Origin of the sequence: Variovorax sp. 22077, from assembly GCF_052044195.1 — a bacterium.
GTDB classification, from domain to species: Bacteria; Pseudomonadota; Gammaproteobacteria; order Burkholderiales; family Burkholderiaceae_C; genus Variovorax; species Variovorax atrisoli.
On record NZ_JBQEQC010000010.1, the window covers coordinates 1 to 54,979 of the forward strand.

The window sequence follows — 54,979 nt, forward strand, 5'->3', positions numbered from 1 at the left end:
ACATCGCAGCGCCGACCGGCGGCACGAGCACCGAGCTTGCGGGCGGCTTCACGCTGGCCTTGGGCCCGTCGACCAGCCTCTACGGCGAAGTCGGCAAGCTGTGGTCATCGGGCGGCGACGCCAGGGTCAGGAGCGGCATCAACGGATCGATCGGCGTGCGCGTGAAGTGGTAGGAAATCGCTTCAGCGCGTGACGGTCAGCGTGACGGAACAGTCGTGTTTCACGGTGCCCGAGCTCCATCCAGTGGGGCGCGCATCGTCGATGCAAAGCTTGCAGGGGCCAGCGGCGCCGGGCCCTCGCATGTCGCGTGCTCAGTCCAGATGGATCTGCACCCCCTGATCGACCAGCGCCTGCAGCTTGTCCGCTTCCTGGCCAAGGAACCGACCGAAGGCCTCCGGCGATGAAGCCGACACGCTCACGCCCGTCCTGGCGATCTGCGCCATGAGTTCCTCGTCCTGCAGGGCCAGGCGGATGTCCGCGTTGATCTTGTCGACGATCGCATCGGGCGTCGCGGCGGGTGCAAGCATGCCGAACCATGTACCCGTGACCAGGTCGACGCCCAGTTCCCTGAACGTCGGTATCTCGGGCGCGGCCGGGTGGCGCTGCGCCGCGGCGATGGCGACGGCGGCCACTCGTCCGGCCTTGACCTGCGCGTACGAGGACATGCCGTCGAACATGCCGTCGACCACGCCCGCGATCAGGTCGGACATCGACGGCCCCTGGCCCTTGTAGGGGACGTGCGTGAAGGTGATGCCGGTCTTCCTGGCGAAGAACTCGGCGCCGATGTGCGGGCTGGAAGCCAGGCCTGAAGATGCGAGCTTGAGGCTGCCCGGCGTGGCCTTGGCGTCGGCAATGATCGCCTCCAGCGGCTTGCCCTTGAGCCGGTTGGTGACCAGCAGCACGTTGTGGCTGGAACCGAGCAGCGCGACGGGCCGGAAGGATGTCTTCGCGTACGGCAGGCTCTTGCGCAGCACCTGGTTGGCGGTGAAGCCGTAGCTCGTGAAGAGCAGGGTGTGGCCGTCTGCCGGGGCCTTGCCGACCAGTTGCGTCCCGATGATGGTTCCGCCGCCCGCGCGGTTGTCCACCACCACGGGCTGGCCCCACATGCGCGACAGCTTGCTGCCGAGCTGGCGCGCGAAGTAGTCGGTGACGCCACCGGCGCTGTAGGGCACCACGATGGTCACGGGGCGGGCCGGAAAAACGGGTTGCGCATGCAGCGCCGTCGTCGTGCTCGCGGCGGCCAGCGCGGCGCACAGCAGCCGCAGGGGATGGGTCCGCATCGTCTACTCGCCCTGTTCCCGGGCCGGCGGCGCCTGGCAAGCCTGAAGCACCTTTGCACCCAGTGCGCTGCCATGCACTGCCAGATGAGCGCCGAGTTGGATGGCCTGCAGCAGCTCGGTCGGCGCGAGGCCATGCCCCAGGCCCGTGGCGACGATCTGTCGCACAGCATCGGGATTGAAGGCGGTGAAGCAGGCATGCAGCGCGAGCTGGACGAGGCTGCGCTCGGCATCGGTCAGGCCCGCGCCGGGTCGGCCCTTTTCGATGAAGTCGAGCAGCACCTCCACATAGCCGGCGTCCAGCCGCGCCAGTTCGTTCAGCCGCAGTGCGTGAGCGTGCCCGAGCCGGTCGATGCGGGCCTGGAGCGCCGTGCTGACGGCCTGCGAACCTCGCGAGTCCTGCAGCCCGGCGAGTTCCGCGAGGATGGCGGTCGCCTGGCCGACGCTGGCCAGGCCCTGCACGGCCACCAGGTGCAGCACGTCGACGATGTCGGCCTGCGTTGCGCCCACTTCCAAAGCCCGCTTCATGTGCGTCTGAAGGCCGGACTCGAACAGATGGGACGAGGAGCTGTCCAGCGCCACGTAGATGAGCTCCACCATGCGCGGCGTGAGCGGCCCGGTGCGCGCGGGATGACCGGCATAGCGTGCGTACTGCTCCACGAATCCGGGGCATGCGTCGAGCATGGTCTCGGTCCACGGTCGCCAGTAGCCGCGCTCGGCGATGAAAAATTCCTTGATCCGCGCGCGTTCCTTGTCGATGCGGGTTTCCGGCGTGTTCATGCTGCTGCGTCCTTCGGTGTGTTCCGGTGGCACACGAGCGTCTGGCCCGTCACATACTGCGCGGCAGGTCCGCAGACGTAGCGCAGTAGCGCGTACAGCGACCGGGGCTCCACCTCTGGCGGCACCTCCAGCGCGTTGATGCGCAAGGCGCGGCTGCCCCATTCGCAGGCCAGCGTCGAGATGAGCATGCGTGCAGCGGCGCCGTCGCCGGCGTCCTGCCAGCGGGTGCTGCGCTCCGGCGTGTCCTGTGGCAGCAGCACCGTGAGGCTGGCCTGCTGCGAATGACGGGACGCGAAGCGGATGGCGGCCTCGTGCACCGCCTGCAGCAGGCCGCTCTTGCGGTGCAGCGCGGAGAGATCGATGCATGCCGGGTAGTGCGGCCCGGCGCCGGCCGTTGCGGATACGGCCTGCCAGGGTTGCACGGGTCCGCCGAGTACCTCGAGCTGCAGCGGCAGGTCCAGCGGCAGCACATCCAGCGTGGCGGGCGCAAAACCCTGGCTGCCGCCATAGATCGACGATCCGCCATTCACCGGCAGGACCTGCCCGCTGAGCGGCGCGGCACCGGTGCTTGCCAGGAAGAACAGCGCCCGGGCCATCTCGTCGGGTGTCGCCATGCGTCCCAGCGGTGTCTTTGCCACCGCGCGCTCGGGGTCGATGCGCCCCGCTTCGATCAGCCCGGCGACGAGCTCGGTTCGCACGAAGCCGGGGCACAGCACCGTCACGCACAGGTCCGGCCGTGCGTTCGCCAGGGCGCGTGTCTGCGCGATGAGCCCCGCCTTGCTCGGGCTGTACAGGCCGCGAAACGGAATGGCGCTCAGGCCCGCGCCCGACGACACGTTCACGACGCGAGCGCCCGGCTTGAGCAGCTGGCTGCACGCATCCACCACCGCTGCAGGCGCAGCGAGGTTGAGCGCCAGCAGCCGGCCGGCCTGTTGGGGGCTCTGCTGTACCAGCGGCGTGTTAGAGGCATCGGACATGCCCGCGTTGTTGATGAGGGCGTCCAGCGCCGGCGTACCTTCGGCCAGCGAGGCGATCTGCTTCGGGTCCGTCAGGTCGATCGTGCGCGGCACATGCGCGCCCTCGGCGGGCAGCTCTTGCGCCAGCTGGTGCAGGGCCTGCGCGTTGCGATCGACCAGCACGCATTGCCAGCCGGCGCTTGCGAACAGCCTCGCGGTGTCGCGTCCGATGCCGGATGCGGCACCGGTGATCAGGGCCGTGGGCATGGGCTCAGATGTTGGTCAGCGTGATGCCGCCGTCCACCGTGAGCGCCTGCGCGGTGATGAAGCCTGCCTGGTCGCTGGCCAGGAAGCAGATGCTCTGGGCGATGTCCTCCACCGTGCCCAGCCGGCCCAGCGGCGTGCGGGCGATGCGGTTGGCATCGCGTTCGGCATTGCGGTTGCGCTGCGTGCCTTCGGTGGGCACGGCCGAAGGGCATACGGCGTTGACGCGGATGTTGCGCGAGCCTAGTTCCGCCGCCGCCGCCCGTGTGATGCCGAGCACGCCCGACTTGATGCCCGAGTACACGACCGAATTGGCGGCCGATCGCAGCGCCGCGACCGACGCCACGTTCACGATCGCGCCGCCGCGTTCGGGGTCCATCACGGCCACGGCTTCCTGCAGGCTCCAGATGACGGACTTGAAGCCCACGTCGAGCATGCGGTCCACCGTTTCCGGGGCGATCTCGGGAATGGACTGGTAGCGCACCCAGGCCGCGTTGTTGACGAGGATGTCGAAACGCCTGCCGCCGAGGTCGAACGATCGCTGGATGGCTTCGCGAATGCCTTCGCGGCTGGCGATGTTCTGCACGATCGCGAAGGCCTGCCCGCCACGGGCCCTGATCTCGTCCACCACCGGCGCGACCAGCTCTTCCTTCAGGTCGTTCACGCAGACGATGGCGCCGCGCTCGCCCATCTGGCGGGCGGTCTCGCGCCCGATGCCGGCGCCCGCGCCGGTGATGAGGGCCACGCGGCCAAGCAAATCCTGGTTCATTTCAGATCCTTGTTCAGACAGACTGGATGAAGTCGCGGCCCACCTGCCGGGCCAGCACGCCCGAGCCGAAGGCGGCATCGAACTTGCGCACCTCGCGCAGCGCGTAGTGCAGCGGCACTTCCCAGGTGAAGCCCATCCCGCCGTGCAGATGGATGGACTTCTCCAGCACGAAGGCAGAGCTGGCCAGTGCATTGGCCAGCACGGGCGAGGTGGCGCGTGCGCCGCCGAATTCATCGGTGCGAAGCAGGCGCTGGATGCCCGCGCTGGAGGCCTCCTGCAGCAGGCGCATCCGCGCCAGCAGGTGGCGCACCGCCTGCTTGGCCGAGAGGGGCCGGCCGAACTGCACGCGCGTCGACATGTACTCGGCGGTGGTGGCGAGCGCGCCTTCGGCGGCGCCGTTGACCAGGCCCGCGATCAGGATGTGGCTGTCGCGCTGAAGGGCGGAGAAGGTTGCGGCATCCACCGTGGCGAGCACTTCGGCCTTGTCCAGCACCAGCCAGGCTTGGGGGTGCTCGGGGTCGAGTGCGGCATCGTCCTGGATCGTGACCGAGCCGAGGTCGACCAGCGCCGCGCCGCCCTGGCCGTCGGCCACCAGGGCCCAGTCGCAGTGACTGGCGTGGCGGGCCTGGCCCGCGAAGCCTTCCTGCAGGCTGCCCTGCAGCGCCCAGGTGGCCACGCGCTCGCCCGCCGCGAGCTGGGCGGCGAGTGGTGACTGGCCCAGCGCCTTGGCCACGAGGACGGTTTCCAGCAGCGGCCACTGCAGCCTCAGCTTGCCCGCTTCCGCCACGATGGGCAGCGCGAATTCGATGCCCAGCGCGAGGCCACCCGCCTCTTCGGACGCGCACACGCCGCACAGGCCTGCGCCTGCCAGCACCTGGGCCGCGTCGCGGAAGCCGCGCGCCTGCGCGTCGGTGATGGCTGCCGCGGCGGCCTGGCCGAACTCTTCGGGCTTGAGATCGTTGTCTGTGGTGCTCATCTCAGAGGTCCTTGGGCAGATCCATGATGCGTTGCGCGATGATGTCGAGCTGCACTTCGGTGGTGCCGGCGTAGATGGTCTCGGCGCGGGAATAGAGGTAGGCGGTGGTGAAGTGCTTGCGGGCACGCTGCGCGAGCGCGCTGGAGCGCGGGTTCACCTGCGACACCAGCGACAGCGCCAGCCCCATGAAGGCCTGGTGGGCCTCGGACCAGAAGAGCTTGGTGAGCGAACCGCGCGCGCCGATCCTGTCGCCGGCCATCATCTGGTCCACCGTGCGCTCGACCAGGCCCTTGAGCGCATCGATCTCGCCCACGACGTCGCCGATGCGGCGCTGCACGTGGCCGTCGTCCAGCAGCGTGGCCAGCTGTGGGTCGGACTTGCATGCGGCGATCAGCTGGCGCAGCTCGCATTCGAAGCGCCACGCGCGGTACATGCGGTTGGTGGCGCGTTCGATCGACAGCACGCGGATCGCGGCATTCCAGCCTTCGTCGGGCGCGCCCAGGCGGGCGCTGTCGGGGACCACCACGTTGTCGAAGAAGACTTCGGCGAAGGAGTCCTTGCCATCGATCGACTTGATGGTCGACACGCGGATGCCCGGCGTGTTCATCGGCACCGCGAACATCAGCAGGCCGCGGTGCTTGTCGGCCACCGTGCCGGTGCGGGTCAGCAGCAGGCAGTAGTGCGCCTTGGCCGCGCCGCTGGTCCAGATCTTCTGGCCGTTGATGCGCCAGATGTCGCCTTCCTGCACGGCCTTGGTCCGCAGCCGGGCCAGGTCGGAGCCGGCATCGGGTTCGGAGAAGCCCTGGCACCAGTAGTTGCGCATGGCCAGGATGTTCGGCAGGAAGAGCTGCTTCTGCTCCGCGGTGCCGACCGTCTGGATGATGGGGCCGGCCAGCTCCTTGCCGATGGAGCTCACGCTCTCGGGCATGGGCAGCGCGCCCACTTCCTTGTTGACCACCAGGTGCTCGCGCAAGCTGAGGCCGAGTCCGCCGTAGGCCTTGGGCCAGGTCATGCCGGCCAGGCCGGCTTCGTACATCGAGGCTTCCCAGTCGCGGCACTCGTCGAGCGTGGGGGTGCGGTAGTTCAGGCTGTCCGCGCGCATGTGCTCGGGCAGGTTGGCGCCGAGCCACTGGCGCGCGTACTCGCGATAGACGGCGGGGCCGGCAGACGCGTCGGGAATGGCCGGGTTCTTTGGCATGTGCATTGGAAGTGGCTTCAATGAGAATTGGCGTGGCCGGCGGCGGTGGGCACCATCAGTGCGTCCAGCACCAGGACGCCTTCGCCCTCGGGCTTGACCAGGATGGGGTTCATGTCGATCTCGGCCACGTCCCGGGCATGCCGGCAGGCGAACTCGGAGAGCTGGGCCACCGTGCGGGCGGCCGCGGCCACGTCGGCCTTGGCGCGGCCGCGCGCGCCGTCGAGCAGCGGGAACATCTTCAGGCTGCGGATCATCCGCACGGCCTCGTCCTCGGAAACCGGCGCGACCTGCACCGCGACGTCCTTGAGGACCTCGGCGTAGATGCCGCCGAAGCCCACCATCACCACCGGGCCGAAGACCGGGTCGCGCGAGACGCCGGCGATCAGCTCCACGCCGCCGCGAACCATGGGAGCCACCAGCACGCCGTCCAGGCGGGCATGGGGCGCGTGCTTCTTCGCATTGGCCATGATGCGTTCGTACGCTTCGAGCACCGCGGCGTCGTCATGCAGGTCGAGCGCCACGCCGCCGATCTCGGTCTTGTGGGCGATGTCTTCCGAGGCGATCTTGAGCACTACGGGATAGCCCGTGGTCCGCGCGCTGCGCACGGCCTCGTCGGCGGAAGCCACCACCTCCTCGCGCGGCACGCTGATGCCGGCCGCGGCAAGCGCGCGCTTGGCATGGAACTCGTTGCGGAACACGGCGGCATCCACGCCGTCGACCGGGCCGCCGTAGGCGGGGGTGGCGGGCAGGGTGGCAAGCCGGCCGAGCTGCACCAGGCCGGCGAGGCCGGTGGCCGCGGCCGGAATGCTCGGGAACACCGGGATGCCCAGCGCGTTGATCTCGGCCACCGCATCGGGAGGGCCCTGGCTGATGAGGACCATCAGCCGCTCGGGATGGCTCGCGCGGATGCTGGCCAGCGCCTCCATGTAAGTGCCGCGCAGCCGCGGGTTGTACAGCGACAGGGCCAGCAGCAGCACCAGCGTGCTGCCGTTGGCGTCTTCCTGCAGCGCGGTGAGCATCTTCAGCAGGATGTCGGGGCGCGCCGACATCTGGGCCGATGCATCCACGGGGTTGTTGGTGCCGGCGGTGGGCACGGCCTCGCGGATCAGGGCCTTCGTGCTGTCGGTGAGTTGCGGCAGGGTCATGCCGGCCTCGACCATCGCGTCGGCCATCATGATGCCGAAGCCGCCCGATGCGGCCACCAGCGTCACGGCGTCGGTGGCGGGCAGCCGGCCCGTGCCGAGCAGCACCGCCGCATGCCCCACGTTCAGCAGGTCTTCGAACGAACGCACGCGCAGCACGCCGTAGCGCCGGAACACGGCATCGAACACCGCGTCGGAGCCGGTGAGCGCACCGGTGTGCGATGCCGCCGCGGCCTGGCCCTGCTCGGTGGCTCCGATCTTGAGCACGATGACCGGCTTGTTGTTCGCGCGCGCCATGTCCAGCGCCTCGACCAGACGGCCCGCGTGCCGGCAGGTCTCCATGCAGCACAGGATGATTCGGGTGTCCGCGTCCTGCGCCAGTGCGGCGATGCCGTCGGCGACATCCACGTCGGCCTCGTTGCCGGTGGCGATGAAGCGGCTCACGCCCATGCCGCGCTCTGCCATGTTGCGCATGGTGAAGCTGCCGATGTTGCCCGACTGCGAGACGATGCCGACCTGCCCGGCCGGCGGCAGGCTCTGCTCCAGCGCGATGGAGAAGGAGCCCACCAGCCGGTCCACCACGTTCACGGTGCCCAGGCAGTTGGGGCCCAGCAGGCGCATGCCGTGGCTGCGTGCCACGCGCACCATCTCGGCCTGCAGCGCGGCGCCTTCGGGGCCGGCTTCCGCGAAGCCGGACGACAGCACGATCACCCCGCGCACGCCGCGATCGGCGCAGTCGCGCACGGCCTGCAGCGCCGCCTGCGCCGGCACCGCAAGGATGGCCAGGTCGGGGGCGGTCGGCGTGTCCAGGACGGAGGCGTAGGCCTGCAGGCCCTGGATGGTTCCGCCCTTGGGATTGATCGGATAGATGGCGCCCGCGTAGCCGTACTTGCGCAGCAGCTGCACGGGGCGGCCGCCGATCTTGGTGATGTCGTCGGAAGCACCGACGACCGCCACGCCCTGTGCCTTGAAGAATGCGTCCAGCCCGGTGCCGGTGGCTGCGTGAACCTGCGTCAGCATGGGATCAGCGTCCCTTGAAGACCGGCGCGCGCTTCTCGAGGAAGGCCATGCGGGCTTCGCGCGCGTCCTCCGTCTTCGACAGGGCCACGGTGAATTCCTGCTCGAAGCGATAGGCGTCGCGCTGCGGCATTAGATCGACCATGTTGGCCGCGCGCTTGGCGTAGGCGATCGCCAGCGGCGCCTTGGACGCGATCTCGCGGGCGAGCTCCATCGTGACGGGCAGCAGGTCCTTCTCGGCCAGCACGTCCTCGATCACGTTGCGCTTGAGCAGCTCGTGCGCCGTGAGGCGCTGGCCGGTGAAGAACATGCGGCGCAGGGTGGAGCGGCCGAAGAGGGTCTTGAGCATCGAAGCACCGCCGGCCAGGCCGACGTTGATCTCGGGCATGCCCACGGTCGCGTTCTCGCAGGCGTAGAGGATGTCGCACGCGGCGGCCAGCCCGAAGCCGGCGCCCAGCGCCGTGCCGTTGATCGCGGCGATCACCGGCTTGGCGCATTCGCGAATCGCGTTGCCGGTCTCGCGGGTGATGCGGTTGTGTTCGAGGAAGTCGCCCGCGATCTCGGCGTCGGGGCGGTCCTTGAGGTCGGCGCCCGCGCAGAACACACTGCCGGTGCCGGTCAGCACGGCGCAGCGGATGTCTTCGCGCTCGGAAATCGCGTCGAAGGTCGCCACCATTTCACGGCGCATGGCGCGGTTCAGCGCATTGACCGGCTTGCGGTCCATCGTGACCAGGGCGACCCCGCCGGAGACTTCCAGACGGACAAATTCATTACTCATACACCACCTCTCGAAGAAGCCGGCTTGACGCGGCACGGATCGGAATTGAATTGAAGCCAGTCGACAAACAGCCCGGGTCTCAATTCCGCGGGAATTCCGATTTAGGGGCCTGGGGCGGTGTGCTTCCGCCGGCTTGTCTCTGTTCTCAATATGCTCGATCGATTGTAGAAATGAACTCGAAAATCGATTTCAAACTAATCTGAAGGAGAGTTCTGCAAGAAATGAAGGAGTCGCTCCTGCGCCAGCGGGAAACAGGGGGATACGATGCGGCGGCGCCGTGTCGCATGCGTGGCCGCGACGAGGCTGATTGACGTGGCTCAATGCAATTGAATAAAGAGACGAATTCGAATTCAATTTCGAATCAATTGAATTGAAAATGGAAATTCAGCGCCTAGGAAACCTCAAAACCGCTCTGGGCGAATGCCCCGTCTGGCACGACGGGCAGCTGTGGCTGCTGGACTGCCGCGCAGGCCTGGTGATTGCGCTGGATGCGGACACCGGCGCGGTCACCGCGCGCCATGAAGTCCCGCCGCCGCTGGGCTCCTTCGCCTTCAATGCCGATGGCCGCATCGTGCTGGCGCTGAAGGAGCAGATCTGCGCGCTCGACCCGCGTACCGGCCATCTGCAGACCCTGGCGCGGATCGACGCGAGCCACGAGCACCTGCGGCTGAACGACGGCATCTCGATGCCCGACGGCAGCTTCGTGGTGGGCACCATGCACGTCTTCCGCGAGCCGGGCGAAGCTCCGTTGGGCGGCCTCTACCGGCTCGACACCGGCCTGCGGCTGAACAAGCTCGACGACGGGTTGGGCATCTGCAACGGCCCCTGCGTGAGCCCGATCGACGGCCGGCTGCATGTGGCCGACAGCGAAAGGCGCGTCATCTATTCCTACGCCGTGGCGGGCGACGGCACGCTCGGTGACAGGCGCGTGTTCGTGCGCACCGACGACCAGGGCTCCGGTCCTGACGGCTGCTGCTTCGATGCCGAAGGCGGGCTGTGGACCGCGCTGGTGCGTACCGGCACGCTTGCACGCTTCGACGCGCAAGGCCAGCTGACGCGAAAGATCGTGCTGCCCGTGACGCATCCGAGTGCGCTGTGCTTCGGCGGGCCGCAGATGGACGATCTGTTCGTCACCACCATCAGCGACAGCGGCAGGCTCAGCGCATCAGGTCCGCTGGATGGCGCAGTGCTCAAGCTCACGGGGCTCGGCTGCAAGGGGCTGGTCCGCCCCCTGTGCCGGATGCCGCTTCCGCCCGGCTAGGTCCGAAGCGGCGCGACGTCCAGTCCCGCCGGCTTGCCGTGCGCGGAAAAGCGCAGCTCGGGCCCGGCCACGTGCTCGGCCACGAAGTCGAGGAACAGGCGGATCTTCGCCGGAATGATGGGCGTGTCGAGGATGGTGGCGTACATGCCCTCGTCGAAGCCCTTGTTGCTGATGCGATAGCCGTCGAGCACCCGCACCAGCCGACCCTGGAGCACGTCGTTGTGCACCGTGTAGTCGTCCATCAGCACCAGGCCTTCGCCCAGCCGCGCAAGCTCGAGCAGCGCGATGCCGTTGTTGCTGACGTGGCGCGGCTTGAAGGCGATCTGGCTCAGCTCGTCCTGCTGCTTGAAGGTCCAGACGTATTCGTCGCCCGGCAGCTGGTAGGCCAGGCAGTCGTGCTCCAGGATGCTCTCGGGCGAGACCAGGGCGGGCATGCGTTCGAGATAGGAGGGAGCCGCCACCAGGTGCCGCTCGCTCTGGAACAGCATGCGGCGCTTGACGCCCGCCTCGGCCGGCGGCGAGATGCGGAAGTCGATGTCGACCTGGTTGCGCCGAAGGTCCACGGCGGCTTCGGTGAGCGAGAGCTCGATGTGGATCTCAGGGTAGAGCTTGCGGAAGGCCGCGATCAGCGGCGGCAGCACGCCCAGCCCGAACATCACGCGCGAGTGCACGCGCAGCAGTCCCTGCGGTGCCGCACTGATGGCGGTGATGTTGGTCTGCAGCTCCTTGATGCGCCACAGGATGCTTTCGAGCTGCCGCGCGTATTCCTGTCCCGACTCGGTCAGCGCCACCTGGCGCGTGGAGCGCAGCAGCAGCTTGACCTTCAGCTCCTCCTCGATCTCGGTGATCATGCGCGACACACCGGTGGCCGAGATGCCGAAGCGCCGTGCCGTCTCCGAGAAGTTGCGCGTCTGCGAGATGGAGAGAAAGAGCTCCATCGCTCGCAATCTATCCATGGGCGCCGCCTGCCCGCGCGAAGGCGCTCGCAACACAGGCCCGGAGGCCGGAGATCTTCAACTTACTTCTCCTGTTTACGCAGTTCTGAGCTGCAGATTCAGCCATAGTCAAAGGAAGCCGTCTCCCTAGAATTTTGGCAACCCAGGCGGGTGCAATTTTCGCGGAGACAGTACATGGAATTCGGGGTGTTCATTCTGGCCCAGCAGCGCGGCTATCACCAGACGTCGCAGCAGGTCATCAACAACTCGATCGAGCAGACGGTGGCGGCGGAGCAGGCGGGCTTCAACACGGCCTGGTACGCCGAGCACCACTTCAACAACTACTCGCTGTCGCCCTCGCCGCTGATGATGGTGGCGCACATGGCGGCCAAGACGAAGCGCATCCGTCTGGGCACGGCGGTGTGCATCCTGCCGCTGTACCACCCGGCGCGGTTTCTTGCGGAAGTGGGCTTCGTCGACACGGTGTCCGACGGCCGCCTGGAGCTGGGCATCGGCTCGGGCTACCAGCAGTTCGAGTTCGAACGCTTCGGCGTGAAGATCGAGGACTCGGGCGCCATCTACAACGAGTTCCTCGACATCCTGCCCAAGGGCCTGACGCAGAAGATCGTGGCGTACGACGGCGAGCACCTGAAGCTGCCGCCGAGCTCGATCGCGGTGCGCTGCCTGCAGGACCCGATGCCGCCGCTGTGGATCACCTCGGGCAACCCGGTCACGCTGGGGCGCGGGGTGCGCGAGGGCCACAACCTGTTCGTGACCGCGCTGCTCAAGGGCAACGATGCCATCGGTGAGCTGCGCCAGAGGCTGGACAAGGTCGCGGGCGACAACGGCAAGGACCTGGACCGCGACGTGAAGTTCGGCTTCCTGCGCTGTGCGTACGCTTCGGACAGCAAGGCGGAGATCGATGCGTACCTGGACTGCGCGCGCTTCCAGCGTCGCATCTCCGAGAGCCTGAAGTTCCGTCGTTCGCAGTCGGACGACGGCTACATGATCAAGGAGGTGCCCTCGGAGACGGACCCGACGATGGAGCAACTGCGGCAGAACCTGCCGGTGGGCTCGGTCAACGAGGTCATCGACAAGATGCTGGAGGAGATCAGCATCCTGCGCCCGAAGCACATCGCGCTGCAGACGCAGCTGGGCGACTTCGACCAGAAGACGATGCTCAGGCAGATCGAGCTGTGGGGCGAGAGGATCATCCCGGCGATCCGCAAGGAGGTCGAGTCGATGAACGCCGTGGCAGCCTGAGGCACGCACTCGCACATGTCGAGCATGACTGTTTTCGACGGCGCTTCGCTGCGCGGCCGCGTGGCCGTGGTCACGGGCGCCTCCAGGGGGATCGGCCTTTCGATCTGCGAGCACCTTCGCGCCATGGGTGCGCAGGTGGTGCAGCTGGACGTCCTCTTTCCCGAAGAGTCCGAAGCGCCGGTCGAAGCGAACGGCATGCTCGCGATGCGCTGCGACGTGGCCGATCCCGCCTCGGTCGCCATCATGGCTTCGACGGTGCGCACCGCTTTCGGTCGCTGCGATGTCCTGGTCAACAACGCCGGCATCACCGCATCGCCCGCGGCGCTCGAGGACTTTCCCATCGACGAGTGGGACCGCGTGTTCCGGGTGAACCTGCGTGGCGCGCTGCTGTGCGCCCAGGCGCTGGTGCCGATGATGTTCGAGGCGCAGGCCGGCAGCATCGTCAACGTGGCATCCATCTCCGCCCGCTCGCCGACGCGCGCAGTCGCCTATGGCGCGACCAAGGCCGGTCTGCGCGCACTGACGCAGCAGATGGCGGTGGAGTGGGGACCGCGCGGCATCCGGGCCAACTCGGTGAGCCCGGGGATGATCCGCACGCCCCTCTCTGAGGTGCACTACAGCCAGGAGGGCATGCTGGAGAGCCGGGTCTCGAAGATCCCGGCGCGCCGCATCGGCCGGCCGGAGGACATCGGCGGCATCGTGGCGTTCCTCGCCAGCGATGCGTCCAGCTACATCAACGGCGAGGACATCGTGGCCGATGGCGGCTTCCTCAAGGCCTCGCTCAACAACCTTTACAACAACCCCGCACAGTGAGCCCAGCCATGGAATCGCCAAAGCGCCTGCAGAACGTGTTCGTGGTGGCCGAGCGGCCGGCCGAACTCCATTCCTTCTATGAGTCCGCGCTGGGACTGCAGCTGAAGTTCCGTGACAAGGATCGGTGGATCCAGTACGGCGTCGGCAACACGAGCGTCGCGCTCGCCTGCCGCGAAGAAGCGGCGCCCGCCGTCTCGGGCATGGTGATGGTGTTCGAGGTGGACAGCTTCGACGGCGCGCACGAGCGCATCGCGGCCAGCGGCGGCGAAGTGCTGGGAACGCGCGACATGGGCGCCCACGGCGCCGTGCTGTCGCTGCGCGACCCCGAAGGCAACATCGTTCAACTCTTCAAGCGCCAGGGGACGCCGACGCCATGAGCCTCGCCATGCCACAGGCCGATGAGGCCATCGACCCCAAGTTGTTCCGCCAGCTGCTCGGCTGCTTCCCGACGGGGGTGGCCGTCGTCACCACCTGCAAGGCCGATGGCAGCCCTGCGGGCTTGACCTGCAATTCGTTCAGCTCCGTCTCGCTGGAGCCGCCCCTGGTGCTGTTCAGCCTGCGCAAGGCCAGCAGCCTGCTGCCGACCTTCGTGGAATCCGGCGCCTTCGCGATCAACATCCTGTCGCAGAGCCAGGACGCACTCTCGGGCCGGTTTGCGTCGAGCAGGATCGCCGACAAGTTCGAGAGCGTGGCCTGGCGCAGGGGCCCGCTGGGCACGCCGCTCGTCGACGACTGCCTGGCCAGCTTCGAATGCAGCGTGCATGCGCGGCACGAGGCGGGCGACCATGTGATCTTCATCGGCGAGGTCAGGCACATGACGCCGGGCTGCTCCGACCATGCCCTCGTGTTCTACAAGGGCGCCTACATGATGCTGGCAGAGTCGCTGCGCAAGCTCGTCGTCGACGGCAAGCTCGGCACCGCCGACATCGACGAGGCCTACCGTGCGCTGTACGGCACGCTGCTGCGCCTGGCGTGCGAGCGGGCCACCGACGCCGAGGTGGATGCGATCGAGGCCGCCGTCGACGGCATCGAGAAGCACCAGGACGTCGGCGCGCTGCCGCAGCGCATCGATGCGATGGCGAGCTTCTTCTCGTCGATCGCGCAGGCGGGGCACAACGAGGCACTGCGCCTCATGGCCCAGACGATGACCGCCGTCTTGCGCGAACGCATGACGCACGTGATTCCGGCGCATCCGCGCCCTGACGTGTTCCCGCTTCGGCGCAAGGTGGTGCAGCGCCTGCGGGCGCGCGATGCGGATGGCGCTGCGGGGGCGCTGGACGAACTCATCTTCGTGCTGCGCAAGGGGGATGGCGCGCAGCTGGCGTCTTGACGACCTTCGCTCAAACGACGTCGATCGCTCCGGGCAGCACCCGCTCGTAGCGCTTCATCTTCGCCGCCTCGATCCCCAGCCAGGCCGCCACCTGCTGCGGCGACGTGCCCCGCCGCAGCTGCCGCAACGCGAAGGTATGCCGCAGCCGGAACGACCCGCCCTCGCGCGAGTCCATGCCTGCTTCCTCGAGCACGCGTTTTGCGCACTCGTATTGGGAGGGCTTCTGCCACTGTTTGCCGGTGCGCGTGGAAGGGAAGATGAATGGGCCCGTGATGCCGGCGTCTGCACGCACGGTGAGCCAGTGCTGAAGCAGTTCTCCGGCCCAGGGGGCGATGGGGGTCTCGCGGGCAGGTGAATTGCCGTTGCCAGGCACCAGCAGCTTCCACGGGCGTTCACTCACGCGGCCGGCATGCGCGATCACCGACTCCAGCGTCAGCGCGCGCACGTCCCCTGGCGTCAGGCCTGCGCCCAGCTGCAGGGCAACCGAAGCCCTGTTGCGCACTTCCTGCCACGTCATCGTGGCCAGTGCGTCTCGCGACGCTCCCGGCCGCGGCCGCGCTGCAGACAGGAATGCGATGAGCTGCCGGGCCTCTCCCACCGAGAGGTAGTCGGGCAAAGGATCGGCGTGCGCAGCATCGGCGTACCGCATCTCGGGGTTCGCCTTGATCCAGTCCGCTGCTGCCGTGTTGGGTGGGGTTTCGTTGCGCGAGGCATGGTGGCGCAGGACCCGGTCGATCAGGCGCATCAGGCGCAACGCATAGCGCGGCGTGAGCGACAGGTCGGAGGTCTTGCGACCGAAGCGCGCCGCCTGGAAGGCCTGCAGGTCGGCCAGATCGAGCGAGGGCAGGGCGACCACCGGCGACTGGCCGAGGCACCATGCCGCGAACGCCTCCCACATGTCCTCGTACACGGCGACCGAGCCCTCGCGGCGAAGCAGCCCGGATCCACGCTGGTCTGCCAGCCAGGCCTCGAAGGCTTCCTTGAACACGGCCGCGTGCCGAGGCGGCGGCGCGTCATCGAAAAGGGAGAGGGTCAGGCCTGCCGGCATAGGGATGGGGGCGTCTTTCGGATAAACATACTAACGGCAAGCGCTTATTGGGTGGAGATTTGGATTGCCGTTTTGGGATGAGCAGGTCGTTTTTGGGTGTTCTACTAACTGTGCGTGCCGTTAGTCTAATTATTAGTGCCGCAGAGATGAGAACAGGTGATCCAGGGGCTTGGAAAGCACTCAGGAGAGGGTCGAGCCACACAACACGCAGTCAGAGCTGATCGGCAGGCAATGACACGCCCACGAGACCATCTCTGCTTTCGTATATCGATCGCTCCGACAGTGATGCGTGTGCAGTGCGGTAGCCTTCGCACCAGTGCTTGCTGGCGGTCCTCTTCGACGTACACGCGCCCGGGGCATCGCCGTGCGAACGAGTGCTGCCCAGCGACACGCAAGCCGATGCACAACCTGGCACGCGGGCCTGCACCACACCAGGCGCAAGAGATCAGTTGGGGCGAATCTGCTGCGAGACGCTGCGCTGTCGCAACACCTGCGTCGCGAATGCGGAAGGGGTCGCAAGGTCTTCTGCTGGCGCGGCAGGCATCGGCATGTCTGCCGCCGCACCTCCAAGCTCTTGGTGAGCCAGCAGCGCCCGAACCCGTCCGACGAGCGCCGATCGATTGGCCACGCGCAGTTTCTTGAACGCGTTGCCCAGATGGAAGCGGACCGTTGGATATTCGAGCCCGAGCCGGCTCTGGATCTCCTTGTCGGGACAGCCGCAACTGACCAGCCACGCCACCTCGGCCTCGCGCTTGCTCAGGCGTCCTTCGCGCTGCAGTGTTGCCTCTGCGGATTCACCTTGCTCGATGGCAGGTGCGGACTCCTTCCAGCCCAGCCGTGAAAGCGCGGCGGTGATGGCCGGCTCGACGAGGTTCAGGATCTCGATCTCGCCCGCATCGAAGTTCCCCCGCTCCCGATTTCGCCAGATGCGAACGTCCCCGACGCACCGCTCGCGATCGTAGAAATAGACGTTCACTCCCCAGTACATGCGGTCGCGACGAAGGAAGTCGTTGAAGAACTCCGTACGCGACAGGTCTGTCTGGCAGAGCACCTGCGTTGCCAGGGTCGGCTTGCGGCGCTGCATCATGGGGTAGGTCAGCGGGTCCACGAAGCGGAAGTAGTCGTCCCAGGACCTCAGGTTCTCCTCGGACATGTTGAGCGCGGTCGTTCGGCCGAAGCGCTGCCTTTCGCCGTCCCACACCATCGACACATAGGTATCGGCACGAAGGAGATCGAGCATCGGCAGTGCCATGCGCTCGCGCAGCTCGTCGCCGTCGGTCGCGTTCGCGACGAGGCGCATGAGGTCCGACAGGGCCCTGGTCTGGATGGTGGAGAGGTGCATGGTCGATTCCAAGCAAGCTTCATGCGCGGGGCGCCAATGCTAGGCAGCGCTGTGGTTTTCGCCAGTCGGGTCTGACCCTAGGCTCCGCGCGGCGAGCGGCCCACCTAACGATTTCTATAGGTCCCCGACAAAACCCCGCTGCGTACATTGAATCGTCACCAAACGCTGAACGAGCCATGCACGCGATCGACCTTCCTCTCTCTGCCATTCGCAAGCTCCTTGATGGAGCATCCGTTTCAAGCCTGGATCTGGCCGAGGCCTGCATCGCACGGTCTCAAGCCTTTAGCGACCTCAACGTGTGGGTCAGCTTCGATCCCGAGGCGTTGCGAAAAGAAGCGCGCGACGCGGACCGGCGTCTTGCCGCCGGCGAGCGCCTCCCCCTGCTGGGCATTCCCATCGCGCTGAAGGACAACATCGAGGCGGCCGGCATGGCCTGCGGGGCCGGTACCGCGTCACTGAACGGAAAGCAGCCCCGGGCGGATGCGGAGCTGGTCGCGCGCCTTCGGGCCGCAGGAGCCGTGATCGCGGGCAAGGTGGGCATGCACGAGCTGGCGTTCGGCATCACCACCAACAACGCGGTCACCGGAGCCGTCAGAAACCCCTGGGACTGCACCAGGATCCCCGGCGGCAGCAGCGGAGGGTCGGGTGCCGTGGTCGGCGCGCGCATCGTTCCCGCCTCCATCGGAACGGACACGGGCGGGTCGGTCCGCGTCCCGGCGGCCCTCTGCGGGGTCAGCGGCTTCCGGCCGACGGTCGGGCGCGTGTCGGCCCAGGGCATCGCACCAATTTCGCTCACTCGCGACACTGCCGGGCCGCTGGCCTACACCATCGCGGACTGCGCCCTTCTCGACGAGGTGATGACAGGCGCCAAGGACGGCCGGATGAAACTGACGCTCCAGAGGCTGCGCCTTGGCGTCCCGAGGCGTCCGTTCTGGAACGACCTGGAGCCCGCAGTGGAACAGGTCGCCGAATCCGCGCTCGACACGCTGCGGCAGGCCGGTGTCGAACTCGTGGATGTCGACATGTCCGCCCTGAGCGAGCTCAATGCCAGTGTCAGCTTCCCGGTGGTGTTCTTCGAGTTCGTGCGTGACATGCGCAAGTATCTCGAGGCGCGCGGGCGCGGCGTCACGCTCGAGGAGATGATCGCAGCCGTCGGCAGTCCTGACGTGCGCGGTGCCGTCGGTACCCTCCTGACCGGCGGCGGCATTCCCGAGGACGTCTACGAGAGCGCGCTCCAGGCGAGGGCGAAGATGCAGGCGCTCTACGCGCAGGCATTCGAATCGCACCGGATCGAAGCGCTGGTCTTCCCCACGACGCCGCGGGTGGCTGCCCTCGTCGGCGAAGACGAAACGGTCGACCTGAACGGCACGCAGCAGCCCACCTTCGGGACATTCATTCGCAACACAGACCCCGGCAGCAACGCCTCGTTGCCCGGCGCGACCATCCCGCTGGCACTTGCGAACAACCTGCCGGTGGGCCTCGCGCTCGACGGCCCCATCGATTCCGACCGCCGGCTTCTGGCGATCGCCGAAGCCGTCCAGTCCGCGCTTGCGCCTGCCCCTCAACTCACAACGCCCAACTGAAATCCCGAAGGAGCATTCCATGGATCGTCGTCATTTCCTGCAAGCAACGCTGGCCGCAGGGGCAGCTTCCGCACTGCCCACGGCCTTCGCGGCCGACCCGCTCAAGGTGGCCGTGATGATTCCCCAGAGCGGCCCCGGTGGCTTGTTCGGTCCGTCGTGCAAGGCATGCGCCGAGATGGCCGCTACGGCCCTGAACGCGCGAGGCGGCGTGCTGGGCCGCAAGATCGAACTTCTCTACGGCGACGCGGGCCTTGCACCTGCGGAAGCGGGCCAGGCCGCGCTGAAGCTCTGGAAGGGCCAGAAGGCGGGTGCCGTGATCGGCATGCACGACAGCGCAGTGCGCGGTGCGCTCGTGGGCCTCTTCAAGGGCCAGGTGCCGTACTTCTACACGCCCGTCTACGAAGGCGGGGAGTGCGCGAAGGGTACCTACGTCAAGGGCGAGACGCCGCAGCAGCAGCTCGAGCCCGTGATCCCATGGCTGGCGGCCGAACGCAAGCCGACCAAGTGGTACATGATCGGCAACGACTACATCTGGGGCCGCAACACCAACGCCACCGCCAGGGCCTACATCGAGAAGACCGGCGCCAAGGTGGTCGGGGACGAGTACCTGCCCTTCACCGTCGACAACTTCGATGCAAGCCTCGCGCGCATCCGCGACAGCGGCGCCGATGCCGTGCTCGTGTCGCTGGTCGGTGGCGCTTCGGTGACCTTCAACAAGTCGTTCGCGAGCTTCGGCCTTTCGGACAAGGCGATTCGCCTGGGCACGCTGATCGAAGAGAACACGCTGGCAGGCATCGGCTTCGCCAACGCGCGCAATCTCTATTCGAGCTCCGGCTACTTCGCGAACATCGACACGCCCGCGGCGAAGGCCTTCGCCGCGGACTATGCCAAGGCCAACGGCGCGAACGCGCCGGCATTGAACGGCCTTGCAGAATCGACCTACGAAGGCTTCCTGATGCTCGAAGCGCTCGCGAAGAAGGCAGGCAGCCTGGACCCGGCGAAGCTCGATGCCGCCTCCGAAGGAACGACCTACAGCGGTCCGAGGGGCGCGGTGACCGTCAAGGCGCGCCACGTGGAGCAGGACATCTACGTGGCCGACGTCACGGACAAGGGGTTCCGCGTGGTGAAGACCTTCCCGAAGGTCGGCGCGGGCCAGACGTGCAAGGTCTGAACATGCTCGATGGCAACATCCTGCTGCACGGCCTGAACCTGGCCTACGAACTGGCCACGCTCGCACTCACGACGCTGGGCCTGGCGATCGTCTTCGGCCTGCTCGGCGTCATGAACATGGCGCACGGGGAGTTCGTGATGCTCGGGGCCTATTCGGTGGTGACGGTGCAGAAGCTGGGGCTGCCGCTGGTGGCAGCGGTTCCCCTGGCGGTGGTGGTGTGCGGCACGCTCGGGTACGTGGTGGAGCGCTGGCTCATACGGCCGCTCTATTCGCGGCCCTTCGACACGCTGCTCGCGACCTGGGCGCTGGCCATGCTCCTGAGAAAGCTGGTCGAAGCAGTCTTCGGCAGGGAGTACCGGAACGTCGAATCGTCGCTGACCGAACCGATGATGGTCTTCGGTTCGCAGTACCCGGCCTATCGCCTCGCGCTGATCGCTCTGGCAGTGGTCGTGATGGCGGGGCTCTTCCTCTGGTATCGGCGCAGTGCGGCCGGGCTTCGAGTGCGCGCCATGACGGCGAATCCCGTTCTTGCGCAGGCGCTGGGCATCAATACCCGGCGGCTCGCTTCGCAGGCCTTCGTCATCGGGGTCGTGTTCGCCGGCCTTTCCGGCGTGCTGCTTGCGCCGCTGATCCGCATCGAACCGGGCATCGGTGTCGACTACCTGCTGGACGCCTTCTTCGTGCTGGTCGTCGGCGGGCTCGGGACCTTGGGCGGCATGTTCGGCGGCGTCGGAATCATCGGCGGCTCGCAGGCCATCGTCAGCAGCGTGGCAGGGCAGACCAGCGGCTACGCGGTCGTGCTGATGCTCTCAATCCTCTTTCTGTGGCTCAAGCCCAATGGCCTTTTTTCGCGACGCTAAATCGGCGGCCTTCCTGGCCGCGGTCCTGGTTGCGCTGCCGTTCGCGTCCAGCGAGTTCGTGGCGTACCAGATCGCCCTGTTCCTGATCTACGGGATCGCTGCGCAGGGCGTGGCCCTCTGCTGGGGGCGCCTCGGATTCCTGCCCCTGGGGCACGCGCTCTTCTTCGGGCTGGGTGCCTACCTGTTCGGCGGAATGCTCAAGGGCGCGGAGTCGAACCCCGCCCTGTACCTGGCGCTGCCGCTCGCCGTGGTGGCGCCGGCCTTGCTCGCCTACGTCATCGCGCGCCTGGTCTTCGCCAGAAGCTCGCGCAGCGGCCCCTACTTCTCGCTCATCACGCTTGCGCTGACGATGCTGGGCTTCCTGGCGGCGCAGCAGTGGAGCGGCCTCACCGGCGGCTTCAACGGCATGACGGACATTCCCGACATTCCCGGCACGGCCCGCTACGAGACCTTGTACTGGCTCGTGGCGGCGGTCGCGGTCATCTCGACGCTCGTTCTCGCGATGCTGGCGGCCCGGCCCATCGGGGTGATCTGGGAGGCGGTGGCGCAGAACGAGGAGCGGCTTCAGCTGCTCGGGTACGCAACGGACCGGGTCAAGGCGAACGCCTATGCGTTCTCCGGCTTGCTCGCTGCAGCGGCAGGTGCATTGTTCTCCGCCCACCAGGGCATCGTGACCCCGCAGGCGATGAGCTTCATCCTCTCGACCGAGTTCGTGATCTGGGCCGCCGTCGGAGGGAAGGGGAGTTCGCTGGGGCCGTTGCTCGGTGCCACCGTGGTCGGCTACGCGTCCGCCGAGCTTCGTGAGCAGTTCCTCTACTGGGAAGTCGCCGTGGCGGCCCTCTTCATCGTCGTGGTGCTGTTCCTGCCGAACGGCGTCGCCGGTCTGCTGAAGCGCCGGGCCGATCCGCGCCACAGCGAAGATTCACCCGCCCCCGCCACGCATGAAGCAGCCACGACCACGGCGCCCGTCTCCCTGACCCTCGATGGGGTGAAGACGGCCCAGTCGGGCGTGACGATTCTCGACGGGCTTTCCCTGGCCCTCAGCGGGCCCGGCATCCGCTGCGTCATCGGTCCCAATGGCGCGGGCAAGACTTCCTCGTTCAACGTCATCACAGGGCGACTTCCGCTTCTGGGCGGAGGCGTCACGCTCAACGGCCACGATATCGGCGGGTTGTCTGCATGGCGCGTGGCGCGCAAGGGCATCGGACGCAAGATGCAGGTGCCATCGGTCTTTCCCGACCTCACGGTGCGCGAGAACCTGGGCCTGGCCGTTTGGGCCGGACGGGCATCCGCCGTCGACACGCTGAGACGGGCCACGCTGGGGTGGCACACCAGCCTTCTCGCCGAGATCCTGCAGGAGTTTCCCGCCCTCGCGTCGCAACTCGACGCACCGGCCGGCACTCTGGCGCAAGGGCATCGGCAAGCGCTGGAACTGGCGATGACGCTACTTCCCGAGCCGAAGCTGGTGTTGCTGGACGAGCCCTGCGCGGGCCTGTCGCCCGGCGAGACCCATCAGATGATCGATGCCATCAAGGCCCTGGTGAGCCGGATCGGTGCGGCTGCGCTGCTGATCGAGCACGACATCACGGCGGTGGATGCCATGGGCGGCGACGTGTATGTGCTGCACCAGGGGCGCCTTCTCGACAAGGGTTCGCTCGCGGACATCCAGGCCAGCGCAGCGGTGCGGGCGGTGTATGCGGGAGGTCGCAAATGACTCTGGTCTTCAAGGAATTGGTATGCGGCTACGGCGACACCGTCGTGGTCCGCGGAGTGTCCGGAGAAATCCGGCCCGGTCATGCGCTCGCCATCGTGGGAAGAAACGGCGTCGGCAAGAGCACGCTGATGAAGGCCCTGGCTGGCCAGTTGCCGCTCACGAGCGGCGATATCGAATGGAAAGGCCAGGCTCTCGGCGACCGGCCGCTGCACGCGCGCCTCGGCCTGGGAATCGCATTCGCGCCGCAAGAGAACGTCGTGTTCGGCGAGCTGACGGTGGCGGACAACCTGTGGCTGCACCTCGACGACCGGAAGGCCGAACGGTACGAGGAGGTCTTCCAGCACTTCCCGCTGCTTCAGCGCCGGCTCGCCCAGCGGGCGGGCTCGCTCAGCGGCGGCGAGCGCAAGCTGCTGTCCTTCGCACGGACCATGGGACTGCAGGCCAGGCTCTCGATGCTCGACGAACCCACCGAGGGCGTCCAGCCGGAGAACATCGACCGGATGGCCGCGATGGTCAATCGCAGGAAGGCCGCCGGCGATTCATTCATCATCGTCGAGCAGAACCTGGAGTTCGTGGCGGCCTTTGCCGACTCGGTCCTGGTGCTGGACCACGGCGAGGTCGTCCTGCAGGGCAGCTTTGCCGCCCTGGGCCGCGAGCGGATCGAGCAGCACATGGTGGTGTGAGCGTCCTTGCTCGAGGCGCGACGCGTGTTGCCTACTGTTCCTTCAGGCTGCCGTCAGCGCGCGAAGCTCCTCGAGCAGCTTGACGGAGGGGCCCGGCAGCATGCCGGAGCGCCTGCGAAAGGCGGTCAGCATTCTCCTGTCGCTCGCGCCCGGAATGTCGAGCGCATCGATCAGCCCGGCCTTTCGCTCGGCGTCGTACATCGGCGCCGGCATCCAGCCGAGAAAGCCCGAATGCCCGATCAGGCTCTTGAGCGCCATGACCGAGCGCGTCTCGACGACCACGTTGGGCAGCGCCAGGTTCTGCCGTGCGAACACGCTCTTCATGTGCTCGAACGGCCCCGTTCCCTTCGGAAGGATCGCCCAGCGCTCGCCCAGGGTGTCTGACAGCTTGAGCTTGCGTTTCTTGCGCAGCGGGTGGTGGCGGCCGGCCACGACGTAGCTGGTGTCCTCCCATCTGCAGTCCTTCACGGCAACGATCTCGGCCGTGTCCTCCGTGTCGACCCCGAGCGCCAGGTCGATCTCGTGCGAGACGAGCGCGTCCGCCAGCCGGTCCCAGACGCCTTCGATGATCTGGACCTGAAGGTTGGGCCACTTGCTGCAGGTCCGGCCGATGGCCGAAGGCAGCACGAGGCAGGCGATGCTGCCGACCGCGCCGACACGGATCGTGCCCTTCGCCAGCCCGAGCATGGCCTTGATGTTCTCGCTCGCGTGCTCCGATTCGCGCTGCAGCAGCAGCGCATGCGGCTGCAGCGCGCGGCCCACGTCGGTGAGCTGCATCCCCTTCGAATGGCGCTCGAACAGCGGCGCCCCGGCCTGTTCTTCCAGCCTGCGGATCGTGCGGCTCAGTGCGGGCTGGGTGATGTTGAGCGCGTCGGCCGCTCGCCCGAGGCTTCCCGACGAAACGATGGCGTTGAAGGCGACGAGTTGCTGCAGATCGAAAGTCATGCCAAACGGTAATGACTTTTTCTCGAAAAGGCAATTTTCAAGATGGGAGCGCGATTCCACACTCCCGCCATCGAGACAGCATTGCGAGTTCGCGGTGCACAGCAGGAAGAAACACGCAATGACCGGATCCGCACCGCACGCCGCTGCCGCGACGCCCGCACACCCCGCCACCGCCGCGGGCAGCATCACCGTTCGCGAGGCCGTGTTCGACCTGATGCGCCGCTTCGGAATGACCTCCGTGTTCGCGAATCCGGGGTCGACCGAGCTCCCGATGTTCCGCGACTTCCCGAGCGATTTCCGCTACATCCTCGGCCTGCAGGAGGCCTGCGTCGTGGGCATGGCGGACGGCTACGCGCAGGCGACCCGCAACGCGTCGTTCGTGAATCTCCATTCGGCGGCCGGCGTCGGCAACGCCATGGGCAACATCTTCACGGCCTTCAAGAATCGCACGCCGATGGTGATCACCGCCGGGCAGCAGGCGCGTTCGATCCTTCCGTTCGACCCGTTCCTGTCGTCGGCCCAGGCCACCGAGCTGCCGAAGCCCTACGTCAAATGGAGCATCGAACCGGCCCGCGCGCAAGACGTGCCGCTCGCGATCGCCAGGGCCTACTACCTGGCCATGATGCCGCCTTGCGGTCCGGTGCTGGTGTCGGTGCCCGTGGACGACTGGGACCAGCACACCGAGCGGGTTCCGACCCGGGCCGTGAGCACCCGGACACGTCCGGAGCCCGAGCTCATCGCCCGGATCTCGGCCGCGCTGGAGGCAAGCGAGCGCCCGGCATTCGTGGTGGGCGCCGCCGCCGATCGGGACGGCGCGTGGAACGAAGTCGTCGCATTGGCGGAAGCCCACAACGCCCGCGTGTGGGTCGCGCCGATGTCCGGACGCTGCAGCTTTCCGGAAGACCATCGCCTGTTCGCCGGCTTCCTTCCCGCCATGCGCGAGCGCATCGTCGAACTGCTCGAAGGCCACGATCTCATCCTCGCCATCGGCGCGCCGGCCTTCGCCTATCACGTCGAAGGCGCGGGCCCTCATGTGCCCGCCGGCGCAGCGCTGTGCCAGTTGACCGAGGACCCGGACACCGCGGCCTGGGCGCCCGTCGGCATCTCGGCCGTCGGCAGCATCCGGCTGGGATTGCTGGACCTGCTCGCCGTGCCGCCGAAGAAGACGCGTCCTCTGCCCCCCGCGAGAAAGGCCGCAGCGCGTGCGGAGCCGACGCCGCTGATGTCGGTCGCCTACGTGCTGCAAACGCTCGCGGAAGCAAAAAAGCCGGAACACATCGTGGTCGAAGAGGCGCCGAGCGCACGGCCCGTGATGCAGGCCCACCTGCCCTTCACCCGCAGCGAGACCTTCTACACGATGGACAGCGGCGGCCTCGGCTACGGCATGCCTGCGTCCGTGGGCGTTGCATTGGGCAAGCCCGGCAGCCGGGTCATCTGCCTGATCGGCGACGGATCGAGCATGTACTCCATCCAGGCGCTCTGGAGCGCTGCTCAGAACAAGCTGCCGATCACCTTCGTGATCCTGAACAACCGGCGGTACGCCGCCCTGCAGGACTTTGCGCCGGTGTTCGGCTTCTCGCCCACCGACGTCGTGCAGGGCACCGAACTGCCCGACCTCGACTTCCCGTCGCTCGCCAAGGGAATGGGATGCGCCGCAGTGCGCGTGACCGACCCGGCCGATCTGCGCAAGGCGCTCGACGAGGCCCTGGCCAGCGACGTGCCCTGTGTCGTGGAGGTCCGGGTCGCCTGACCTTGCCGATCGTTCCCGCGTCCAAAGGCGGGAGGAATTTTTTCAAACCATCCTACGGAGACAAGCCGATGAAGATTTCGATGTTGATCAATGGCGAGCGCACGGACGCCCGCGACGGCGCAACCTTTGAGCGGCGCAACCCTCTGGACGGCAGCGTGGCGACGATCGCACCCGCGGCGACGACGCAGGACGCCATTGCCGCGGTGGATGCCGCAGCCGAGGCCTTCAGGACCTGGTCGACCACCGGCCCCAGCGAACGCAGGGCGCTGCTCATGAAGGCTTCGCACGCGCTGGAAGCCAAGGCCGAGGCCTTCGCCGCGGCCGTCGCCGCCGAGACCGGCGCATCGGCCATCTGGGCAGGTTTCAATGTCCACCTCGCCGCAGGCATGCTGCTGGAAGCCGCATCGCTCACCACCCAGATCAGCGGCGAGGTCATCCCCTCGGACGTGCCGGGCAACATGGCCATGGCCGTGCGGCAGCCTGCGGGTGTGGTCCTCGGCATCGCGCCCTGGAACGCGCCGGTGATTCTGGCCGTGCGAGCCATCGCGACGCCGCTGGCCTGCGGCAACACGGTGGTTCTCAAGGGCAGCGAGATCTGCCCCGCCACGCACGGGCTGATCATCGAGGCGCTGCAGGAGGCGGGGCTTCCCAAGGGCGTGGTGAACTTCGTGACCAACGCGCCCGCGGACGCCGCCGCCGTCGTCGAAGCGATGGTGGCGCACCCCGCGGTCCGACGCGTCAACTTCACGGGCTCGACCCACGTCGGCAAGCTCATCGCAGCCACCTGCGCCAAGTACCTCAAGCCGGTCGTGCTCGAACTCGGCGGCAAGGCCCCGCTGGTCATCCTGGACGACGCCGATGTCGATGCTGCCGTCAACGCGGCGGTGTTCGGTGCCTTCGCCAACTCCGGACAGATCTGCATGTCGACCGAGCGCATCGTCGTCGACGAGAGCATCGCCGACGAGTTCGTCGCCAAGCTCAGCGCCCGGGCCGCCAGCCTGCCGCTGGGCGATCCGCGGCAGGGGCCCGTGGTGCTCGGTTCGGTGGTCGACCTGAGCACGGTCAATCGCTGCAACGAACTGATCGACGATGCGCTTGCCAAGGGCGCCAAGCTCGTCATCGGCGGCAAGGCGAAGGACACGCTGATGCCCGCGACGCTGCTCGATCACGTCACCTCGGAAATGCGCATCTTCCGGGAAGAGGCGTTCGGCCCCGTGAAGGGCATCGTTCGCGTCCGCGGTGTGGAAGCAGCGGTTGCCTGCGCCAACGACAACGAGTACGGCCTCGCAGCCGCGGTGTTCGGCCGCGACGTGGCGCGCGCCATCCAGGTGGCGGGGCGCATCGAGTCGGGCATCTGCCATGTGAACGGCCCCACCGTCCATGACGAAGCACAGATGCCGTTCGGCGGCGTCAAGGGCAGCGGCATCGGCCGCTTCGGCGGCAAGGCCGGCGTGGAGGCGTTCACCGAGCTGCGCTGGCTGACGGTGCAGACCACGCCGCGCCAATACCCCTTCTAGGACACGCACAGGCGCGCAAGCGCACAGACGCGCCGGCGTCATCGCCGGGCGTCATCTCACCGTCGGCAAAGCGCCGAGGTGGACGAGCGAAAGCATGCGGCAGCGACACCGCCGCACCCCGATTCCTAAAACCGGAGACAAGAGAAATGAAGTTTGCTTCGATGAGCCGCCGGGCACTCGCCTGCGCCCTGATCACCCTGGCCGCCGCACCCGCCGTGGCGCTCGCACAGGATCAAAAGCCGATCGAATGGGTCGTCGGCTATGCCGCCGGCGGCGGCTCCGACACCGTGGCGCGAACGATCGCCGAGGAGATGGGCAAGTCGTTGAAGCGCACGATCATCGTGAGCAACAAGCCCGGTGCCGCAACGAACATCGCCGCCGACTACGTGGCGAAATCGAAGGACTACGGGAACATCATGTTCACCGCCGACTTCGCCACGCTGGCGGCCAACCCGGCACTGTTCGCCAAACTGCCGTACGACGCGGAGAAGGACTTCGTGCCGGTGGGCATGCTCGCGAGATTCCCGCTGCTGCTGGTCGTTCATCCGAGCAACCCCGCGAACAACCTGAAGGAGTTCATCGCGTGGGTCAAGGCCAACCCCAACGGTGCGAACTTCGCATCGGCGGGAGCCGGCAGTCCCCAGCACCTGGCCGCGGAACTGTTCAAGGAACGCACCGGGCTCGCGCTGCAGCACGTGGCCTACCGCGGCGGCGCGCCGGCGGTCATCGATCTCGTGGGAGGCCAGATTCCGTTCGCGCTCATGGACAGCGCCACGGTCCAGCAATACGTGGTGTCGGGCAAGCTCAAGGCACTGGGCGTGGCCAGCAAGGAACGCCTGAAGAACTTCCCCGACGTTCCCACGCTTTCGGAGCAGGGCCTGAGCGGCTTCGATGCATCCGCCTGGCAGGGGCTGGTCGTTCCCAAGGGGACTCCGCCCGAAACCGTCGCGGCACTGAACAAGACGCTGCAGGCCGCGCTCGCCTCCACGCCGGTGAAGGCGCGGCTGGAAACGCTGTCGCTCGAAGCACTGCCCGGCACGCCGCAGCAGATGACTTCCTATGTGCATGCGGAACGCGAGCGCTGGGGCGCGCTGATCCGCAAGAACCAGATCCGCCTCGACTGAAGGTCCACCTCATGAAAACGCAAGTCGCCATCATCGGCGCAGGCCCCGCGGGGCTGATGCTCTCGCAGATCCTCCACCTCCAGGGCATCGAGTCGATCGTCCTGGAAACGCGCAGCCGCGAGGCGATCGAGGCCACGATCCGCGCCGGCGTGCTGGAACAGGGGACCATCGATCTCATGAAGGAGATCGGCGCGGGCGCCCGCATGCAACGCGAGGGCTTCCGGCATGAAGGAACGATCCTGCGTTTCGACGGCATCGACCGCCGCATCGATTTCCCGGAGCTGACCGGCGGCAAGGCCGTCATGGTGTACGCGCAGCACGAGGTCATCAAGGATCTGGTGGAGGTGCGCCTGGCATCGGGCGGCGACATCCGGTTCGAAGTGTCGGACGTGAGCCTGCACGGGCTGGACTCCACCTCGCCGAGCGTTCGCTTTCGGCAGCCCGGCGGCGAGCTGCAAACCATCGAGGCCGACTTCATCGCCGGCTGCGACGGCACACAGGGCGTCAGCCGGCCCTCGATTCCCAGGGGCGTGTTGAAGGGCTTCGAGCGGCTCTATCCGTTCGGCTGGCTCGGCATCCTCTGCAAGGCGCCGCCTTCCTCCGACGAGCTGATCTACGCGCTGAGCGATCGCGGCTTCGCGCTCGTCAGCACCCGTTCGCCCGAAGTGCAGCGCATGTACCTTCAGTGCGAGCCCACGGACAAGATCGAGAACTGGTCGGACGACCGCATCTGGAGCGAACTGCGCGCGCGCCTGGCCACCCGCGACGGCTGGGCGCCCATCGAAGGCGAGATCTTCAGCAAGACCGTCGTCGGCATGCGCAGCTTCGTGACCGAGCCGATGCAGTACGGCCGCCTGTTCCTGGCGGGGGACGCGGCGCACGTGGTGCCCCCGACCGGTGCGAAAGGCCTGAACCTGGCGGTCGCCGACGTGCGCGTTCTCGCTCGTGCGTTCGGGGCGTTCTACAAGTCGGGCCGCGAAGACCTGCTCGAACGCTATAGCGACATCGCGCTGCGGCGCATCTGGAAGGCGCAGCGCTTCTCCTGGTGGATGACCTCGATGCTGCATCGCTTCCCGGGTGCCGACGAATTCCAGCACAAGGTGCAGATCGCGGAACTCGACTACATCACCGGCTCGCGCGCCGCGTCGACCGCATTGGCGGAGAACTACGTCGGCCTGCCGTTCGACGAACCCGCCCATTGACCCGTGCACGACCGTTCGCCAAGAAGCGGAAGCGGAAAGAGTCGACCCACCCCTGGGCGCCAGGCCATGCCGAACGCCCGACATGGAGACAAGACATGAACCATCACTTCCCTTCGGCGAATGCCGCCGGCTCGGGGGGGCGCCCATGAATGCCACTGCTGCGGCCTTCAAGGGCAATGCCGACATCGGCCGGCTGCTGGACGACGGCCCCTACACGACCATGCAGAAGCTCGTGGTCTTCCTGGCCGCCCTCTCGATCGTGATGGATGGATTCGACGGCCAGCTCATCGGGTTCGCGATTCCTTCGATGATCAAGGAGTGGGGCATCACGCGCGAAGCCTTCGTTCCGGCGGTGGCGGCGGGCCTGATCGGCATGGGCATCGGAAGCGCCTGTGCGGGGCTGTTCGCCGATCGCTTCGGCCGCCGCATGGCCGTCATCGCGAGCGTCTTCCTGTTCGGCGCGGCCACCTGCGCGATCGGCCTTGCGCCCGACGTGCTGACCGTGGCGGTGCTTCGATTCATTGCCGGCCTGGGCATCGGCGGTGCGCTGCCGAGCTCGACCACGGTCACGGCCGAGTTCACCCCGGCGCGCCGAAGGACGCTCGCCGTCACGGCCACGATAGTGTGCGTGCCCCTGGGCGGCATGCTGGCGGGCCTCTTCGCCGCACAAGTGCTGCCGGCCTTCGGATGGCGCGCGCTCTTCTTCATCGGCGGCACCTTCCCGATGGCCCTGGCGGTGCTCCTGTTCTTCACGCTGCCGGAGTCGCCGCGCTTCCTTGCCCGGCATCCGGCGCGCTGGGGCGAACTGGGCAGGCTGCTCGCGCGCATGGGTCGCCCCATGGCGCGAGACGTCCGCTATACCGATGCCACCGAGCAGGCCGCGGAGACAAACGCAGAGAAGAGCGCCGGCTTCGGCGCGCTCTTCTCGAACGGCCTGGCCCGCGACACGCTCGCGACCTGGGCTGCGTTCTTCATGTGCCTGACGGCCGTCTACAGCGCCTTCAGCTGGCTGCCGACGATGCTCGCCTCGGAGGGGCTTTCGATGAGCGTCGCCGGATCGGGACTGACCGCCTACAACCTGGGCGGCGTGATCGGCGCGCTGGGCTGCGCGGTGGCGATCTCCCGCTTCGGATCGCGCTGGCCGCTGGTCCTGTGCTGTGCAGGCGCGGCCGCCAGTGCGTTCGCCCTGCAGACGCTGAACGTCGGAAAGGAGACCAGCCTGCTCATCTTCGGATTCGGCGTGCACGGCATGTTCGTGAACGCGGTGCAGTCCACCATGTACGCGCTGTGCGCATTCATGTACCCGACCAGCGTCAGGGCGACGGGCACTGCATCCGCACTGGCCTTCGGGCGCCTCGGCGCCATCCTGAGCGCCTTCGCAGGGGCGGCCGTGATCACGGCGGGCGGGGCCACGGCGTATCTGGCGCTGCTGGGCTCGGCGATGTTCCTCGCCATGGTCGCGCTGCTCATCGTGCGCCGGCACATTCCCGGGCGCGACGTGCTGCTGCAACGCGGTCGAGGCCAGAGCCTGCCGGGCGTGTCGCCGCCGCAAGGAATTTCACAGAAGAGGTCATCATGAAAATCTCGATCGTCGGCGCGGGGGCGATGGGCTCCCTTTTCGGCGGCCTGCTCGCCGAGTCGGGCAACGAAGTCACGCTGATCGACGTGAACGACGCGCACATCGATGCGGTCCGCACCCAGGGGCTTCGCCTGGCGACCGACGGCGGTGACCGGCAGGTCACGGCGCTGAAGGCCGTGCGACCGGAAGACGCCACCGGCTTCCCCGATCTGCTCCTGGTGTTCACCAAGACACTGCACACCGGCGCGGCCCTGTCCGGGGTAAGGCATCTGATCGGACCGGGGGGGCATGTGCTGTCGCTGCAGAACGGCCTGGGCAATGTCGAGAAGATCGCGGAGCTCGTGCCGCTGGAGCGCGTGCTGATCGGCGTCACCACATGGCCAGCGGACATGGTCGGTCCCGGCCACGTGCACTCCCACGGCCAGGGCGTCGTGCGGCTCATGGCGGCCGACGGTGTCGAGCGCCGCTTCGTGTCCCAGGTGGCCGAAGTGCTCACGAAGGCCGGGCTCGATTGCACCTCCGACGGTACCGTGTGGGCGGCGATCTGGGAGAAGGTCGCGTTCAACGCCGCGCTGAACAGCATCTGTGCGGTCTCCGGCTGCACGGTCGACGAACTCGGCAGGTTGCCCGACGGCAGCCGCCTCGCGAACGAAGTCGTCACGGAAGTGCTGTCCGTCGCGCTGCGCCTGGGCATCGACGTCGATGCCGCCAAATGCCGGGCCAATGTGGCGAACGCCATCGACCACCACAGGGGACACAAGCCCTCCATGCTGCAGGACGTGCTGGCCGGCCGCCGTACCGAGGTGGAGAGCATCAACGGTGCCGTCGTAGAACTGGCCGGTCCCCTGAACATCAAGCTGCCTGTCACGGAGACCCTGCTGTCTCTCGTTCGCCTCGCAGAAGCGCGCTCCGTCGCCTGACGCCGCAGTCGACTGCCATGCTGTTGAACATCGAAGACTATCGGCGCGCAGCCCGCGCGGTACTGCCGCGATTCGTCCATGACTACATCGAAGGCTCTGCCGACGATGGCCATTGCATGCGTCGAAACGCGGGCGATCTGTCGGCCATCGAGCTCACGCCGCGCGTGCTGCGCGACACCACGAAGGTCGACACCGCCGTCGAGGTCTTCGGCCGGAAATGGGCGCTGCCCATCGGCATTGCGCCGACGGGGCTCAACGGCCTGGTCCGGCCGGAGGGCGACCGGCTGCTGGCGGTCGCTGCCGCCGATGCGGGCATTCCCTTTTCACTGTCGACTGCTTCCAACATGCGGCTGGAGGATGTGCGCGCGGCCGCGCCAGACGGCGTGCAGTGGATGCAGCTTTACGTCATGCACCGCGAGATGGCGGGCCAGATCGTCGAGCGGGCCCGGGCGGACGGCTACCAAGCGCTGGTGCTGACGGTGGACGTTCCCGTCAGCGGCAACCGCGAGCTCGACCTGCGCAACGGATTTCGCATGCCATTCCGGCCGACACCTCGCCTGGCCTGGGACCTGGTGAGCCACCCCCGATGGTCGCTTCGGATGGCACCTCGCGGCGCGCCGGATTTCGCCAACCTGACACCCTCCGGAAGCGGCGCGGGTTCGAGCAGCATGCAGGCGGCCTTGCTGGCGCGCGCCATGGACCGGTCGCTCGTCTGGGAATCGCTGGCGTGGCTTCGTGGAATGTGGAAGGGGCCGCTGCTTCTCAAGGGCGTGCTCCATCCGGACGATGCACGCATGGCGCTCGACCACGGCATCGACGGCCTGATCGTGTCGAACCATGGCGGCCGCCAGAACGATGCGTCGCCCTCGGCGATCTCCGCGCTGCCGCGCGTCGCGGGAGCGGCCGCCGGGCGCATCCCCGTGTTCATGGACGGCGGGATCCGGCGCGGCGGCGACGTCGCGAAGGCTCTGGCCCTGGGCGCCACGGCAGTGTTCGTGGGTCGGCCCACGCTCTACGGCCTGGCGGTGGGCGGGCAGCAGGGCGCAGCGGCCGTGCTGAAGATCCTGGCCGACGAGCTGGTGCGCAACATGACCCTGCTCGGCGCCACCACGGTGCGCGATCTGCCCGCGCGCCGGTTGGCGGTCAACGCTTCAGGCGGCTGAAGCCGTCGACGCCCCCGAGGCGATGCCGCTGGCGCGGTAGGCGCGGGGCGAGAGGTCGAACCGTTGCCGGAATGCCCGGCTGAAGTGGCTCAGGTCGTTGAAACCGTGCGCCATCGCGATCGCCGAGATGCCGAGGCCGGCGCGCGCCGGATCCTGCAGGTCGGCCGCCGCACGCTCCAGGCGCCGGCGCCAGATGTACCGCGTCAGGGATGTGTTCTCGGCTTCGAACAGCTTGTTGATGTAGCGCGGCGAGAGATTCAGGGCGGTGCTCACCATGGCCGTGTCGAGTTCGCACACGTCGAGGTGGCGCTCCACGAAGTCCCTCACGCGCATCAACGCGGTTGCACGGTATTCGGACAGCGGCAGCGGTGAAGCCAGGATGACTTCGTCGAGGGCTGCGGCCAGCAGCTCGGTGAAGTTCCTGACCACCTTCTCCGAGGCAGCGGGCGGCAGGAGCGAGGCCTGCTTGCTGAAGCTCACCAGGTACCCGAAAAGGATCGGGCACATCTGGCTCGATTCGCCGAAGCTCGTGGCCGTGATGCGGTGGATACTGCCGGCGCGGTGCGCGATGGCCGAGCGCGCCAGCTTGATCGTGATGATCTTGAAGGTGTCGTCGAACCTGAGCGAGTAGGGCCGCTGTGCGTCGCAGACGGCGCCGTCTCCTGCTCTCAGCACCACGCTTCTTCCATCTTGCTGCGCCATGGCTACGCCGGAGAGCACGAAATTGAAGATCAGCGACTCTTCGCTGGCACGCGCGATGGCCGAAGGCTGGCGTTCGACGCGGTGCGCCGAAGCTTCGATGCGGGCAACGCTCAGCCCCTCCAGGCGCGATCCCTCGACCGAAGCCTCGAAGGCCATGCCGCTCATCGGCCTGCACTCCAGATCGACCAGCGCACGGCACACGACGTCCTGCCAATAGCCGAACTTGTCGTGCTGACGGAGGCCGGCGGTGGAAGCGAGGATCGAGGTCGAGGTGACGGTGGAGGTCGACATGGCGGCCCGCCTTGGGGCTGACGTTGCACTTGCTCGGTGCCCGGGCAGCGCAGGCCCGGTGCATGAGTCCGGATGCCCGGAGTTTGAGCGAAATCACGCAAGGTTGATGCCAAGAAAACCCTAGGTCGCGCCACGGTGGCGCACGCATTTCGGCCCCTGGGCAGGGCCGTTCCAGTCAACTTTTCCGGCCGCGCCAGCAAAGTCGCACGCGCCGGAAAAACGCAAAGTTCGGCCAGGCCTTCGCGGAGGGCTGTAACCGCAACGGAGCGCACCTTGAAGACATTCACTTACATGCACAACGCCGGCTCCGCCGGCCTCCTCGGCGGCCGCCGCCAGCTGCTTCGCGGCGCGGCGGCGCTCGGCGCGGTGGCGGCCCTTGGCCAGGCCGGCAAGGTCTGGGCAGCCGACAAGGACACCATCAGGATCGGCTACATCAGCCCGAAGACGGGGCCTTTCTCTCCCTTCGCCGAGGCCGACGACTTCATCCTCGACCAGGTGCGCAAGTCGCTCGCGGACGGCCTCACCGTCGGCGGCAAGAAATACAAGGTGGAGATCCTGGCGCGCGACGACCAGAGCAGCCCCGACCGGCAGTCCAACATCGCGGCCGAACTCATCAACAAGGAGAACATCGACCTGATGCTGGCGCAGGTGGCGATCGGCCCCAACGCATCGCAGCAATGCGAGCTGAACGGCGTGCCCTGCATCTCGACGGTCGGCCCGTGGCAGGCGTGGATGTTCCCGCTCAAGGGCGATCCGGCCAAGGGCTTCAAGAGCGTATTCCACTTCTTCTGGGGCCTCGAGGACATCTCCGACGTGTACCTCGACATCTGGTCGGCCGTGCCGTCGAACAAGGCGGTCGGATCGGTCTTCAGCAACGACGTGCCGGGCAACGCCATGGGCGACATGAAGCTCGGCATGCCCGGCGCCTTCGCCAAGGCGGGCTACAAGGTCGTGGACATCGGCCGGTTTCCGGTGGGCGCCGACGATTTCTCCTCCTACATCCAGGCGTTCAAGAAGGACAACGTCGAGATCGTCACCGGCCTGTTCAACCCGCCCGAGTGGGCATCGTTCGTCAAGCAGTCCGCGCAGATGAACTTCAAGCCGAAGGTCGCGACGGTCGCCAAGGCCCTGCTCTTCCCGGGCGGGGTCGCAGCGCTCGGCCCGCGCGCCGACGGCATGTCCACCGAGATCTGGTGGACGCCCGCCTATCCGTTCAAGTCGAGCCTCACCGGCCAGACGGCCAGGCAGTTCGCCGATGCCTACACCGCCGCCACGAAGCGCGAGTGGACGCAGCCCATGGGCGTCGTCCATGCGCTGTTCGAAGCGGGCATCCAGGCGCTCAAGGCGAGCGGCAATCCCAAGGACCCGGTCAAGGTGGCCGACGCCGTGCGCGTGATGAAGCACGACACCATCATCGGCAGGCTCGACTTCACGTCCAGCGGCATCAAGAACGTCTCCAAGATGCGTGTCGTCGGCGGCCAGTGGCGGGTGAGCGCGGCCGGCAAGCCCGAGCTCTTCATCACGAACAACAAGACGGCGCCGGAGATTCCCGTGCAGCGCAAGTTCGAACTGCTGAAGCTGGGCTGAGGAACGGCCATGCTGCTCGAACTGCGCGACACGACCAAGCGCTACGGCGACATGATCATCATCCCGAAGCTCTCGCTTTGCGTCGAGGAGGGCGACTTCATCGGCGTGATCGGCCCCAACGGCGCCGGCAAGAGCACGATGTTCGGGCTCATCTCCGGCAGCACGCGCTGTGACGGCGGCAGCGTCTTCCTCGACGGCATGGACGTCACCGCGCTGGATGCGGCGCAGCGTTGCCGCGCCGGCATCGGGCGCACCTTCCAGATTCCGCAGCCGTTCGAGGGCATGACCGCCTACGAGAACGCCCTGGTCGCGGCGACCTTCGGCAGCAATGGAAACCGCAGCGCCGCACAGGCCCTGGCGGTGGACGCGATCGAGCGCTGCGGCCTCGCGCCCGTCGCGGACAAGCTGGCGGGCACGCTCACGCTGCTGCAGCGAAAGCGCCTCGAGCTCGCGCGTGCGATCGCCACGCAGCCGCGCCTGCTGCTGCTCGACGAGGTGGCCGGCGGGTTGACCGACGGCGAGATGCAGCAGCTGCTGCAGCTGATCGTCACGATCCATCAGAGCGGCGTCACCATCCTCTGGATCGAGCACCTGGTGCACGCCCTGGTGTCGGCGGCCGACCGTCTCGTGGTGCTTGCCAGCGGCGCCGTCATCTGCGACGGCGACCCCGGATCGGTCATGGGCGACCAGACCGTGAGGGACACCTACCTCGGCTCCGACATCGGCGAGGAGGTCGGCCATGCTGCGCACTGACCGTCTCGATGCGTACTACGGCCTGTTCCAGGCGCTGTTCGGCTTCACGTTCGAGGTCAGGCCCGGCGAGACCGTCGCCCTGATCGGATCGAACGGGGCAGGCAAGTCGACGCTGCTTCGATCGATCGTCGGTTCGGTGCGCACTCGCGCGGACGGGGTCCTGCTCGACGGCCGGCCCGTGGGCGGCGAGCCGGAGCGCAAGCAGCTTGATCGCGGCATTGCACTGGTGCCCGAAGGCCGGCGGCTGTTTCCCAGCCTGACGGTCCGCGAGAACCTCCAGCTGGCGATGCGCAACGGTCGCAAGGGGCCATGGACCGTGGAGCGGCTGATGAAGGAGTTCCCGGTGATGCAAGCGTTCCAGCACCGTCCGGCGACGGCGTTGTCCGGCGGCCAGCAGCAGCTCGTGGCCCTTTCGCGCGCGCTCGTCTGCAATCCCGACTACCTGCTGTGCGACGAGATCTCGCTGGGCCTGTCTCCGGTCGCCGTCAACGAGGTCTATGAACTCCTCGGCCGTGCACGCAGGGACGGCCTGGCGGTCGTGCTGGTGGAGCAGAACGTGAAGCGCGCGCTCTCCGAGTCCGACCGCTTCTATTGCATCCAGAAAGGGCGCGTGGTGCTGGAGGGCAGCTCCGAGCATGCGGACCACGCGCAAGTTGCCCACGCCTACTTTGGAATCTGACATGCAGGCACTCATCGAAACCATCGCGGGCGGGCTGATGCTCGGCGCGCTCTATGCACTCTTCGGGCTCGGCCTCAGCCTGAGCCTCGGCGTGATGAAGATGATCAACATCGCGCATGGCGACCTGATCGTGCTGGGCGCCTACCTGTGCAGCACGGTGATGCAGTTCCTGGGCATCGGGCCGTTCGTCTCGCTGCTCGCCGTGGTCCCCATGATGTTCGTCATCGGCTATGGGCTGCAAAGGGTGTTGCTCAATCGCGTGGTGGGCAGGGGCGCGCTTTCGCCGCTGCTGCTCACGTTCGGACTCTCGATCGTCCTGCAGAACGTGCTGCAGGAGTTCTACACGGCCGATACGCGCAGCCTTCAGGCTGGCGAGTTCGCGCTGCAGGGCTTCGACCTGGGCGGGGTGTCGATCGGGCTGCTTCCGCTCGTCTCGACGGTGATCAGCGTGGCGATCTTCGCGGGCACCAGCTGGCTGATCGGCCACTCGCACCTGGGCCGGCAGGCGCGCGCCGTGGCGGACGACCCCGGCACCGCGCGGCTGGTCGGCGTCAACGACCGCAACTTCTTCGCGCTGGTCACCGGCTTCGTGCTCGCCGTGATCGCGCTGGCGTCGGTGATGTACGGCATCAGGACGCCGTTCTCGCCCACGGCGGGGCCCGAGCGCCTGCTGTACTCGTTCGAGGCCGTCGTGCTCGGTGGCCTCGGCAATGTGTGGGGCACGTTCGTCGGTGGCTTGATCATCGGCGTGGCGCAGCTCCTCGGTGCCAAGGTGTCGTCGGGCCTCGGCCCGTTCTTCGGACACCTGGTGTTCCTGGTCGCGCTGCTGGCGCGTCCGCAAGGGCTTTTCGGAAAGGGTTCGCGATGAACTCGCTCGCATTGATGGAAGAGGCCAGGCCACGCAAGGCGGGCAGGGCGGCAGTCGGCGTGGTCCTGCTCGCCGTGCTCGGCGCCCTGGCCGTGGCGCCGTGGTTCACGAGCTTCGCAACCCAGCGGCTCCTCGTGGAGATCTTCACCGTCTTCGCGATGGCGCTGGCCTGGAACCTGCTCGCGGGCTACGGCGGCCTGGTGGTCGTGGGGCACCAGATGTTCGTCGGCGTGGGGGCCTATGCGCTCTTCGCGCTGTCCAACAGGCTGGGAATCAACCCGTGGATCATGCTGCCGCTCGCGACGGCGGCGACCGCGCTCTTCGCATTGCTGAGCGCGCTGCCGATGTTCCGCCTCAGCGGTGCGCATTTCGCGGTGGGAACATGGGTTCTCGCGGAGATGCTGCGGATCCTGACGCTCAACAACGAATGGCTGGGCGCGGGGGGCGGCATGCCGCTGGAGGCGCTCGCGAGCTTCGATCGCTGGACGCGCAACGCAGGTGTCTATTGGTCCGCGCTGGTCACCGGCGTCGGCGCGCTCGTCATCGCGCGCCTGATGCTCAGGGGCAAGCTGGGCCTGGCGCTGATGAGCGTGAGGGACTCGGAGGCTGCGGCGGCCGCATCCGGCGTTTCGATCCAGCGGGCCAAGCTCGCGCTGTGGGCCATCGCGGGCTCCATCACCGGACTTGCGGGCGCCGTGGCCTACATGAACACGCTGCAGGTGACGCCCGATGCGACCTTCTCGCTGAACTGGTCCGCCGCGGCCATCTTCATCGCAGTGCTCGGCGGCATCGGAACGCTGGAAGGCCCCATCCTGGGAACGATCCTCTACTTCGTCCTGCGCGAGTCCTTCGCCACGTACGGCTCGTGGTACTTCATCGGCCTCGGCTCGCTCGCCATCGCCACCATGGTGTTCGCACCCGGCGGAGCCTGGAGCCTCGTCACGCGGCGATGGGCCATCAATCCATTCGGCGTGCGGCGCGACATGCCCCGCCGCTGAGCCCCTTCCTCTTCACCCATTCACTCACAGTCAAGGAAATCCAGATGTCCGAAACAGCTTTCAAGGTCGCCGTCGTCCAGGCGGCCCCGGTGTTCCTCGATGCGAAGGCGTCGACGGAAAAAGCCATCGGCCTGATCGCCGAGGCGGGGGCCAACGGTGCGAAGCTCGTGGCGTTTCCGGAGGTGTTCATCCCGGGCTACCCCTGGTGGCTCTGGCTCGGCGCGCCGGCCTGGGGGATGCAGTTCGTCTCCAGGTACCACGCCAACTCCCTGCGGGCCGACGGGCCGGAGCTGGCGGCGATCGCCGCGGCGGCCAAGAAGTCGGACATCAACGTCGTGATCGGCTTTTCCGAGATCGAGGGCGGATCACTGTACCTCAGCCAAGCCCTCATCAGCGACAAGGGCGAGATGGTGTTCAAGCGCCGAAAGCTCAAGCCCACGCACGTGGAGCGCACCCTGTTCGGCGAAGGCGATGGTTCCGACTTCCGGGTGGTCGACACCAGCGTCGGCCGTCTTGGCGCGCTGTGCTGCGCGGAGCACATCCAGCCGCTTTCGAAGTACGCGATGTACGCCATGCACGAGCAGGTGCACGTGGCGTCCTGGCCGTCGTTCACGCTGTACCGCGGCAAGGCCTATGCGCTCGGGCACGAGGTCAACCTGGCCGCCAGCCAGATCTATGCGCTGGAGGGGGGCTGCTACGTGCTCCACTCGAGCGCGGTCACCGGACAGGACATGTTCGACGCGCTGTGCGACACGCCCGAGCGCGTGGCGCTGCTCAACGCGGAAGGCTGCAAGCCCGGCGGCGGCTACTCGATGATCTTCGGGCCCGACGGACAGCCCCTGGTGCCGCACATGCCGCAGGACCAGGAAGGCCTGCTCTACGCCGACATCGATCTCGCCGACATCGCCGTGGCGAAGGCGGCGTACGACCCATCGGGCCACTACGCGCGCGGCGATGTCGTGCGCCTCATGGTCAACAGGAACCCGCGCCGAACCTGCGTCGATTTCGGGGAAGGCGTGACCGACGGGGCGCAATGGACCGAAGCGAAGGTCGAGTGAGAACAGCTCAGGCCGCAAGGCCCCGCGCTGCCGATCCGTGCGAGGCCTTAGCAAGCGTCACTCCATTGCGCAGTTTCAGCCGGCGGGCAGGGCGGTGCCCTGGCAGGCGGCCAGCTGCCAGCGCCGGTCCTGGCGCCGCCAGACGGCCAGGTAGCTGCTGCAGACCTGCCGCAGTTCGCCGCCACGCAGCACCTGTGCCCGCATCTCGCCCGCCACGATGAGCGCGTCGCCGCACGGCGTCACGGTGAGCGGCGCGAGCTCGAGCTCCCGGTAGGCGATGGCGCCGGCGGCGAGCTTGTGCAGCAGGCTGTCGCGCGAATCGACCGTGCCGGTGGAGTGCACATAGCGCAGCTCGGGCGCGAGCAGCTCGCCCAGGGCGAGCACGTCGCCGGCCAGCATGGCGTCGCGACGGCGCGCCTCCAGCGCGTGCAGTTCCTCGTCGGCAGCGCTCAAGGGGCGCGGCGCGTCATTCGTCGCGGATGCCGTTGCGCAGCACGCCGATGGCATCCACCTCGATCTCGCACACGTCGCCCGGCTTCATGAACACCTGGGGCGTGCGCTTGTTGCCCACGCCGCCCGGCGTGCCGGTGACGATCACGTCGCCGGGCTCCAGCGGGACGAAGGCCGAGATGTAGGCGATCTGGCGCGGGATGCTGTGCACCATCATGTCGGTGGTGGCGCGCTGCATCTCCTGGCCGTTCAGGCGTGTGACCAGCGTCATCTTCTGGTCGGGCGCGATCTCGTCGGCCGTCACCATCCAGGGGCCGAAGGCGCCCGTCTTCCAGAAGTTCTTGCCGGGCGCCCATTGCGAGGTGTGCAGCTGCCAGTCGCGCACGCTGCCGTCGTTGTAGCAGCTGTAGCCGGCGATGTGCGACCACGATTCGGCTTCGCCGATGTGCCGGCCGCCCTTGCCGATGACGATGGCGATCTCGCCCTCGTAGTCCAGCCGCTCGGAAACGCGGGGGCGCACGATGTCCTCGCCATGGGCCAGCTGCGAATCGGCCACGCGCAGGAAGATCACGGGCTTCTCGGTCACCTCCTTGCCGGTCTCGCGGATGTGCTCGCCGTAGTTCAGGCCGATGCAGAAGATCTTGCCGGGGTTGGGAATGACCGGCAGCAGGCGCACCTCCGACAGCGGCAAGGTGGCTCGCGCGGCATCGACCTGCGCCGCCGCCTTGGCGGTCAGTCCCGCGGCGATGAAGGCCTTGAGGTCCGGCGCCTGCGCGCCGAAGACTTCGCGCAGGTCGACCACGCGGTCGCCCACGACAGCGCCGTAGCTGTCCTGGCCGTTGTACTGGTAGCTGATGAGTTTCATGGTGGTTCCTTTGGATTGAGAAGGTGGGAGGCCAGGCCGTCCGACACGGGCACTGCGATCAGGCGGACTTTTTTCAGGGTCGACGCCCGCTCGGCGCAGAAGATCGAACGCGAGGAAGACGGACCGGGCGGATCATGGCGGCGTGGGTCGTCATGGCGCCACCGGCAGGTGCCGGGAGATGCGGTCGAGCTCGGCCTGCGTGCGCGCCACGCCGACGATGTAGCGGTCGGGCCGCAGGATCACGGCCTGCGCCTCGTGGCTGCGCAGCCACGCGTCGAGTTGGGCGTCGGGCCGGTCGATGACGAGCGCCTCGCTGCGGGCCCAGCGCTCGGCGGTGGCGGGCGCCGCGCGCGCCAGCAGTTCGCGCCGGCCGATGACGGCGCTGCGCCGGCCGAGCAGTTCGTCCAGCAAGCGGCCGTCGTCCAGGCGCGGCTGGGGGAAGGGGCGGCCGGCCAGGTCCTGCTGCTGCGCATCGAACGCGCCCTGGCCCAGCAGCTGCGGCGGAAGCTCGAAGACTTCGGGTTCGCCCTCGGCGAAGCGCGCGTCGCGTTCCGCCGCGGCGGCCGGATCGGTGGTCTGGATGATGCCGCCCAGGCGCACGGCCAGCTCGATCAGTGCGCGCACGTGCGGCTTGCGCTCGGATTCGTAGGTGTCGAGCAGTGATTCGGGAGCGCGTCCGGCGATCACCGCGTCCAGCTTCCAGGCCAGGTTGGAGGCATCGCGGATGCCCGCGCACATGCCCTGGCCCAGGAAGGGCGGCGTCTGGTGGCAGGCATCGCCCGCCAGGAACAGCCGGCCCTGGCGCCAGCCGTCGGCGATCACCGAATGGAAGGTGTAGATGGCCGCGCGCTCCAGCCGCGCCTGCGCAGGGCTGACCCAGGGGGCCACCAGCTTCCAGAGACTGTCGGGCTGCACCAGCGCCTCGCGGTCGTCGTCGGGCAGCACCATGATCTCCCAGCGGCGGCGATCGCCCACCACGTTGCAGTAGGTCATGGGCCGGCGCGGATCGCAGTGCTGCACCGTGTGCGGCGGCAGGTCGAGCGCCTCGTTCAGCACCACGTCGAACACCAGCCAGGGCTGGCGCAGGCCGAGGTCGACCATCGGGCTGCCGATGTGCTCGCGCACCGGCGAGCGTGCGCCGTCGCAGCCGACCACCCAGCGCGCGCGGGCCTCGAACGCCGGGCCGCCATTGCCGTGGCTGTCGCCCTCCCGGCAGTGAAGCGTCGCGCCGTCGTCGTCCGCTTCGATGGCGCTCAGCGTGGTCCGCAGCCGGACGTCCACCCGCGGGAAGCGCGCCAGGCCTTCGCGCAGCACCGCTTCGAGCTCGGGCTGGTGGAAGTAGTAGTTGTTGGCGCAGCCATGCGGCCCCAGTGCCGCGGTCCCGCCGCGGATCAGCAGGGTCTGCCCCGCGCCGTTGACGAAATGCATGCCCTGCGTGCCCGGCCGCGAGATGGCCAGCACCTGCTCGCGCAGCCCCGCCGCCTGGAAGATGCGCAGCACCTCGCCGTCGTAATGGATGGCCCGCGGCAGCGGAAAGATGCCAGCTTCCTTCTCGATCACCAGCACCGAGCGGCCGGCCGCCCCCAGCAGATTGGCCAGCGTGGCGCCGGTAGGCCCCAGGCCCACGATGGCCACGTCGTACACGGGCGGCCGCTCAGACATGCTGGTCTTCCTGCATGCGGCGGGCGACCTCGGCCTGCCACTCGGCACGGCTCATGAACTTGGGGAAGCGCTTCGCAATGGCTTCGGCCCGCGCCAGGATGGCCTCGTCGGACTGGGCCAGGTCGATCGGCTCGCGCAGCGGCTGGTCGCAGTACCAGGGCGTGTCCATGAACAGCTCCAAGCGGTTGCCCTCCGGGTCGCGGCAGTAGACGGAGACCGCGTTGCCGTGCGTCACGGGTTGCATGTCCGTGGCGCCTTCGTCCAGCAGCCGGCCATGGAAGGCACGCAGCGTCGCGAGGTCGGGCACCCGGAAGGACAGCTGGTTGACCACGTTGAAAGCCATGTCCGCGGGCCGGCCGGTGGCCAGCACCAGCTGGTGGTGCTCGCTCGGGTCGCGGCTGAGGAAGACCAGCTGCACCGGGCCCAGGTCGCCCGCGTCGGTCTGGGTGAATCGCAGGGCGCGCTTGTAGAAGCCGGCCATGCGGTCCAGGTCGGTCACATACAGGCCGATATGGCTGAACTGCAGCTGGAGGGGGAAGTTGGGTGGCATGGATTGTCGTCTTTCGATAACGGGGCGCAGCTTGTCTGGCTTCGAAGAACAAATAATATCTCAATTATCTTATTTTGATAATTGGCATGTTTTTCGTATGATCCGCCCGCGTGCAGCCTGCCCGCATTCGCAAACGGAGACATTCATGACCCCCATCCAAAAGCTCGCCGCGGCGGCCGCGGCCCTGCCGCTGGCGGCAGTGCTGGCGCTGTCGGGCACCGCCGCCAGTGCCCAGCCCGACTACCCCACCAAGCCCGTGCGCATCATTGCCCCCTTCCCCGCGGGCAGCGGACCCGACGCCAACGCCCGCGAACTGGCGGCGGAGCTGACGAAGATCCTGGGCCAGTCCTTCTACGTGGAGAACCGTCCGGGCGCCTCGAACATCATCGGCACCGAGGTGGCGGCCAAGGCGCCCAACGACGGCTATTCGCTCTACATCGGCACCACGAGCTCGCTGTCGGTGGTGCCGCACCTCTACGGCAAGCTGCCCTTCAATGCCGAGCGCGACTTCGCGCCCATCAGCCTGCTGGGCGTGCTCAACACCGGACTGATCGCCACCCCCTCGGTGACGGCGAAGGACGCGCGCGAGCTGATCGCGCAGCTCAAGAGCAGGCCCGATTCGATCAACGTGGCCACGCAGGGCATCGGCAGCTATTCGCACCTGTCGGCGGCGTGGTTCAACAGGGAGGCCGGCGTGAAGTCCAACCTGGTGCCCTACAACAGCAACAGCCCGTATGCCGACCTGCTGGCAGGGCAGATCCAGCTGATGTTCGACGGCCTGCCCGCCGCGGCCACCAACGTGCAGGCAGGCAAGCTCAAGCTGCTGGCCATCACCGGCCGCGAGCGGCATCCGAGCTTCCCCAGCGTGCCCACCTTCGCGGAGCAGGGCCTGCCCGAGTACACACCCATCGCCTGGCAGGGCCTGCTGGCGCCGGCAGGCACCGCACCGGCCATCCTGGAGAAGCTCAGCGGCGCGATGGCCAAGGTGTGCCAGTCGCCCGAACTGGCGAAGAAGTGGCGCGACTACGGCGGCGAGTTGCGCTGCAACACGCCGGCCGAATTCGCCGCCTTCATCCAGGCCGACCGGGCCATGTGGGGCAAGGTGATCCGCGCCGCAGGCGTCAGGCTCGACTGAGCGACCGCGGGCCTGGCTTCGGCCGAGCGGGCGGCGACGAAGTGCTGATCGACGCGGCCTTCGCCCGCGTCAACCGACACGACTGCAACCAGCGCGGGCGCGGGCCCACGCCCGCGCACAGCGACGTGCCCACTGGGAGTCAGCCGCATCATGTGTTGAGCCAGTGCGCGCGCCGAGGGCCTGCGCGCGGGCGATGCGGTGTGCACGCTGGAGCCGGCCCACGCCCGGCTCGAGTCGGGACAGGCGATGGCCCAGCTGGTGCTGGCGATGAAGGCGCGCTGACGACGCGCCGAGGTCACGACGACGGCGTGCCGGCGGTCCAGCCCGCGGCGCGGGCCCGCGATCAATACCGGTAGTGGTAACGGTAGCCGTAGTAGACGGGCGCCCCGTAGTAGACCGGGGCCGGCCGGTAGTAGACCGGAGCGGGCCTGTAATAGACCGGCGGAGGTGGTGCGTAGTAGACCGGGGCCGGCGGCACATAGACCGGCGCGGGCGGGTAGTACACCGGGGCCGGCGCGACGGCGACGCCAGGTACTCCGACACCGATGGACCAGCTGACGCCGGCCGTGGCTGCTGACCCCGCCAGCAGCGCCGCGGCGGCGATGACGCCGCCCACCATGTATTTCGAAAACTTCGAACGATCGAGGCTCATCTGAACTTCCTATCTTGAACAGACCCGATCCCCCTCCTTGACCGGTATCCAACGCCGCGGGCGCGCCGCTGGCCTACACGATCTGGTGACGATCGTTTCCAATCGTCACTGCGCCTGCAGCCCGCCGCGATGTGACGACCGGCCTGGCACTCCCAGTGATGGTCTGCATAACGCGTCGGCAACCGAGACCGATCGCGCAAATGCCTGGATCAGCGTCTGGCAATTCGCGCATGCCCACTTGCCTCGAACGTGCCGCCAGACGGTGGACACGCCGGCAGGCTGGCCTGGGCCGGATCGAGCTTCTTGCTGGCGTGCCCGGGCACAGGCGTCTCGAAGACGCGCGAACATCGGTGACGCGCGCGCACTCCAACAAGCCCGGAGACGCAAAGTTCAGCGAACACGCGCCGATAACGAGTCGATCACGACTCCGCGCTATAGGCAGTCGCTGGCGGTACAGGCGACGGAAACACCTCCTCCAGAAACGAGAGGAAAGCCTTGAGGTTCGGGCTCGCATGCCGGTTCCCGGGCCAAACCGCCGTGATCGGTGCGCCGTCGACGGCATATTCGGCGAGCAAGGGCAGCAGCAGTCCCCGCTCAACATACGGGGCCGCGATGAACGATGCCAGCATGCCGACCCCGCCACCGGCGGCGAGCACCTCGGCGACCGCATCGCTGGCATCCACCACGATGGCCGCATCGGGTGTGAGTTCGATCGCTCTGTTCCCGATTCGGAAACTCCAGGCCAGCGTCTGCCCCGACGCCTGGTACCGGAAATTCACGCAATCGTGATCCTTGAGTTGGTCGGGATGGCCGGGCGCGCCACGCGCTGCCAGATAGGCCGGTGAGGCGAATGCGCTGATGCGGGTTCGTGCAAGCCCTCGCGACATCAGGTTCGAGTCGGCGAGGTTCCCGATGCGAATCGCCACGTCGATCCCTTCCTCGACGAGATTGACGAAACGGTCATTCAAGCGAAGGTCGACGTGGAGCCTGGGATACCGGCGACGAAACGCAGGCAGCGCCGGTGCGAGCAGGCGTATGCCGATGGGCAGCGGCGCCGCGACTTTCAGCGTCCCGGAGGGCTCGGACCGCACCGCCGCAGCCGATTGGACGACGTCCTCGGCAGCGCGCAGCAGCAGCAAGGCCCGGCCATGCAGCTCTCGCCCCTCAGGCGTCAACACGAGGGAGCGCGTGGTCCGAGTGAAAAGGCGCACGCCCAGCCGATGCTCGAGGCGCTGGATCGTCTTGCTGACGGCCGAGGGCGAGACGGACAGCGATTGCGCGGCCGCAGTGAAACTGCCATAGGACGCCGCACGCGCAAACGCGACGACGCCGGTCAGGCTCTCCAGACTGATTTGTTCCTTCATGGCATCAAACAAGTGACTTGTTGATGGATTATCAAATACCCAATGAAGATCGACAATCCTATCGAGCAAGCCGCGGCACCCGGCTGCGTAGAGGGCGAGGCGCCGCACATCCATGGCTGGCGCTTGCAGCCGGTCAGATCTTTCAAAGGAACCCATATGACGACGAAGATGATGAAGGCGGTCAGGCAGCACGAATTCGGTGGTCCCGATGTGCTGCGTTACGAGGACGCACCGATGCCCGAGCTGAAGCCGGGGGAGGTGCTGGTGCGCGTACATGCGGTGGGCCTGAACCCTCCCGATTGGTACCTGCGCAATGGCTACAAGATGCTGCCGCCGGAGTGGCAGCCGAAGGTGGCTTTTCCCTTGATCCTCGGGACGGATGTGTCGGGCGTCATCGACGCCGTGGCCGACGATGTCGAGGACTTCGCCGCAGGCGACGCCGTGTACGCGATGGTCCGCTTTCCTGGTGGCCTTGCCGGAGGCAGCAAGGCCTATGCCGAGTGGGTCAGCGTGCCGGCGTCGGAAGTGGCGCGTAAGCCGCGCGGCATCGACCACGCGCATGCCGCTGGCGCGCCGATGTCGCTGCTCACTGCGTGGCAGTTCATGATCGAACTCGGGCACGATGAACCAAACCCGCTGCAGCCGAACAGACACGTGCCGGTCCCGCTGGAGGGCAAGACCGTCCTCGTCAATGGCGCTGCCGGCGGCGTGGGGCAGTTCGCGGTGCAGCTTGCCAAATGGAAGGGCGCGCGCGTGATCGCCGTGGCGTCCGGCAAGCACGGGACCTTCGTGCGCGATCTCGGCGCCGACGAGTTCATCGACTACACCCAGACAGCGGCCAGCGAGACGGTGCGGGACGTGGATCTCGTCGTCGATACCGTGGGCGGCCCGACCACGGGGCGCTTCCTGCGCACCCTCAAGCGCGGCGGCGCCCTGTTCCCGATCTTCCCTCTGGGCTTCTCCGGCGCCCAGGAGGCCGAGAAGTTGGGCGTCACGGTCTCGACGACGCAGGTCCGATCCAGTGGAGCGCAGCTTGCGCGGCTCGCGGACTTGCTCGACGCGGGAACGGTGCGTGTGGCCATCGACAGCACATTCCCACTCGCGGATGCACGAAGGGCGCATGAACGGGCGTCCGGTGGGAACATCCAGGGAAAAATCGTCCTCACGGTTCGTTGAAGCCCATGTCCACGATCGAGGCTGCGGTCGACGACCTTCTGAACAATCGGCAACTGACGGCGGCCGAAGCGCTCGACCGTCACTTCGGGCCCACCTTTCGCCAACGCACCAATGGAAGCTGGGACGACCGCGCCGCCGTTCTCGCGAGGGCCATCCAACTCCGGGACGTGGTCGAGCACGCCACGATCACCGTGCTCGACGAACTTGCCGTTGGCGACCGTTACGCCGAGCGGCACCTGATCGATTTGCGCCACCGCGACGGAACTCGGACAGTGCAGGAGGTCTACCTGTTCGCGGAACGCGACGCTGACGGGCGTTTCACTCGCATCGAAGAGGCGGCTGTGGTGTGGAGGGATTAGCCTCACGGCAACGATCAAGGCGCGGCCACTGGCATGAGACTCCATGGGGTACGCGTCTCCCTGATGGGATGACGCACGGCTTCAGATCATGCAAGGCTCGGACCGGTTTTGCAGACCACCGCTAGAACTTCGCGCGCAACGTCAGCTGCACTTCACGGCCCGGGCCCGGCAGGATCAGGTTGTCGACGCTGCCGTGGGCCGATATGTAGTACTTGCGGTTCGCGATGTTCTTCAGGTTCAGCGAGATCTCGTAGCGATCCGTCTTGTAGCTGGCTGCCAGGTCGGCGGTCAGGTAGGAGGGCAGGGTCACGAGGTTGCTCAGCGAGGCGTAGCGCGCGCTGACGTAGTTCAGGCCGCCGCCCGCGCTGAATCCGTTGCCCAGGTCCTTCATGGCCCAGACGAAGGCCGAGTGGCGCGGCGTCAGAGAGGGGGTCTTGCCCTGCACCGGGATTGCCGCGCCCACGGGCAGCTGCAGCGAGCTCACCGTGGCCAGCGACTTCGTCATCTTCGCGTCGAGGTAGGCATAGCCCGCGCTGACGTCCCAGCGCCCGGGCAGCCGGCCGTTGAGCGCGAGCTCCAGGCCGTTGGTGCGCTGCGTGCCGACGTTGATCTGGCGCCGCGGGTCGTTCGGGTCGGTGTTCTTGATGCCCGAGCGCTCCAGGTTGAACAGCGCGGTCGTGAAGTTCAGCGCACCGTCGAGCAGGTCGAACTTGGCGCCGATCTCCTTGTTGACCGTGATCTCGGGCGCGTTGTCGATGTTGCTGGCCGACAGCGCGAAGTTCTCGCCCGACGGCTGGAACGAACGGCTGTACGACACGTAGTAGGACTGCACGGCGTCGGGCTGCCACACGAGGCCCGCGCGCGGGCTGAACTTGCGGTCGGTGCGCTCCAGGGGCGCCAGCTTGCGCTCGAAGGAGGTGTCCTGCCTGAACACGTCGTAGCGCCCACCGACCAGCGCCTTCCATTGCGGCGCCAGCGTGATCTGGTCCTGGAAGTACAGGGCGGCGGTCTTGAACTCGCTGTTGCTCGGGATCGCGCTGTCGGCCAGATAGTTCGCGACCGGGATCGGCAGCGGGTCGGCCACGGGGTTGAACAGGTTCACGCGCTGCGCGCCGGTGGCGGAGGACACCGAGTACAGGCGCTTGCGCTGCACGCCGAGCTCGGCGCCGATCAGCCATTCCTGCTTGAAGCCCCCGAGCTCGTTGCGCCAGGTCAGGTCGGTCTGGTTGAACCAGCCGCTCTCGTCGCGATCGACGAAACCGCGCGTGCGCCCCACCGTCAGGCGCACCGGGTCGGTGGTGCCGCTGGGCAGCGTGTTGTTGCGGTCGAGGTGATAGCTCGAGTAGCGCGTGGTGTTGCGCAGGCTCAGCGTGTCGTCGAACCGGTGGTTCAGCGTCGCGGTGAAGGTCTGCACCTTGCTGGTCACCGTGTCGTCGCGGCGGCCGTGCGCGGAGCCGTAGTAGGCACCGACGGGCACGTCGACCGGCCGGCCGTTGAGCGCGGGGATGCCGAAGTCGGTGAGGCGCTGGTCGCGCAGGTTCGTGTACTGCAGCAGCAGGTCGGTCTGCGGATTGAACTTGATCGCGAGCGAGGGCGCGATGTTGTAGCGGTCGGTGAACTGCTGGTCGCGATAGCTGTCGGACTTCTCGCGCGCCACGTTGAGGCGGAACGCCATGTTCTCGCCGATGGGCGTGTTCAGGTCGGCCGTGGCGCGCTTGTAGTCGTGGCTGCCGAGACCGAGCGAGACCTCGCCGAAGCGGTCGCCGAACACCGGCTTCTTGGTCACGCGGTTGATCAGGCCGCCCGAGGAGCCGCGGCCGTAGAGCACGGCGGCCGGCCCCTTGAGCACTTCGATGCGCTCCGTGTCCGACAGGTCGCGGAAGTACAGCGCATCATCGCGCACGCCGTCGACGAACCAGTCGGAGATGGCGCTGAAGCCGCGGATCACGACCTGGTCGCGCTGGCCGTCGCCGTGGTTGAAGCTCACGCCCGGCGCGTTGCGCAGCGCGTCCTGCATCGAGGTGGCGCCCTGGTCGCGCAGCAGCTGTCCGCTCAGCACGTTGACGGCCTGGGGGACGTCGCGCAGCGGGGCGCTGCCCTTGGTGGCGGTGCTGGTGGCTGCCGGGGCATAGCCCTTGTCGTCCTCGGCGGTGACGGTCACCTCCTTCAGCGTCGAGGAAGGGCTTTCCTGTGCAGCGCTCTGTGCCAGGACGGCGCCCGACAGCGAGGCGAGCGCGGCACCGGCCAGAAGGGAAACGCGCCGCAGCGGGCGCGGGGAGGGAAAAGCGATGGCTGGGAGGCAGGAGGAGGGCGTCATGTTGTCCAGTTCTTTTTGCAAGGCGGCGCAGGCGCACGCGCGGCCGCACGACAGGCCCTTCCTCCGCGGGGAAGAAGCGCGCGTGTCATGCCTTGCCTTGAAAGAATCTGGGTGAGGCGAGGGGCCGCGAGGGCTTGGAAGAAGCCTCCTGCGGCACCTGGTGGTGACGGCCGCTGCACGCGGCGGCCCGGATTGTAAAGACTCACAGGCCGGCTGCTGCGAGCCTGCCCTGCGCGAGCAGTTCGCGGGTGCGCTTCAGCGTCGACAGCAGTGCGCTCCTGTAGCCGCCTTCGCCGTCCAGCCACGCCTGCTCGGCCTGCTCCTCGGGGCCGCCCGGCGTCTTGCCGCGCAGGCCGAGGTAGCCGTAGAAGCGAAGCTGCAGGGCACCCGAGGCGTCCTCGAACAGCTCGTTGACGATGGCGCCCTCGCGCGGACCGGCGGCCTGGAAGAAGGTCACCTTGCTTTGCGGCTCGAACGCGATGATCTCGCGCAGGTCCGCGCCGCCGATGGTGGCTTCGCGAACGATGTGGGTCGCGCTTTCCTGCACCACTTCGCATCGGGTGCACAGGCCCGGAGGAAGAAAGAGCCGGGCGTCGCGCGCCTTGAGGACGAGGCCGGCCCAGGCCTGCTCGCGGCTGAGCGCCAGTTCGCCTTCGGGGTTCACCGCAACGGTGGCGTTCGAATAGATCATGATGGTCTTTCTGCGGTTGGTTCGATCGATGGATGCCGCTCAGGCTGCGGCGGCGATGCCTGCGGCAGTACCTGCAGCGAAAGCGCGGTAGGAGCGCAGCGGGCGGTCCAGCAAGGCGGTGAGGCGCTGGACATCGCCGGCCTCGGGCACCATCCCGTCGCTCAGGAAGCGTTCGCTCATCAGCCGCATGTCGTAGGCCATCCACGGCGGCATGAAGTTCAGCAGGTTCTTCTCGAAGCCCGCGGTGTCGTCGCCGCCGTACGCGACGGGGCGGCCCAGCACCTCGGACCAGATGGCCGCGACCGCGTCGCCGGTGAGCGTGTCGGGCCCCACGAGGTTGATCCGCTCCAGGGGCTGCGGCTCGCCCGCACGGTCGCGGCGCAGCAGCTCGACCGCGGCGATCTCGCCGATGTCGGCCGTATCGATCATCGCGAGCCCCTTGGCGCCGATGGGCATCGGATAGACGCCATGGCCGCTCACCACGTCCTTGACCGTGAGATCGTTGTCCATGAAGTAGGCCGGGCGCAGGATCGTCGCTTCGAAGCCCATGGCTTCGAGCATCCGTTCGACGCCGAACTTGCCCGCGAAGTGCGGCACGTTCACGTACCTGTCGCTGTGGATGACCGACAGGTACACGACACGCCGGACGCCGGCATCGCGCGCCGCATTGAGCACCACGAGGGCCTGGGTGAATTCGTCCGGGACGACGGCGTTGAGCAGGAACAGCGTGGACACGCCGGCGAAGGCGCCGCGCAGCGCCTCCACATCGAGCAGGTCGCCCTGCACGATCTCGACGGAAGCCGGCAGGTTTGCCTTGGCGGGATCGCGCACGATGGCACGCACGCCGGCGCCGCGCTCGATGAGGTTTTGAACGACTTGGCGGCCGACTTTTCCGGTTGCGCCGGTCACGAGGATGGTCATGGAAATACTCCTGTGGGTTGAAGAAGGCTCCATCGTGCTCGTTCCATTCAATGGCCGATAGCCGCTATATTTGGACTTGCTGTCTCTCTGGTGGAACACATGGACCTCCTTGCCCTGGCCGACTTCAATCTCGTGGCCCGACACGGCGGCTTCGGCCGCGCCTCGCGCGAATCCGGGCGCCCCAAGGCCACGCTCTCGCGGCGCGTGGCCGACCTGGAAAGCGGCCTGGCCCTGCGCCTCTTCGAGCGCGGGCCGCGCGCGCTCAAGCTCACCGAGGAGGGCCGCGCGCTCTTCGAGCGCACGGCGGTTCTGCTGACCGAGTTGGACGAGGCCGCCGCAGCGATCGCTTCGGGCGGCGCCGCACCGCGCGGCAGGTTACGGGTGAGCGCGCCGCTGCTTTTCTCGCAGGCCGCGATGGGCACGCTGGCGGCGCGCTTCGCGCTGAAGCACCGCGAGGTCCGCCTCGAGGTCACCACGGAAGACCGCGAAGTGGACATGGTGGAGGAGGGCTACGACCTCGTGATCCGCGTGAATCCGGCGCCGGACGAGCGGCTCGTCGGGCGCATCTTCCTGCGGGACCGCCTGGTGGCCGTGGCGAGCCCGGCCCTGAGGAAGCCCGCGGCGGGCAAGACCGCGCCGGCCGTCGTGCGGACGGGCGACGCACCGGCACACGCCGCTGCATGGGAGCTGTCGGCGCGCGGCCGCACGCGCACACTGGCGGTCGAGCCGGTGCTGCAGCTCTCGTCGCTGTTCATGATCCGCGATGCCGCGCGCGCGGGCATCGGCGTCGCGTGCCTGCCGGCGTCGCTGGTCACACGCGATCTGGCGGCGGGGCGGCTCGTGCACTGGGGCGACGTCGAAGGCCCCGAGATCGCTCTGTGGGCCCTCTATCCCTCGCGCAGGCTGCTCAGCAGCCGTGTCTCGGCTTTCCTGGAATTCCTGCGGGAAGCCTTTCCTCAGGGAACGCCCGACGAGCTCGCGGCCTTCGTGGACTGACGTGCGCGGGTGGGGCCAGTTGCTAAGATGCCCGACCATGCCAAGGCGATCGAGACCTCCCATGAATCGCCCCTGCGGATCCACCGTCCTGCGGGCCCCGCGCCGCGTCGTTGAAGGCGATCCGTTCCTGTTCGGCGAAATGACGGCATGACGGCGATCACCCCCGTGCCCGGCGGCTACGCGGGCGTCCATGCCGACATCGTCTCGCTGCTGGAGGCTGCGCGCCAGGCTGCTGCACGCAGCGTCAACGCGCTGATGACCGCCACCTATTGGGAAATCGGCCGCCGGATCGTCGAATTCGAGCAGGGCGGGCAGGAACGCGCCGCCTATGGCGAAGCGCTGATCGAGCGCCTGTCTGCGGACCTCTCCACGCGTTTCGGCCGTGGGTTCAGCCGGCAGAACCTGTGGCAGATGCGGCTTTTCTATGCCGCCTGGTCCACGGCATGGGTTCCGTCGCCGTCCTCCGCCCCGGCGCGCACCCGCCGGATTCCCCAGACACCGTCTGGAGAATCGGTTTCCGCCCGCAAACTCCAGACGGTGTCGGGGACATCGCCCGACCTGCAGGCGATCGCCCAGGCCTTTCCGCTTCCCTGGTCGGCCTACGTGCGCCTACTGTCGGTCAAGAGCCCGCAGGCGCGCGCCTTCTACGAGACCGAAGCCCTGCGAGGCGGCTGGTCGGTGCGGCAGCTGGATCGCCAGATCGGCAGCCAGTTCTACGAACGCACCGCGCTGTCCGCCAACAAGGCCGCCATGCTGACCAAGGGCGCGGTGGCCGAGCCCGCGGATGCGCTCACGCCCGAGCAGGCCATCAAGGACCCGTTCGTGCTGGAGTTCCTCAACCTGAAGGACGAATACTCGGAGTCCGACCTCGAAGATGCCCTGGTCCAGCACCTGGCCGACTTCCTGCTGGAGCTGGGCGACGACTTCGCCTTCGTCGGCCGGCAGCGGCGGCTTCGCATCGACGACAGCTGGTTCCGGGTCGACCTGCTGTTCTTCCATCGGCGGCTCAAATGCCTGCTGGTCATCGACCTGAAGGTCGGGAAGTTCAGCTACGCGGACGCCGGGCAGATGCACCTGTACCTGAACTACGCCCGGGAGCACTGGATGAAGCCCGGGGAGAACCCGCCGGTCGGGCTGATCATGTGCGCGGAGAAAGGTGCCGCCGAAGCCCGCTACGCGCTGGAGGGCCTGCCCAACAAGGTGCTGGCGGCCGAATACCAGACCATGCTGCCCGACGAGGCGCTGCTCGCCCAGGAGCTGGACAGGACACGGCGCGAACTGGAGGCACGGCAGCACAGGCGCACCGCGCCCGACTGATCAGGCTGTGGCCCGTGCCGTCCGTCGGGGTGGTCAGCGCGGGTGGCGCCGCTGGCGGAGACGATCGTGCGAGCAGCCGACGGACAATCGAAGCCATCCTCGATCCTCGACGTGGAAGAGACCATTGATCAGCGAACTCAAGACCTTCATCGCCGTCTGCAAGCACGGCACGTTCGCGGCAGCGGGCGAAAGAATCGGCCTCACGCAGTCGGCCGTCAGCAGCCAGAT

51 protein-coding genes (1 of these 51 cut by a window edge) are annotated in these 54,979 nt (G+C 67.7%); 29 read left to right on the forward strand and 22 right to left on the reverse strand.

Going from position 1 to position 54,979, the window contains the following annotated elements:
* Window positions 1–311 precede the first annotated feature (311 nt).
* The 8 genes from ACTJLF_RS15830 to ACTJLF_RS15865 are packed head-to-tail and all read right to left on the reverse strand — an operon-like array spanning window position 312 to window position 9,157.
* Complete coding sequence (locus ACTJLF_RS15830) at window positions 312–1,280, reverse strand: tripartite tricarboxylate transporter substrate-binding protein (RefSeq protein WP_019657297.1); 969 nt, start codon at window positions 1,278–1,280, stop codon at window positions 312–314.
* 3 nt (window positions 1,281–1,283) lie between these two features.
* A complete protein-coding gene (locus tag ACTJLF_RS15835) occupies window positions 1,284–2,057 on the reverse strand; it encodes a carboxymuconolactone decarboxylase family protein (RefSeq protein WP_440883425.1) in 774 nt (257 codons plus the stop codon).
* The gene (locus tag ACTJLF_RS15840) at window positions 2,054–3,280 is read right to left on the reverse strand and encodes an SDR family NAD(P)-dependent oxidoreductase (protein ID WP_440883426.1); all 1,227 of its coding nucleotides are present in this window, start codon (window positions 3,278–3,280) and stop codon (window positions 2,054–2,056) included. The genes ACTJLF_RS15835 and ACTJLF_RS15840 overlap by 4 nt, the downstream gene beginning before the upstream one ends.
* A gap of 4 nt (window positions 3,281–3,284) precedes the next feature.
* Entirely contained in the window at window positions 3,285–4,046 is a 762-nt protein-coding gene (locus ACTJLF_RS15845; RefSeq protein WP_019657300.1) for an SDR family NAD(P)-dependent oxidoreductase, read from the reverse strand.
* A gap of 13 nt (window positions 4,047–4,059) precedes the next feature.
* Window positions 4,060–5,022, reverse strand: coding sequence for an acyl-CoA dehydrogenase family protein (locus ACTJLF_RS15850; RefSeq protein WP_019657301.1), 963 nt, complete (start codon window positions 5,020–5,022; stop codon window positions 4,060–4,062).
* A 1-nt stretch (window position 5,023) separates the two neighbouring features.
* Window positions 5,024–6,226, reverse strand: coding sequence for an acyl-CoA dehydrogenase family protein (locus ACTJLF_RS15855; RefSeq protein WP_132756488.1), 1,203 nt, complete (start codon window positions 6,224–6,226; stop codon window positions 5,024–5,026).
* Between the two features lie 11 nt (window positions 6,227–6,237).
* The gene (locus ACTJLF_RS15860) at window positions 6,238–8,382 is read right to left on the reverse strand and encodes an acetate--CoA ligase family protein (protein ID WP_440883427.1); all 2,145 of its coding nucleotides are present in this window, start codon (window positions 8,380–8,382) and stop codon (window positions 6,238–6,240) included.
* Window positions 8,383–8,386: 4 nt separating this feature from the next.
* A complete protein-coding gene (locus ACTJLF_RS15865) occupies window positions 8,387–9,157 on the reverse strand; it encodes an enoyl-CoA hydratase/isomerase family protein (protein WP_019657304.1) in 771 nt (256 codons plus the stop codon).
* 376 nt (window positions 9,158–9,533) lie between these two features.
* Here ACTJLF_RS15865 and ACTJLF_RS15870 point away from each other — a divergent pair, with 376 nt between their 5' ends.
* A complete protein-coding gene (locus ACTJLF_RS15870) occupies window positions 9,534–10,418 on the forward strand; it encodes an SMP-30/gluconolactonase/LRE family protein (protein ID WP_416491386.1) in 885 nt (294 codons plus the stop codon).
* Here the strand turns inward: ACTJLF_RS15870 and ACTJLF_RS15875 are convergent.
* A complete protein-coding gene (locus ACTJLF_RS15875; protein ID WP_126185833.1) occupies window positions 10,415–11,374 on the reverse strand; it encodes a LysR family transcriptional regulator in 960 nt (319 codons plus the stop codon). The genes ACTJLF_RS15870 and ACTJLF_RS15875 overlap by 4 nt on opposite strands.
* Before the next feature lie 174 nt (window positions 11,375–11,548).
* Between ACTJLF_RS15875 and ACTJLF_RS15880 the strand changes: the two genes are divergently transcribed.
* From ACTJLF_RS15880 to ACTJLF_RS15895, 4 genes are read left to right on the forward strand one after another with little or no spacing between them, the layout of a single operon-like run.
* Window positions 11,549–12,616, forward strand: a complete 1,068-nt coding sequence (locus ACTJLF_RS15880; protein WP_440883428.1) for an LLM class flavin-dependent oxidoreductase — start codon at window positions 11,549–11,551, stop codon at window positions 12,614–12,616.
* Window positions 12,617–12,640: 24 nt separating this feature from the next.
* Window positions 12,641–13,429 carry an SDR family NAD(P)-dependent oxidoreductase gene (locus tag ACTJLF_RS15885; RefSeq protein ID WP_440883429.1) on the forward strand — a complete coding sequence of 263 codons (789 nt, stop codon included), beginning with the start codon at window positions 12,641–12,643 and terminating at the stop codon, window positions 13,427–13,429.
* Window positions 13,430–13,437: 8 nt separating this feature from the next.
* The gene (locus ACTJLF_RS15890) at window positions 13,438–13,806 is read left to right on the forward strand and encodes a VOC family protein (protein ID WP_038116479.1); all 369 of its coding nucleotides are present in this window, start codon (window positions 13,438–13,440) and stop codon (window positions 13,804–13,806) included.
* The gene (locus tag ACTJLF_RS15895; RefSeq protein WP_019658024.1) at window positions 13,803–14,759 is read left to right on the forward strand and encodes a flavin reductase; all 957 of its coding nucleotides are present in this window, start codon (window positions 13,803–13,805) and stop codon (window positions 14,757–14,759) included. Before ACTJLF_RS15890 ends, ACTJLF_RS15895 begins: the two co-directional genes overlap by 4 nt.
* A gap of 10 nt (window positions 14,760–14,769) precedes the next feature.
* Here the strand turns inward: ACTJLF_RS15895 and ACTJLF_RS15900 are convergent, their stop codons facing one another.
* On the reverse strand, window positions 14,770–15,807 hold the full coding sequence (locus ACTJLF_RS15900; protein ID WP_440883430.1) for a tyrosine-type recombinase/integrase: 1,038 nt from the start codon (window positions 15,805–15,807) through the stop codon (window positions 14,770–14,772).
* Window positions 15,808–16,252: 445 nt separating this feature from the next.
* On the reverse strand, window positions 16,253–17,149 hold the full coding sequence (locus ACTJLF_RS15905) for a LuxR C-terminal-related transcriptional regulator (protein WP_440883431.1): 897 nt from the start codon (window positions 17,147–17,149) through the stop codon (window positions 16,253–16,255).
* A gap of 176 nt (window positions 17,150–17,325) precedes the next feature.
* Between ACTJLF_RS15905 and iaaH the strand changes: the two genes are divergently transcribed.
* Genes iaaH through ACTJLF_RS15930 form a run of 5 tightly spaced genes read left to right on the forward strand, consistent with a single transcriptional unit; the run spans window position 17,326 to window position 23,160 of the window.
* Entirely contained in the window at window positions 17,326–18,732 is a 1,407-nt protein-coding gene (gene iaaH, locus ACTJLF_RS15910; protein ID WP_440883432.1) for an indoleacetamide hydrolase, read from the forward strand.
* Window positions 18,733–18,751: 19 nt separating this feature from the next.
* Window positions 18,752–19,903 (forward strand): substrate-binding domain-containing protein, encoded by a 1,152-nt coding sequence (locus tag ACTJLF_RS15915; protein WP_126185825.1) that lies wholly within the window; start codon window positions 18,752–18,754, stop codon window positions 19,901–19,903.
* 2 nt (window positions 19,904–19,905) lie between these two features.
* Window positions 19,906–20,763, forward strand: coding sequence for a branched-chain amino acid ABC transporter permease (locus ACTJLF_RS15920; RefSeq protein WP_020723392.1), 858 nt, complete (start codon window positions 19,906–19,908; stop codon window positions 20,761–20,763).
* A complete protein-coding gene (locus ACTJLF_RS15925; protein WP_019658030.1) occupies window positions 20,741–22,477 on the forward strand; it encodes a branched-chain amino acid ABC transporter ATP-binding protein/permease in 1,737 nt (578 codons plus the stop codon). Before ACTJLF_RS15920 ends, ACTJLF_RS15925 begins: the two co-directional genes overlap by 23 nt.
* On the forward strand, window positions 22,474–23,160 hold the full coding sequence (locus ACTJLF_RS15930) for an ABC transporter ATP-binding protein (protein ID WP_019658031.1): 687 nt from the start codon (window positions 22,474–22,476) through the stop codon (window positions 23,158–23,160). Before ACTJLF_RS15925 ends, ACTJLF_RS15930 begins: the two co-directional genes overlap by 4 nt.
* A 42-nt stretch (window positions 23,161–23,202) precedes the next feature.
* Here ACTJLF_RS15930 and ACTJLF_RS15935 read toward each other — a convergent pair whose 3' ends face one another.
* A complete protein-coding gene (locus ACTJLF_RS15935) occupies window positions 23,203–24,105 on the reverse strand; it encodes a LysR family transcriptional regulator (protein WP_019658032.1) in 903 nt (300 codons plus the stop codon).
* 118 nt (window positions 24,106–24,223) lie between these two features.
* Between ACTJLF_RS15935 and mdlC the strand changes: the two genes are divergently transcribed.
* The 7 genes from mdlC to ACTJLF_RS15970 all read left to right on the forward strand — a co-directional run bounded on the left by mdlC (window position 24,224) and on the right by ACTJLF_RS15970 (window position 33,360).
* Complete coding sequence (gene mdlC / locus ACTJLF_RS15940; protein ID WP_440883433.1) at window positions 24,224–25,855, forward strand: benzoylformate decarboxylase; 1,632 nt, start codon at window positions 24,224–24,226, stop codon at window positions 25,853–25,855.
* A 68-nt stretch (window positions 25,856–25,923) separates the two neighbouring features.
* Window positions 25,924–27,372 (forward strand): aldehyde dehydrogenase, encoded by a 1,449-nt coding sequence (locus ACTJLF_RS15945; protein WP_440883434.1) that lies wholly within the window; start codon window positions 25,924–25,926, stop codon window positions 27,370–27,372.
* Window positions 27,373–27,518: 146 nt separating this feature from the next.
* The gene (locus ACTJLF_RS15950) at window positions 27,519–28,496 is read left to right on the forward strand and encodes a Bug family tripartite tricarboxylate transporter substrate binding protein (protein WP_019658035.1); all 978 of its coding nucleotides are present in this window, start codon (window positions 27,519–27,521) and stop codon (window positions 28,494–28,496) included.
* An 11-nt stretch (window positions 28,497–28,507) separates the two neighbouring features.
* Complete coding sequence (gene pobA, locus ACTJLF_RS15955; RefSeq protein ID WP_440883435.1) at window positions 28,508–29,698, forward strand: 4-hydroxybenzoate 3-monooxygenase; 1,191 nt, start codon at window positions 28,508–28,510, stop codon at window positions 29,696–29,698.
* Between the two features lie 145 nt (window positions 29,699–29,843).
* Window positions 29,844–31,277, forward strand: a complete 1,434-nt coding sequence (locus ACTJLF_RS15960; RefSeq protein WP_019658037.1) for an MFS transporter — start codon at window positions 29,844–29,846, stop codon at window positions 31,275–31,277.
* Complete coding sequence (locus ACTJLF_RS15965) at window positions 31,274–32,197, forward strand: ketopantoate reductase family protein (RefSeq protein ID WP_440883436.1); 924 nt, start codon at window positions 31,274–31,276, stop codon at window positions 32,195–32,197. Before ACTJLF_RS15960 ends, ACTJLF_RS15965 begins: the two co-directional genes overlap by 4 nt.
* Window positions 32,198–32,214: 17 nt before the next feature.
* The gene (locus ACTJLF_RS15970) at window positions 32,215–33,360 is read left to right on the forward strand and encodes an alpha-hydroxy acid oxidase (RefSeq protein WP_440883437.1); all 1,146 of its coding nucleotides are present in this window, start codon (window positions 32,215–32,217) and stop codon (window positions 33,358–33,360) included.
* On the opposite strand, the gene ACTJLF_RS15975 is transcribed toward ACTJLF_RS15970, so the two are convergent.
* Window positions 33,349–34,353 carry a helix-turn-helix domain-containing protein gene (locus tag ACTJLF_RS15975; RefSeq protein WP_126185817.1) on the reverse strand — a complete coding sequence of 335 codons (1,005 nt, stop codon included), beginning with the start codon at window positions 34,351–34,353 and terminating at the stop codon, window positions 33,349–33,351. The genes ACTJLF_RS15970 and ACTJLF_RS15975 overlap by 12 nt on opposite strands.
* 273 nt (window positions 34,354–34,626) lie before the next feature.
* Between ACTJLF_RS15975 and ACTJLF_RS15980 the strand changes: the two genes are divergently transcribed.
* From ACTJLF_RS15980 to ACTJLF_RS16005, 6 genes are read left to right on the forward strand one after another with little or no spacing between them, the layout of a single operon-like run.
* Complete coding sequence (locus tag ACTJLF_RS15980; RefSeq protein ID WP_440883438.1) at window positions 34,627–35,940, forward strand: ABC transporter substrate-binding protein; 1,314 nt, start codon at window positions 34,627–34,629, stop codon at window positions 35,938–35,940.
* A 9-nt stretch (window positions 35,941–35,949) separates the two neighbouring features.
* Window positions 35,950–36,693 carry an ABC transporter ATP-binding protein gene (locus ACTJLF_RS15985; RefSeq protein ID WP_132756180.1) on the forward strand — a complete coding sequence of 248 codons (744 nt, stop codon included), beginning with the start codon at window positions 35,950–35,952 and terminating at the stop codon, window positions 36,691–36,693.
* Complete coding sequence (locus ACTJLF_RS15990) at window positions 36,680–37,372, forward strand: ABC transporter ATP-binding protein (RefSeq protein WP_019658043.1); 693 nt, start codon at window positions 36,680–36,682, stop codon at window positions 37,370–37,372. The genes ACTJLF_RS15985 and ACTJLF_RS15990 overlap by 14 nt, the downstream gene beginning before the upstream one ends.
* Window position 37,373: 1 nt before the next feature.
* Window positions 37,374–38,240: a branched-chain amino acid ABC transporter permease gene (locus ACTJLF_RS15995; protein WP_019658044.1), complete on the forward strand. Its 867-nt coding sequence runs from the start codon at window positions 37,374–37,376 to the stop codon at window positions 38,238–38,240.
* Window positions 38,237–39,238, forward strand: coding sequence for a branched-chain amino acid ABC transporter permease (locus ACTJLF_RS16000; RefSeq protein WP_019658045.1), 1,002 nt, complete (start codon window positions 38,237–38,239; stop codon window positions 39,236–39,238). The genes ACTJLF_RS15995 and ACTJLF_RS16000 overlap by 4 nt, the downstream gene beginning before the upstream one ends.
* A 44-nt stretch (window positions 39,239–39,282) precedes the next feature.
* Window positions 39,283–40,296 carry a nitrilase gene (locus ACTJLF_RS16005; protein ID WP_019658046.1) on the forward strand — a complete coding sequence of 338 codons (1,014 nt, stop codon included), beginning with the start codon at window positions 39,283–39,285 and terminating at the stop codon, window positions 40,294–40,296.
* Window positions 40,297–40,371: 75 nt separating this feature from the next.
* On the opposite strand, the gene ACTJLF_RS16010 is transcribed toward ACTJLF_RS16005, so the two are convergent.
* The 4 genes from ACTJLF_RS16010 to ACTJLF_RS16025 all read right to left on the reverse strand — a co-directional run bounded on the left by ACTJLF_RS16010 (window position 40,372) and on the right by ACTJLF_RS16025 (window position 43,823).
* Window positions 40,372–40,749, reverse strand: a complete 378-nt coding sequence (locus ACTJLF_RS16010; RefSeq protein ID WP_019658047.1) for a nuclear transport factor 2 family protein — start codon at window positions 40,747–40,749, stop codon at window positions 40,372–40,374.
* Between the two features lie 13 nt (window positions 40,750–40,762).
* Window positions 40,763–41,611, reverse strand: coding sequence for a fumarylacetoacetate hydrolase family protein (locus ACTJLF_RS16015; RefSeq protein ID WP_019658048.1), 849 nt, complete (start codon window positions 41,609–41,611; stop codon window positions 40,763–40,765).
* 150 nt (window positions 41,612–41,761) lie between these two features.
* Window positions 41,762–43,273, reverse strand: a complete 1,512-nt coding sequence (gene mhpA / locus ACTJLF_RS16020; protein WP_440883439.1) for a bifunctional 3-(3-hydroxy-phenyl)propionate/3-hydroxycinnamic acid hydroxylase MhpA — start codon at window positions 43,271–43,273, stop codon at window positions 41,762–41,764.
* Window positions 43,266–43,823, reverse strand: a complete 558-nt coding sequence (locus tag ACTJLF_RS16025; RefSeq protein WP_019658050.1) for a VOC family protein — start codon at window positions 43,821–43,823, stop codon at window positions 43,266–43,268. Before ACTJLF_RS16025 ends, mhpA begins: the two co-directional genes overlap by 8 nt.
* 145 nt (window positions 43,824–43,968) lie before the next feature.
* On the opposite strand from ACTJLF_RS16025, the gene ACTJLF_RS16030 reads away from it, so the two are divergent.
* Entirely contained in the window at window positions 43,969–44,958 is a 990-nt protein-coding gene (locus tag ACTJLF_RS16030; RefSeq protein WP_019658051.1) for a Bug family tripartite tricarboxylate transporter substrate binding protein, read from the forward strand.
* Between the two features lie 343 nt (window positions 44,959–45,301).
* Here the strand turns inward: ACTJLF_RS16030 and ACTJLF_RS16035 are convergent, their stop codons facing one another.
* Both ACTJLF_RS16035 and ACTJLF_RS16040 read right to left on the reverse strand, forming a co-directional pair.
* Complete coding sequence (locus ACTJLF_RS16035) at window positions 45,302–45,610, reverse strand: hypothetical protein (RefSeq protein WP_019658052.1); 309 nt, start codon at window positions 45,608–45,610, stop codon at window positions 45,302–45,304.
* A 419-nt stretch (window positions 45,611–46,029) separates the two neighbouring features.
* On the reverse strand, window positions 46,030–46,974 hold the full coding sequence (locus ACTJLF_RS16040; RefSeq protein ID WP_026346792.1) for a LysR family transcriptional regulator: 945 nt from the start codon (window positions 46,972–46,974) through the stop codon (window positions 46,030–46,032).
* A 42-nt stretch (window positions 46,975–47,016) separates the two neighbouring features.
* Between ACTJLF_RS16040 and ACTJLF_RS16045 the strand changes: the two genes are divergently transcribed.
* On the forward strand, window positions 47,017–48,150 hold the full coding sequence (locus ACTJLF_RS16045) for an NADP-dependent oxidoreductase (RefSeq protein ID WP_440883440.1): 1,134 nt from the start codon (window positions 47,017–47,019) through the stop codon (window positions 48,148–48,150).
* A gap of 5 nt (window positions 48,151–48,155) precedes the next feature.
* On the forward strand, window positions 48,156–48,509 hold the full coding sequence (locus tag ACTJLF_RS16050; RefSeq protein WP_019658055.1) for a hypothetical protein: 354 nt from the start codon (window positions 48,156–48,158) through the stop codon (window positions 48,507–48,509).
* A gap of 121 nt (window positions 48,510–48,630) precedes the next feature.
* Here the strand turns inward: ACTJLF_RS16050 and ACTJLF_RS16055 are convergent, their stop codons facing one another.
* The 3 genes from ACTJLF_RS16055 to ACTJLF_RS16065 form a co-directional block, all read right to left on the reverse strand.
* Entirely contained in the window at window positions 48,631–50,826 is a 2,196-nt protein-coding gene (locus tag ACTJLF_RS16055) for a TonB-dependent receptor (RefSeq protein WP_440883441.1), read from the reverse strand.
* Between the two features lie 202 nt (window positions 50,827–51,028).
* Window positions 51,029–51,517 carry an AtaL-like protein gene (locus ACTJLF_RS16060; RefSeq protein ID WP_440883442.1) on the reverse strand — a complete coding sequence of 163 codons (489 nt, stop codon included), beginning with the start codon at window positions 51,515–51,517 and terminating at the stop codon, window positions 51,029–51,031.
* A 39-nt stretch (window positions 51,518–51,556) separates the two neighbouring features.
* Entirely contained in the window at window positions 51,557–52,438 is an 882-nt protein-coding gene (locus ACTJLF_RS16065; protein WP_440883443.1) for an SDR family oxidoreductase, read from the reverse strand.
* A gap of 99 nt (window positions 52,439–52,537) precedes the next feature.
* Between ACTJLF_RS16065 and ACTJLF_RS16070 the strand changes: the two genes are divergently transcribed.
* The 3 genes from ACTJLF_RS16070 to ACTJLF_RS16080 all read left to right on the forward strand — a co-directional run.
* A complete protein-coding gene (locus ACTJLF_RS16070) occupies window positions 52,538–53,434 on the forward strand; it encodes a LysR family transcriptional regulator (protein ID WP_019658059.1) in 897 nt (298 codons plus the stop codon).
* Window positions 53,435–53,581: 147 nt separating this feature from the next.
* Window positions 53,582–54,751: a PDDEXK nuclease domain-containing protein gene (locus tag ACTJLF_RS16075; RefSeq protein WP_019658060.1), complete on the forward strand. Its 1,170-nt coding sequence runs from the start codon at window positions 53,582–53,584 to the stop codon at window positions 54,749–54,751.
* A gap of 124 nt (window positions 54,752–54,875) precedes the next feature.
* Window positions 54,876–54,979, forward strand: partial view of a LysR family transcriptional regulator gene (locus tag ACTJLF_RS16080; RefSeq protein WP_019658061.1) — the 5' portion only. It continues 811 nt past the right edge of the window; 104 of the gene's 915 nt are visible here — the first part of the coding sequence; the start codon lies at window positions 54,876–54,878; the stop codon falls past the right edge of the window.

Excerpts from the sequence above, each read along its gene's own strand:
- ACTJLF_RS15830 (WP_019657297.1), bottom strand. The coding sequence starts at position 1,280 with ATGCGGACCCATCCCCTGCGGCTGCTGTGCGCCGCGCTGGCCGCCGCG.
- ACTJLF_RS15835 (WP_440883425.1), bottom strand. The coding sequence starts at position 2,057 with ATGAACACGCCGGAAACCCGCATCGACAAGGAACGCGCGCGGATCAAG.
- ACTJLF_RS15840 (WP_440883426.1), bottom strand. The coding sequence starts at position 3,280 with ATGCCCACGGCCCTGATCACCGGTGCCGCATCCGGCATCGGACGCGAC.
- ACTJLF_RS15845 (WP_019657300.1), bottom strand. The coding sequence starts at position 4,046 with ATGAACCAGGATTTGCTTGGCCGCGTGGCCCTCATCACCGGCGCGGGC.
- ACTJLF_RS15850 (WP_019657301.1), bottom strand. The coding sequence starts at position 5,022 with ATGAGCACCACAGACAACGATCTCAAGCCCGAAGAGTTCGGCCAGGCC.
- ACTJLF_RS15855 (WP_132756488.1), bottom strand. The coding sequence starts at position 6,226 with ATGCACATGCCAAAGAACCCGGCCATTCCCGACGCGTCTGCCGGCCCC.
- ACTJLF_RS15860 (WP_440883427.1), bottom strand. The coding sequence starts at position 8,382 with ATGCTGACGCAGGTTCACGCAGCCACCGGCACCGGGCTGGACGCATTC.
- ACTJLF_RS15865 (WP_019657304.1), bottom strand. The coding sequence starts at position 9,157 with ATGAGTAATGAATTTGTCCGTCTGGAAGTCTCCGGCGGGGTCGCCCTG.
- ACTJLF_RS15870 (WP_416491386.1), top strand. The coding sequence starts at position 9,534 with ATGGAAATTCAGCGCCTAGGAAACCTCAAAACCGCTCTGGGCGAATGC.
- ACTJLF_RS15875 (WP_126185833.1), bottom strand. The coding sequence starts at position 11,374 with ATGGATAGATTGCGAGCGATGGAGCTCTTTCTCTCCATCTCGCAGACG.
- ACTJLF_RS15880 (WP_440883428.1), top strand. The coding sequence starts at position 11,549 with ATGGAATTCGGGGTGTTCATTCTGGCCCAGCAGCGCGGCTATCACCAG.
- ACTJLF_RS15885 (WP_440883429.1), top strand. The coding sequence starts at position 12,641 with ATGACTGTTTTCGACGGCGCTTCGCTGCGCGGCCGCGTGGCCGTGGTC.
- ACTJLF_RS15890 (WP_038116479.1), top strand. The coding sequence starts at position 13,438 with ATGGAATCGCCAAAGCGCCTGCAGAACGTGTTCGTGGTGGCCGAGCGG.
- ACTJLF_RS15895 (WP_019658024.1), top strand. The coding sequence starts at position 13,803 with ATGAGCCTCGCCATGCCACAGGCCGATGAGGCCATCGACCCCAAGTTG.
- ACTJLF_RS15900 (WP_440883430.1), bottom strand. The coding sequence starts at position 15,807 with ATGCCGGCAGGCCTGACCCTCTCCCTTTTCGATGACGCGCCGCCGCCT.
- ACTJLF_RS15905 (WP_440883431.1), bottom strand. The coding sequence starts at position 17,149 with ATGCACCTCTCCACCATCCAGACCAGGGCCCTGTCGGACCTCATGCGC.
- iaaH (WP_440883432.1), top strand. The coding sequence starts at position 17,326 with ATGCACGCGATCGACCTTCCTCTCTCTGCCATTCGCAAGCTCCTTGAT.
- ACTJLF_RS15915 (WP_126185825.1), top strand. The coding sequence starts at position 18,752 with ATGGATCGTCGTCATTTCCTGCAAGCAACGCTGGCCGCAGGGGCAGCT.
- ACTJLF_RS15920 (WP_020723392.1), top strand. The coding sequence starts at position 19,906 with ATGCTCGATGGCAACATCCTGCTGCACGGCCTGAACCTGGCCTACGAA.
- ACTJLF_RS15925 (WP_019658030.1), top strand. The coding sequence starts at position 20,741 with ATGGCCTTTTTTCGCGACGCTAAATCGGCGGCCTTCCTGGCCGCGGTC.
- ACTJLF_RS15930 (WP_019658031.1), top strand. The coding sequence starts at position 22,474 with ATGACTCTGGTCTTCAAGGAATTGGTATGCGGCTACGGCGACACCGTC.
- ACTJLF_RS15935 (WP_019658032.1), bottom strand. The coding sequence starts at position 24,105 with ATGACTTTCGATCTGCAGCAACTCGTCGCCTTCAACGCCATCGTTTCG.
- mdlC (WP_440883433.1), top strand. The coding sequence starts at position 24,224 with ATGACCGGATCCGCACCGCACGCCGCTGCCGCGACGCCCGCACACCCC.
- ACTJLF_RS15945 (WP_440883434.1), top strand. The coding sequence starts at position 25,924 with ATGAAGATTTCGATGTTGATCAATGGCGAGCGCACGGACGCCCGCGAC.
- ACTJLF_RS15950 (WP_019658035.1), top strand. The coding sequence starts at position 27,519 with ATGAAGTTTGCTTCGATGAGCCGCCGGGCACTCGCCTGCGCCCTGATC.
- pobA (WP_440883435.1), top strand. The coding sequence starts at position 28,508 with ATGAAAACGCAAGTCGCCATCATCGGCGCAGGCCCCGCGGGGCTGATG.
- ACTJLF_RS15960 (WP_019658037.1), top strand. The coding sequence starts at position 29,844 with ATGAATGCCACTGCTGCGGCCTTCAAGGGCAATGCCGACATCGGCCGG.
- ACTJLF_RS15965 (WP_440883436.1), top strand. The coding sequence starts at position 31,274 with ATGAAAATCTCGATCGTCGGCGCGGGGGCGATGGGCTCCCTTTTCGGC.
- ACTJLF_RS15970 (WP_440883437.1), top strand. The coding sequence starts at position 32,215 with ATGCTGTTGAACATCGAAGACTATCGGCGCGCAGCCCGCGCGGTACTG.
- ACTJLF_RS15975 (WP_126185817.1), bottom strand. The coding sequence starts at position 34,353 with ATGTCGACCTCCACCGTCACCTCGACCTCGATCCTCGCTTCCACCGCC.
- ACTJLF_RS15985 (WP_132756180.1), top strand. The coding sequence starts at position 35,950 with ATGCTGCTCGAACTGCGCGACACGACCAAGCGCTACGGCGACATGATC.
- ACTJLF_RS15990 (WP_019658043.1), top strand. The coding sequence starts at position 36,680 with ATGCTGCGCACTGACCGTCTCGATGCGTACTACGGCCTGTTCCAGGCG.
- ACTJLF_RS15995 (WP_019658044.1), top strand. The coding sequence starts at position 37,374 with ATGCAGGCACTCATCGAAACCATCGCGGGCGGGCTGATGCTCGGCGCG.
- ACTJLF_RS16000 (WP_019658045.1), top strand. The coding sequence starts at position 38,237 with ATGAACTCGCTCGCATTGATGGAAGAGGCCAGGCCACGCAAGGCGGGC.
- ACTJLF_RS16005 (WP_019658046.1), top strand. The coding sequence starts at position 39,283 with ATGTCCGAAACAGCTTTCAAGGTCGCCGTCGTCCAGGCGGCCCCGGTG.
- ACTJLF_RS16015 (WP_019658048.1), bottom strand. The coding sequence starts at position 41,611 with ATGAAACTCATCAGCTACCAGTACAACGGCCAGGACAGCTACGGCGCT.
- mhpA (WP_440883439.1), bottom strand. The coding sequence starts at position 43,273 with ATGTCTGAGCGGCCGCCCGTGTACGACGTGGCCATCGTGGGCCTGGGG.
- ACTJLF_RS16025 (WP_019658050.1), bottom strand. The coding sequence starts at position 43,823 with ATGCCACCCAACTTCCCCCTCCAGCTGCAGTTCAGCCATATCGGCCTG.
- ACTJLF_RS16030 (WP_019658051.1), top strand. The coding sequence starts at position 43,969 with ATGACCCCCATCCAAAAGCTCGCCGCGGCGGCCGCGGCCCTGCCGCTG.
- ACTJLF_RS16035 (WP_019658052.1), bottom strand. The coding sequence starts at position 45,610 with ATGAGCCTCGATCGTTCGAAGTTTTCGAAATACATGGTGGGCGGCGTC.
- ACTJLF_RS16040 (WP_026346792.1), bottom strand. The coding sequence starts at position 46,974 with ATGAAGGAACAAATCAGTCTGGAGAGCCTGACCGGCGTCGTCGCGTTT.
- ACTJLF_RS16045 (WP_440883440.1), top strand. The coding sequence starts at position 47,017 with ATGAAGATCGACAATCCTATCGAGCAAGCCGCGGCACCCGGCTGCGTA.
- ACTJLF_RS16050 (WP_019658055.1), top strand. The coding sequence starts at position 48,156 with ATGTCCACGATCGAGGCTGCGGTCGACGACCTTCTGAACAATCGGCAA.
- ACTJLF_RS16055 (WP_440883441.1), bottom strand. The coding sequence starts at position 50,826 with ATGACGCCCTCCTCCTGCCTCCCAGCCATCGCTTTTCCCTCCCCGCGC.
- ACTJLF_RS16060 (WP_440883442.1), bottom strand. The coding sequence starts at position 51,517 with ATGATCTATTCGAACGCCACCGTTGCGGTGAACCCCGAAGGCGAACTG.
- ACTJLF_RS16065 (WP_440883443.1), bottom strand. The coding sequence starts at position 52,438 with ATGACCATCCTCGTGACCGGCGCAACCGGAAAAGTCGGCCGCCAAGTC.
- ACTJLF_RS16070 (WP_019658059.1), top strand. The coding sequence starts at position 52,538 with ATGGACCTCCTTGCCCTGGCCGACTTCAATCTCGTGGCCCGACACGGC.
- ACTJLF_RS16075 (WP_019658060.1), top strand. The coding sequence starts at position 53,582 with ATGACGGCGATCACCCCCGTGCCCGGCGGCTACGCGGGCGTCCATGCC.